Origin of the sequence: Flavobacterium sp. FlaQc-28, from assembly GCF_044007415.1 — a bacterium.
GTDB lineage: Bacteria > Bacteroidota > Bacteroidia > Flavobacteriales > Flavobacteriaceae > Flavobacterium.
This window is the reverse complement of the sequence record NZ_JBIPCM010000004.1, coordinates 230,686-288,356: the sequence shown is the minus strand read 5'-3', so window position 1 is coordinate 288,356 and position 57,671 is coordinate 230,686. Positions and strand designations below refer to the sequence as shown.

At 34.3% G+C, this 57,671-nt stretch carries 46 protein-coding genes and 3 tRNA genes (2 of these 49 only partly in view); 23 read left to right on the top strand and 26 right to left on the bottom strand.

Annotation, left to right across the window (positions count from 1 at the left end; all coding sequences use genetic code 11):
• Positions 1-1,896, bottom strand: the 5' portion of a protein-coding gene (ppk1, locus tag ACHRVL_RS13135) for a polyphosphate kinase 1 (RefSeq protein ID WP_395413425.1). The gene continues 132 nt to the left of window position 1, outside the view; only the first 1,896 of its 2,028 coding nucleotides appear in the window; the start codon lies at positions 1,894-1,896; its stop codon lies off the left edge, out of view.
• Positions 1,897-2,584: 688 nt separating this feature from the next.
• Here ppk1 and ACHRVL_RS13130 point away from each other — a divergent pair.
• Positions 2,585-3,469, top strand: a complete 885-nt coding sequence (locus ACHRVL_RS13130; protein WP_395413422.1) for a DMT family transporter — start codon at positions 2,585-2,587, stop codon at positions 3,467-3,469.
• 399 nt (positions 3,470-3,868) lie between these two features.
• Here ACHRVL_RS13130 and ACHRVL_RS13125 read toward each other — a convergent pair whose 3' ends face one another.
• Positions 3,869-5,230, bottom strand: coding sequence for a mercuric reductase (locus tag ACHRVL_RS13125; RefSeq protein ID WP_395413420.1), 1,362 nt, complete (start codon positions 5,228-5,230; stop codon positions 3,869-3,871).
• Between the two features lie 523 nt (positions 5,231-5,753).
• On the opposite strand from ACHRVL_RS13125, the gene ACHRVL_RS13120 reads away from it, so the two are divergent.
• Entirely contained in the window at positions 5,754-6,338 is a 585-nt protein-coding gene (locus ACHRVL_RS13120) for a hypothetical protein (protein WP_395413417.1), read from the top strand.
• On the top strand, positions 6,331-7,281 hold the full coding sequence (locus ACHRVL_RS13115) for a nucleotidyl transferase AbiEii/AbiGii toxin family protein (protein ID WP_395413414.1): 951 nt from the start codon (positions 6,331-6,333) through the stop codon (positions 7,279-7,281). The genes ACHRVL_RS13120 and ACHRVL_RS13115 overlap by 8 nt, the downstream gene beginning before the upstream one ends.
• A 508-nt stretch (positions 7,282-7,789) precedes the next feature.
• Here the strand turns inward: ACHRVL_RS13115 and ACHRVL_RS13110 are convergent.
• From ACHRVL_RS13110 to ACHRVL_RS13095, 4 genes are all read right to left on the bottom strand, one after another.
• Positions 7,790-9,106, bottom strand: a complete 1,317-nt coding sequence (locus ACHRVL_RS13110; protein ID WP_395413412.1) for a site-specific integrase — start codon at positions 9,104-9,106, stop codon at positions 7,790-7,792.
• Between the two features lie 435 nt (positions 9,107-9,541).
• Positions 9,542-9,615, bottom strand: a tRNA-Arg gene (locus tag ACHRVL_RS13105).
• A gap of 30 nt (positions 9,616-9,645) precedes the next feature.
• Positions 9,646-9,720, bottom strand: a tRNA-Pro gene (locus ACHRVL_RS13100).
• 15 nt (positions 9,721-9,735) lie between these two features.
• Positions 9,736-9,819, bottom strand: a tRNA-Ser gene (locus tag ACHRVL_RS13095).
• 237 nt (positions 9,820-10,056) lie between these two features.
• Between ACHRVL_RS13095 and ACHRVL_RS13090 the strand changes: the two genes are divergently transcribed.
• Both ACHRVL_RS13090 and ACHRVL_RS13085 read left to right on the top strand, forming a co-directional pair.
• Positions 10,057-11,235, top strand: coding sequence for an acetyl-CoA C-acyltransferase (locus ACHRVL_RS13090; protein ID WP_395413409.1), 1,179 nt, complete (start codon positions 10,057-10,059; stop codon positions 11,233-11,235).
• Between the two features lie 74 nt (positions 11,236-11,309).
• Positions 11,310-12,071 (top strand): NlpC/P60 family protein, encoded by a 762-nt coding sequence (locus tag ACHRVL_RS13085; protein WP_395413407.1) that lies wholly within the window; start codon positions 11,310-11,312, stop codon positions 12,069-12,071.
• Positions 12,072-12,165: 94 nt separating this feature from the next.
• Here ACHRVL_RS13085 and ACHRVL_RS13080 read toward each other — a convergent pair whose 3' ends face one another.
• A complete protein-coding gene (locus ACHRVL_RS13080; RefSeq protein WP_308096260.1) occupies positions 12,166-13,011 on the bottom strand; it encodes an AraC family transcriptional regulator in 846 nt (281 codons plus the stop codon).
• Between the two features lie 118 nt (positions 13,012-13,129).
• Between ACHRVL_RS13080 and ACHRVL_RS13075 the strand changes: the two genes are divergently transcribed.
• From ACHRVL_RS13075 to ACHRVL_RS13065, 3 genes are all read left to right on the top strand, one after another.
• Entirely contained in the window at positions 13,130-14,116 is a 987-nt protein-coding gene (locus ACHRVL_RS13075) for an aldo/keto reductase (protein WP_395413404.1), read from the top strand.
• A gap of 423 nt (positions 14,117-14,539) precedes the next feature.
• The gene (locus tag ACHRVL_RS13070; protein ID WP_395413401.1) at positions 14,540-15,142 is read left to right on the top strand and encodes an NAD(P)H-dependent oxidoreductase; all 603 of its coding nucleotides are present in this window, start codon (positions 14,540-14,542) and stop codon (positions 15,140-15,142) included.
• Between the two features lie 2 nt (positions 15,143-15,144).
• Entirely contained in the window at positions 15,145-15,423 is a 279-nt protein-coding gene (locus ACHRVL_RS13065) for a putative quinol monooxygenase (protein WP_395413399.1), read from the top strand.
• Positions 15,424-15,542: 119 nt separating this feature from the next.
• Here the strand turns inward: ACHRVL_RS13065 and ACHRVL_RS13060 are convergent, their stop codons facing one another.
• Complete coding sequence (locus ACHRVL_RS13060; RefSeq protein WP_395413396.1) at positions 15,543-16,250, bottom strand: class I SAM-dependent methyltransferase; 708 nt, start codon at positions 16,248-16,250, stop codon at positions 15,543-15,545.
• Between the two features lie 260 nt (positions 16,251-16,510).
• Here ACHRVL_RS13060 and ACHRVL_RS13055 point away from each other — a divergent pair, with 260 nt between their 5' ends.
• Entirely contained in the window at positions 16,511-17,392 is an 882-nt protein-coding gene (locus ACHRVL_RS13055) for a LysR family transcriptional regulator (protein WP_395413393.1), read from the top strand.
• Positions 17,393-17,706: 314 nt separating this feature from the next.
• Positions 17,707-18,993 (top strand): DUF2130 domain-containing protein, encoded by a 1,287-nt coding sequence (locus tag ACHRVL_RS13050; protein WP_395413390.1) that lies wholly within the window; start codon positions 17,707-17,709, stop codon positions 18,991-18,993.
• Between the two features lie 130 nt (positions 18,994-19,123).
• Here the strand turns inward: ACHRVL_RS13050 and ACHRVL_RS13045 are convergent, their stop codons facing one another.
• Positions 19,124-19,903 (bottom strand): META domain-containing protein, encoded by a 780-nt coding sequence (locus tag ACHRVL_RS13045; protein WP_395413387.1) that lies wholly within the window; start codon positions 19,901-19,903, stop codon positions 19,124-19,126.
• Positions 19,904-20,171: 268 nt separating this feature from the next.
• On the opposite strand from ACHRVL_RS13045, the gene nirB reads away from it, so the two are divergent.
• The 9 genes from nirB to ACHRVL_RS13000 all read left to right on the top strand — a co-directional run bounded on the left by nirB (position 20,172) and on the right by ACHRVL_RS13000 (position 31,893).
• The gene (gene nirB, locus ACHRVL_RS13040; RefSeq protein ID WP_395413384.1) at positions 20,172-22,685 is read left to right on the top strand and encodes a nitrite reductase large subunit NirB; all 2,514 of its coding nucleotides are present in this window, start codon (positions 20,172-20,174) and stop codon (positions 22,683-22,685) included.
• Positions 22,686-23,059: 374 nt separating this feature from the next.
• On the top strand, positions 23,060-23,437 hold the full coding sequence (gene nirD / locus ACHRVL_RS13035; protein WP_395413381.1) for a nitrite reductase small subunit NirD: 378 nt from the start codon (positions 23,060-23,062) through the stop codon (positions 23,435-23,437).
• A 168-nt stretch (positions 23,438-23,605) separates the two neighbouring features.
• Complete coding sequence (locus tag ACHRVL_RS13030; protein ID WP_395413378.1) at positions 23,606-24,190, top strand: DUF4202 domain-containing protein; 585 nt, start codon at positions 23,606-23,608, stop codon at positions 24,188-24,190.
• A gap of 5 nt (positions 24,191-24,195) precedes the next feature.
• On the top strand, positions 24,196-26,004 hold the full coding sequence (locus tag ACHRVL_RS13025) for an ATP-binding protein (protein ID WP_395413375.1): 1,809 nt from the start codon (positions 24,196-24,198) through the stop codon (positions 26,002-26,004).
• An 852-nt stretch (positions 26,005-26,856) separates the two neighbouring features.
• The gene (locus ACHRVL_RS13020) at positions 26,857-27,516 is read left to right on the top strand and encodes a response regulator (RefSeq protein ID WP_395413372.1); all 660 of its coding nucleotides are present in this window, start codon (positions 26,857-26,859) and stop codon (positions 27,514-27,516) included.
• Positions 27,517-27,613: 97 nt separating this feature from the next.
• Positions 27,614-29,092: a nitrate/nitrite transporter gene (locus tag ACHRVL_RS13015; RefSeq protein WP_395413370.1), complete on the top strand. Its 1,479-nt coding sequence runs from the start codon at positions 27,614-27,616 to the stop codon at positions 29,090-29,092.
• A 99-nt stretch (positions 29,093-29,191) separates the two neighbouring features.
• A complete protein-coding gene (locus tag ACHRVL_RS13010; protein WP_395413367.1) occupies positions 29,192-30,451 on the top strand; it encodes an alginate export family protein in 1,260 nt (419 codons plus the stop codon).
• A 104-nt stretch (positions 30,452-30,555) separates the two neighbouring features.
• A complete protein-coding gene (locus ACHRVL_RS13005) occupies positions 30,556-31,269 on the top strand; it encodes an endonuclease/exonuclease/phosphatase family protein (RefSeq protein ID WP_395413364.1) in 714 nt (237 codons plus the stop codon).
• A 3-nt stretch (positions 31,270-31,272) separates the two neighbouring features.
• Entirely contained in the window at positions 31,273-31,893 is a 621-nt protein-coding gene (locus ACHRVL_RS13000; RefSeq protein ID WP_395413361.1) for a class I SAM-dependent methyltransferase, read from the top strand.
• A 119-nt stretch (positions 31,894-32,012) separates the two neighbouring features.
• Here the strand turns inward: ACHRVL_RS13000 and ACHRVL_RS12995 are convergent, their stop codons facing one another.
• Positions 32,013-32,717, bottom strand: coding sequence for a Crp/Fnr family transcriptional regulator (locus ACHRVL_RS12995; RefSeq protein ID WP_395413359.1), 705 nt, complete (start codon positions 32,715-32,717; stop codon positions 32,013-32,015).
• A 176-nt stretch (positions 32,718-32,893) separates the two neighbouring features.
• Here ACHRVL_RS12995 and ACHRVL_RS12990 point away from each other — a divergent pair, with 176 nt between their 5' ends.
• Entirely contained in the window at positions 32,894-36,412 is a 3,519-nt protein-coding gene (locus ACHRVL_RS12990; protein ID WP_395413358.1) for a molybdopterin-dependent oxidoreductase, read from the top strand.
• 216 nt (positions 36,413-36,628) lie between these two features.
• A complete protein-coding gene (locus ACHRVL_RS12985) occupies positions 36,629-38,059 on the top strand; it encodes a rubredoxin (RefSeq protein WP_395413356.1) in 1,431 nt (476 codons plus the stop codon).
• A gap of 359 nt (positions 38,060-38,418) precedes the next feature.
• Here ACHRVL_RS12985 and ACHRVL_RS12980 read toward each other — a convergent pair whose 3' ends face one another.
• Positions 38,419-38,952, bottom strand: coding sequence for a hypothetical protein (locus tag ACHRVL_RS12980; RefSeq protein WP_395413353.1), 534 nt, complete (start codon positions 38,950-38,952; stop codon positions 38,419-38,421).
• A 4-nt stretch (positions 38,953-38,956) separates the two neighbouring features.
• On the opposite strand from ACHRVL_RS12980, the gene ACHRVL_RS12975 reads away from it, so the two are divergent.
• Entirely contained in the window at positions 38,957-39,178 is a 222-nt protein-coding gene (locus ACHRVL_RS12975; RefSeq protein ID WP_233207029.1) for a hypothetical protein, read from the top strand.
• A 204-nt stretch (positions 39,179-39,382) separates the two neighbouring features.
• Here the strand turns inward: ACHRVL_RS12975 and moaA are convergent, their stop codons facing one another.
• From moaA to ACHRVL_RS12900, 15 genes are all read right to left on the bottom strand, one after another.
• Entirely contained in the window at positions 39,383-40,390 is a 1,008-nt protein-coding gene (gene moaA / locus ACHRVL_RS12970; protein WP_395413350.1) for a GTP 3',8-cyclase MoaA, read from the bottom strand.
• Complete coding sequence (gene moaCB, locus ACHRVL_RS12965) at positions 40,377-41,291, bottom strand: bifunctional molybdenum cofactor biosynthesis protein MoaC/MoaB (protein ID WP_395413349.1); 915 nt, start codon at positions 41,289-41,291, stop codon at positions 40,377-40,379. Before moaCB ends, moaA begins: the two co-directional genes overlap by 14 nt.
• A complete protein-coding gene (locus tag ACHRVL_RS12960) occupies positions 41,291-41,722 on the bottom strand; it encodes a molybdenum cofactor biosynthesis protein MoaE (RefSeq protein ID WP_395413347.1) in 432 nt (143 codons plus the stop codon). Before ACHRVL_RS12960 ends, moaCB begins: the two co-directional genes overlap by 1 nt.
• Before the next feature lie 202 nt (positions 41,723-41,924).
• Positions 41,925-42,995 carry a molybdopterin-synthase adenylyltransferase MoeB gene (moeB, locus tag ACHRVL_RS12955; protein ID WP_395413345.1) on the bottom strand — a complete coding sequence of 357 codons (1,071 nt, stop codon included), beginning with the start codon at positions 42,993-42,995 and terminating at the stop codon, positions 41,925-41,927.
• 6 nt (positions 42,996-43,001) lie between these two features.
• Complete coding sequence (locus tag ACHRVL_RS12950) at positions 43,002-43,238, bottom strand: MoaD/ThiS family protein (protein WP_089059588.1); 237 nt, start codon at positions 43,236-43,238, stop codon at positions 43,002-43,004.
• 2 nt (positions 43,239-43,240) lie between these two features.
• Positions 43,241-44,029 carry a uroporphyrinogen-III C-methyltransferase gene (gene cobA, locus ACHRVL_RS12945; RefSeq protein WP_129055008.1) on the bottom strand — a complete coding sequence of 263 codons (789 nt, stop codon included), beginning with the start codon at positions 44,027-44,029 and terminating at the stop codon, positions 43,241-43,243.
• Positions 44,030-44,034: 5 nt separating this feature from the next.
• A complete protein-coding gene (locus tag ACHRVL_RS12940) occupies positions 44,035-44,607 on the bottom strand; it encodes a molybdenum cofactor guanylyltransferase (RefSeq protein ID WP_395413342.1) in 573 nt (190 codons plus the stop codon).
• A gap of 199 nt (positions 44,608-44,806) precedes the next feature.
• Positions 44,807-45,979 (bottom strand): gephyrin-like molybdotransferase Glp, encoded by a 1,173-nt coding sequence (gene glp, locus ACHRVL_RS12935; protein WP_395413340.1) that lies wholly within the window; start codon positions 45,977-45,979, stop codon positions 44,807-44,809.
• 165 nt (positions 45,980-46,144) lie between these two features.
• A complete protein-coding gene (locus ACHRVL_RS12930) occupies positions 46,145-46,393 on the bottom strand; it encodes a DUF6755 family protein (protein ID WP_395413338.1) in 249 nt (82 codons plus the stop codon).
• A gap of 24 nt (positions 46,394-46,417) precedes the next feature.
• Positions 46,418-46,930 carry a Rieske (2Fe-2S) protein gene (locus tag ACHRVL_RS12925; protein ID WP_395413336.1) on the bottom strand — a complete coding sequence of 171 codons (513 nt, stop codon included), beginning with the start codon at positions 46,928-46,930 and terminating at the stop codon, positions 46,418-46,420.
• A gap of 9 nt (positions 46,931-46,939) precedes the next feature.
• Positions 46,940-47,509, bottom strand: a complete 570-nt coding sequence (locus tag ACHRVL_RS12920) for a 4Fe-4S dicluster domain-containing protein (RefSeq protein ID WP_395413335.1) — start codon at positions 47,507-47,509, stop codon at positions 46,940-46,942.
• A 17-nt stretch (positions 47,510-47,526) separates the two neighbouring features.
• Positions 47,527-49,743 carry a molybdopterin oxidoreductase family protein gene (locus ACHRVL_RS12915; protein ID WP_395413333.1) on the bottom strand — a complete coding sequence of 739 codons (2,217 nt, stop codon included), beginning with the start codon at positions 49,741-49,743 and terminating at the stop codon, positions 47,527-47,529.
• A gap of 75 nt (positions 49,744-49,818) precedes the next feature.
• Entirely contained in the window at positions 49,819-50,868 is a 1,050-nt protein-coding gene (locus ACHRVL_RS12910; RefSeq protein ID WP_395413331.1) for an MFS transporter, read from the bottom strand.
• Positions 50,869-50,896: 28 nt separating this feature from the next.
• Positions 50,897-52,489, bottom strand: a complete 1,593-nt coding sequence (locus ACHRVL_RS12905) for a magnesium transporter MgtE N-terminal domain-containing protein (RefSeq protein ID WP_395413329.1) — start codon at positions 52,487-52,489, stop codon at positions 50,897-50,899.
• 27 nt (positions 52,490-52,516) lie between these two features.
• Positions 52,517-53,992, bottom strand: a complete 1,476-nt coding sequence (locus ACHRVL_RS12900) for a nitrate/nitrite transporter (protein WP_395413327.1) — start codon at positions 53,990-53,992, stop codon at positions 52,517-52,519.
• Between the two features lie 1,175 nt (positions 53,993-55,167).
• On the opposite strand from ACHRVL_RS12900, the gene ACHRVL_RS12895 reads away from it, so the two are divergent.
• Positions 55,168-57,671: the 5' portion of a SusC/RagA family TonB-linked outer membrane protein gene (locus ACHRVL_RS12895; protein WP_395413325.1), read on the top strand. 628 nt of this gene lie beyond the right edge of the window; only the first 2,504 of its 3,132 coding nucleotides appear in the window; the start codon lies at positions 55,168-55,170; the stop codon falls past the right edge of the window.

Sequence of the window (57,671 nt, the reverse complement as noted above, 5' to 3'; positions counted from 1 at the left end):
GTCATCTAATTGAAACTGAATAATTTTATTAATTTCTGCGATATGTTTTTCCTCATACAAAGGAAAACCAACTTCTATTCTTCTATTTAAATTTCGGCTTAACATATCAGCAGACGATAAATAGATTTTTTCCTGACCATTATTGCCAAATTTATATATTCTCGAATGCTCTAAAAACATATCCACAATTCTATACATTTTTATATTTTCACTAACATCATCAATTCCTGGCAATAAAGTACAAATGCCACGCACGATCAATACTACTTCCACACCAGCATTACTTGCTTCAATAAGTTTATCAATAATATCTTCCTCATCAAGTCCATTTACTTTTAAAAATACAGAAGCCTCTTTACCGACTTTTTTATTTTGAATTTCGGTATCTATTAATTCTATCAACTTCTCTTTCATGTTAAAGCCTGCAGCCAGAATATGTTTGGGTGCTCCTGATTTTTTCTTCGTTTTTAAGAACGTAAAGACCTTTTTTAAATCTTCCGTATATTTTTTCTCTGAAGTGAAGAATCCAAAATCAGAATAAATATTGGCTGTACTTTCATTAAAATTCCCCGTTGATAAATAGTTATAATATGTTTTATTTCCGTATTTGTCTTTCATTGTCACCATTGCCACTTTAGCATGAACTTTTAAATTTGGCATGCTCTGAATGATTTTTATACCCGCCTTTTTCATTTCACGGGACCAGAATAAATTATTGTATTCATCAAAACGTGCTTTGACTTCTACAAAAACAGTTACTTTTTTGCCGTTTTTAGCCGCACTTATCAAAGCATTTGCAATTAAGGACTGCGATGAAATTCGGTACAAAGTAATTTTTATTTCCAGAACATTTCTGTTAATTGCTGCCTGATTAAAAAACTGGAGGACATAATAATACGATTGATACGGAAAGTGCAATAATTGATTTTGTTTATCTATAATTTCAAAAATTGATTTGCTGCTTTCAAAAGGCAGGTGTCTGAGTCCCGGATAATTTGCTCCCTGAAGGAATGGTTTTACAGGATTTGGAAACTTAAATAAATCATAGAGATTATGATGGTTTCCTCCTTTTATCATTTCATTTTTTTTAAGACGGAAAGTTTTTTTACATACCGAAATTGTTTCAGCATCCATATTAGAATCATACAAAAATCTTGTCGATGAACCGCGTTTTCGCTCTTCAACTTTTGCTTCAATTTTTGCTATCAGGTCTCCTGTGTTTTCGTCCTCTATTAAATAATTTTCATCACGATTTAATTTGATAGCATTACAGGATACCACTTTTGATTCAGGAAATATTAGGGATAAACAATTCTTTATTATGGTATCAATCGAAATAATATAATGTGTATCGTCCTGGCTTTGCAATTGTTTATATCGATCCAGTTTATCTGAAGGGATATTCAGATAGGCATAGTTGTAGTCCCCTTTAATATCTTTTAACTTTACCATAAAGTATAGACCGCGATTATGCAGAAAATACTTTTTAGGATGATTTAATGAAATATAAATTACCTGAATATACGACAAAATAATACTTTTAAAATAATACCCGATCTCATCAAGATGCACTTCTAATAGTGGCTGATTTTCATAATAGACAATCTTATTAGCAGCTAATTCTGGTAATATTGATTTTCTCCAGATAACTCCAAATCTATTTTGCTGGTTATTTACTTCCTTTAAGATTTTGTCAAGCAATTCAGTATTCTTTTTTGAATTCTTCTTTAGCAGTTTATTTATTTTCACTCTGAAAAACTCGTCTAAATTCGAAGAATGAATCGCTAAAAATTTAATTCGTTCAAATAACGAATTATTAACGTCATTAGCTTCATCTAAAATACAGTTATTAAAGGAAAGCCACGAAATTTCTGAAGGTATAAGATAGTTTTGCACGTTTAATGAGAGACTAGTATGAGGAAATAATTGATTTTATAATGTATAAATACACTTGTAAATTTGGGGAATAAATAAATCAAAACATAATATAGACAAGTAGTTAACTATAACTTAATTTATTGGTAACACATTTTCGACTTATAATATAAGTATTATAACCTATTTAAATATTAATTATAACTATGACTTATGCTGAATGCGGGCCATAATTATGATTTCATTATTCTGCAGTTTACAATCATCTTATTTTGTTTTTCTCAATGATGCCATGGCAGTGTTTAATCCCATAGGATACATCCATGTCGATATTTTAGATTTTCCTTGAAATTTTGCAAAGGATTCCAAAGTTGATAGATTATCTCTTGAAAGAGATCTTCCTGATCTTCGGGTGTATCCCTATACATTAGGCAAATCTTATGAATCAATGCCTAATGAGGAAATATTAAATATGTAAATTGATTTTTCATAAATGATTGCTTACTTTCTTCATAATTTCTATTTTATATGTTAGTTGATAAAAAATTAAAAAACTTACACGTATAGTGTTTTTTTTTTGAAATACCATTTAATATAACCAATAGTACAGCGTCCTTCATACTATTTATTCAAACAAGATAAAGGTTCTATTTACATATTTTTATCATTTTGCTTTTCATATATTTACAAATAATAGCTAAAAATTAAAATGACAAAAAAACTATTACCAATTCTCTCAATTGTGTCAGCATGCGTCCTATGGGGCCTTGCTATTGTTTTGACCAAGCAGACAACAGAGCAGCTTAAATTTCCCCACATCGCACTTTATCGTTTCTTAATTGCGTCATTGTTTTTAATTCTCTTTACATTCAAGAAAAAAGTAACATTCCCAGGTCCAGCGGACCTGAATTTCTTTTTATTGACAGCTTTCTTAACTGTTCCCTGTACCTTCCTACTCCAGTTTGCCGGCATCTCAATTACCAGTGGTACTAATGCATCGCTGATCATCGGAATGACACCCACTATTTTTATAATGGTCTCTTATATAGCATTTAGGAAAAGAGAAAATAAAGCAGTAATGCTTTCTGTTCTACTATCTGTCATCGGTATTGCTTTAGTGGTTGGAAGTCCGACGGCGGGCAACAGCTGGATTGGAAATCTATTGATTATTACGTCACTCATTACGCTTTCCATAAGCACTATCCTGACCCAGAAGATTATGAAAACATATTCTCCTTTAATTACCACAATCCTAACATTTTGGTTGGGAACAATTATTTTAATTCCTCTCGTGGTTATATTTTACGGTATGCCCCCTACAGATTTGGATGCTGCTGTATGGGCATCGCTTATCGTCCAGGGAGTTCTTTGCACCTCATGTGCTTACCTGCTATGGAACTATGGTCTGCAAAAAATCTCTATGGCTAAAGCCGGCGTTTATGCTAACATTGAGCCCATAGCGGGAGTAATCTTCAGCTCACTTTTGCTTTCAGACAAAATAAATATCCAGATGGCAGTTGGAGGAACAATTGTTATTATCGCGGCCCTTTTAATTTCAATTATTGATCTGTATAAATTTAAAACTGCAAAATAATGAAATTAACACTTTTATATCTATGCATACTTGGGAACGGGGTTTTCCGTTTACAAATTGAATAACCAGCTTTATCAATTGAAAATTTATAAAGTTTGTTTGTTGAACCTTCGGCCTTACAAAATATTCTTTAAAAATAGTTCGCATTCCATTTAGATTTATAATCATTCACAGATTGAATGTTTGAAAAATAAGTAAAAAAACAAGGAACAATTAAACGTTAAAGCCATGGGGATTAATAATTATCTGATTAATTTCAAAAAAAGAATAACAATTATCGCACGCAGGATTATGGGCTTAAATAATAAAGATCATTCAAAAAATAAAAAAAGCATAAAACCCCCTTCATGGGGATCCCAAATCTAAAGGTAAATGAATATTTTGAAACCTAAATACTTCTTAACCGTTAACAGGCTTTAAATCTTCAAGCATAGTTGGGATAAGCTCACTTACTGTGGGATGGATATGCACAGCGTCCCGAAATAAGGTATACGGCTGTTTGGCATACATTAAATTAGTGATGCCATTTATAATTTCATCCCCGCCAACACCTAAAACGCAAGCCCCCAAAAAAAGATTGGTTTTAACATCGATTACAGCCTCCATAAAACCAAAAGTTTCACCTTTTTCTTTTGCACGACCTACTTTTGTCATCGGAAGACATCCAACTGCTATTTCGTAACCTTTATCAATGGCTTCTTTCTTTGTCATTCCTATCCTTCCAAGGGGAGGATCAATAAATAATCCATAGGTAGTAATCCTGTCGCTAATTTTTCGTTCCTTTTTCTTAAGCAAATAACTTTCTACAATTTGAAAATCATTATAAGAAGTATGTGTAAAAGCACCCTGTCCATTGCAATCGCCTATGGCAAAAACTCCTGGTACATTTGTCTGACAGTAATCATCGACTTTTATATAATTTCTTTTATCTACTTCAATTGTGGTATTGGCCAATTGCAGGGTATCGGTATTAGGAGTTCGTCCAATTGCCAGTAAAAGATGAGATCCCCTCATTTCTTTAGTATCTACAACTACAGAAATACTTGATTTATTATATTGCCTAACTTTAATGCTTTCCGCATTAAAAACAAGATTTATGCCATCCGACTTCATTATTTCAGCTACCATATCGCTCACTTCCTCATCCTCCCTGTTTATTAATTTTTTATTGCGTTCTATGATAGTGACTTTGCTTCCAAACCTTTTGAATATCTGCCCAAATTCCAAACCTATATAACTGCCGCCGATTATAATCAAATGTTTAGGCAAATCTGTAATTTCTAAAATATTTTCATTGGTATAAAAAGGAACCATTTGATATTCTGTTGGAACCACAGCGCTTGCACCTACATTGATAAAAATATTTTTTGCCGTAAGGACTTTGTCTCCTACTTTTACTTCATAGTTACTTAAAAAATGAGCCTCACCCTTATACAATTCAATTTTTTCATTATTCAAAATTGCTTTTTCAATATTGCTACGGGAATCACTAACCAGCTTGTCCTTACGTGCTTTTATTTTTTTTAGATTCGCCTTTACTCCGGCAGGAATTTCAATACCTAAATCATCACCATGAAAAGCATCCCACATTCTTCGGGCACTTGCAACATAGGCTTTAGTTGGAGTACAGCCGTTATTAACACATGTTCCACCTAAAAAACTCCTTTCTATAATGGCAACAGTGCCTTCTTTTGACAAGCTGAAAGCTAAAGGAACTCCGGCTTGTCCACTTCCTATAATAATATAGTCAAAGTTTTTCATAGTAATTTAGTTTTTAAGAAGTTAAGTGATTTAAAAAAATTCATTTGTTGCACTATCGCAGCCCTAAAGCTACAAATTCCTTATAATAAGCAATACGTATATTTTAAATTACAGTTTAAAACTAGTTTAATAAAACTTATAACAGAAATATACAGATGGCAGTTGGAGGAACATTTCTTATTATTTGCTGGTCTTTTAATATAAATCTCTATAAATTTAAAACAGTAAAATAATAAAAATTAACAATTTTAGACTATCAGCCAATGCTGATAAATTGTTTTGGCTTGAGCAGGTTATCAAACATTGCTTCGTCTCAAAGATTGTATCTGAAGTCTAGATTAATTTAAAGAAATGTATTTGGTAAGATAAATCCAAAAGCTGATCGGAATACTACCAATTTATATTATATATCAAGTAGTTACACCCGTACAAAGGAAGTTAAATTAAATTATTTTATAAAATATATTGCATGAATTTTAAATAAAAAAAAATGCAATTAAATAATATTTACTAACTTTGCCTCATGAATAAGTTACAAGAATTAAAAAAACATTTAAAAAGAGGAAAAGTATATCGTAGGGCTGATTTGTCCAAGTGGTCAAAATCCGTTGACCGCCATTTAGATGAGTTGTTACAGGACGGCACTTTGCAAAAACTGTCACAAGGCTTATACTATTATCCCGAAGTAACAGTCTTTGGAGAAACACCTCCGAAAGAAAAAGTCTTGGTACGTTCTTTTCTCAAAGACAAACGTTTTCTGGTAACTTCCTTAAATGCTTATAATGCACTGGGGGTAGGAACCACACAGCTATACAACAGTAAAACGGTTTACAATCACAAACGTCATGGCGATTTCAACCTCGGTGGTATGATATTTTCATTTAGGGTAAAACCTCATTTCCCATTAAAAGCTACACCCGAATTTTTATTGGTAGACCTGTTAAATAATCTCGATCAATTGGCGGAAGATCCAAAAGAAGTAGTGTCAAAAGTAAGATTAAAAGCAAAAACAATGGATCCCAAAAAATTAAAAAAATCACTTCAGGAATACGGCACTGTTAAGGCAAAAAAAATATTGGAATCTGTTATAACACCACAATATGTCTGACTACTTACACAACCACAAAAACTTTCATGATTTGCTGCGTATTGTTGGAGCAGAATTAAATATTGAGCCTGGTCTTGTAGAGAAAGACTATTGGATTATGCATGTATTATACGGTCTAAAAGACCAAGGCTTTGAATTCGAACTCAAAGGAGGTACTTCTCTATCAAAAGGATATGGAATTATACACCGTTTTTCCGAAGACATTGACATCCATATTAAACCACCGGTTGAAATGGAAATAAATGAAAATCCAAACAATAATAAGCCTAGAAATATTCAAAAAAGAAAAAACTTTTATGATGGACTGGCAGATGAAATAAAAGTAAACGGAATCATAGCAGTAAAAAGAGATGAAACATTTGACGACTTAAGGCAATATCGCAGCGGAGGCATACGATTACATTATGAGAGTACAACGGAAGTCATTGATGGCATCAAGGAAGGAATTTTACTTGAAGTTGGATTTGACACTGTAACACCAAACAACCCTCTAACAATATCGTCTTGGGCATACGAAAAAGCAATACAGCAAAAAGTAGACATAATTGACAATCGTGCTGTAGATATTGCCTGCTATCACATTGGGTACACTTTTGTCGAAAAATTACAAACAATTGCAACCAAATTTAGACAGGAACAGGAAGACAAAGAAGAACGGCAAAATTTAATGCGTCAATACTATGATGTCTATAGTCTGCTACAAGATGATGCGGTAAAATCTTTCATAGGTACAGAAGAATATCAAATACACAAAGTAAACCGATTTCCTCCTAAAGACTATAAAATACCCATTACCGACAATGAAGCTTTTTTACTAAAGGATCCTGAACTTAGGCAGAAATTTATAGAACGCTATAAAAAAACAGCTAAACTGTATTACAATGGTCAGCCTGACTTTAACGAACTGCTTGCTGAAATCAGTAAATGGGTTGAAAAATTGTAATTGTCTAAATTAAGTTATTAAATAAAAATTACTTTGAGGTAATTAAAAATTGTAACATAATATATCTTGATTTCTATACATAACATTATATATCTATATAGATTTCTATAGGTTTCTATACATATTAGCTATTGTGGCTCTCTCGAAAGCTTTTGCATCTATTTTTTTTTGTAAATCTCTTACAATCATTACTGATGACTGACCTGATTAGCATAGAATAATTTGGCTTCTGTTTTTTGATAGTAATATTGCTAAAAATGCGACAAGCTTAAATGTCGTGACAGTGTCACGACAATTTCCCAATCTGTAGCTCGCATCATCCTCCTAAGTTTTTTTTCTTCACAGTTTTCTTCCGTAATTATTTCCAATTACCTTGACAGTATCTGCACAATTTGTTTTTGGTATTCTGCTGGTTTATGTGCTAATTGAAATTAAATAAAACTGAAAATGGAAATCTGAACAAATGTTTAAAGCCTGATCAAAAAATACTCCTCCGCCTGTCAATTTATTAGTTTCGATTCATTAAAGCTAATTTCTTTTTCATTTCACTCAGTTCCTTCTCCATCCTCTCAATTGTTTGTAAAGTTAAATTTCCCGATACATCTTCCTTATCCGCCAGTCTTTCTTTTAATCCCTGCATTTCACGACCGATAGCCGCCTGTTCGGTTATCGCATACTCTTCTGTCTGCTTTACAGATGAGTGGCCAAGCATTTCTTTTACAACATGTATAGGCACATCATTTCCCAGGGTTACAGTACTTCCAAAAGTCCTCCTTGCTTTATGTGTATTTAAAATTACATCTAATCCACACAGGTCAGCAATTTCTTTTAGATACTCATTCATTTTCTGATTTGAGATCACAGGCAGGACAGTTCTTCTTTCTAAACAAAGTGGGTGTTCTTTGTATTTTTTCATTATTTCCAGAGCCCTTGGCAATAATGGTATATTAGTTTCCTGCCCAGTTTTTTGACGCTCGGACATAATCCATTTCTCGCCATTCAAACCTATTTTTATATTGCTTGTCTTTAATTGCAGAACATCAACATAAGCAAGACCAGTATAACATTGAAAAATAAATATATCCCGGACAGTATTAAGTCTTTCTGTTGCAAAGTTATGATTTTCAATAGTACAAAGTTCCTGCGCTGTTAAAGGCTTTTTTTTGGTTTTTGTTTTTCTGCCTTTAAAAGTTCTAAAAGGATCTTTTAGTATAATTTCCTTATCAATAGCTCTCATTACAATTTTCTTTAATTGAGAAATGTATTTTAAAGCTGTATTATTATTACAGTTTTTGACCGTTTTGAGATAAAATTCGTAATCCTTTACAAATTCATAATTGAGGTCTTTAAACTCCATATCCTTTAAACGATATTTGAATGATATAAATTCCCTGGCATGTTTAATAGCCACTTCAAATCGTTTATAAGTTCCTATTGCATATTCTTTTTTATCAACAAGAGCAAGCACCTCACAATTATGAAGCTCAAATTCTTCCAGCACCTTGGTCCTGGAAACATTCTTGCCCGAAATAAAATTTATTATTTTTTCAGAACTAATTGACTGCTGAGAGTAGATCAAATCATTTTTATATTGGTTGACCTGTGCTACAAGTGTGTCAAGAAACGAATTAAGAATCTTGGCATCTTCCTTGTTTCCAACTGCACGTTCCTCTTTCTGGCTCCACCTGTTCTTATCCCAAAATCTCTTAACAGAGGTTTCTTTTGGAACACCATCTACTGTAATTCTCAGATACACTGATCTAACACTTCCTTTATTTCTTGGTACTTTCAAAAAAAAAGTTAACCCAAAACTGCTTTCTAACATAATTCAAAATTTAAGTGAGTAAATATCGAATTATAACATCTATAAATCAAGTCGTTAACGTAGTTTACATGTTGACTTTCAGACACTTAAGCCCGAATCTGTGGCGCATTTTAAAAAATTTCAAATGCGCCACGAATGTGCCACAGAAACTTTGGGTATTTTTGTAAATTTTGGTGGTATTGAGCAAAAATAAAAAACCCTGCAAATTCAGAATTTGCAGGGTTTATAAGGGTTTAGAACATTTAATGATTAAATTTCTAAATCTAAAAGTGAACGCAGAAGGATTCGAACCATAGGCCTCATCCCTTGTAAACGCTGATATTTTAATTTCAAAAATCGCATGCGCCACGAATGTGCCACAGTAATTTTGTTAATTTTTAAAAAATTAAAAATGTAAACAAAAAGAGGATAATCAGTTACGATTATCCTCTTGAGTGATCCCAGAAGGATTCGAACCTTCGACCTACGCATTAGAAGTGCGTTGCTCTATCCAGCTGAGCTATGGAACCATTTTTTTAAAACTTAATGGTAAAGTTTTGTCGGGGTGGCAGGATTCGAACCTGCGGCCTCCTGCTCCCAAAGCAGGCGCGATAACCGGGCTACGCTACACCCCGAAGGCAAAATTTAAGCGGAGAGACAGGGACTCGAACCCTGGCGACGGTTACCCGTCGACAGATTAGCAATCTGCTCCATTACCGCTCTGGCACCTCTCCAAGCTCAAGAAACGTGTTCTGTTTTGCGGTTGCAAATGTAAGACAACATTCCATATCTCACAACTATTTTTGCGCTTTTTTTAAAGTTTTTTTAATCTTTTTTTTAAAACACTTCACAATCAAACAAATAGAATTAACAAAAATTTCATCTTGAATTTAAAATTACCCTATTTGATACAAAATTTGAATTTATTCAAATAAACAGTAAATTTGCTAGATAACTAATATTAACAGAAAATGAACAAAAGAGTTGTTATCGTTTCTGCCGTTAGAACACCTATCGGAAGTTTCATGGGAGGGTTATCTACCGTACCCGCACCAAAATTAGGCGCTGCCGCTATTAAAGGCGCACTTTCAAAAATTAACCTAGACCCAAAATTAGTTGATGAAGTTTTCATGGGGAACGTAATCCAAGCTGGTGTTGGACAAGCTCCAGCTCGTCAAGCTGCCCTTTTTGCAGGATTATCAGAAGAAGTTGCTGCCACAACAGTTAACAAAGTCTGTGCTTCTGGAATGAAAGCGGTAATGTTTGGTGCGCAGGCAATCGCTTGCGGTGATGCCGAAATCGTAGTTGCCGGCGGAATGGAAAGCATGAGCTTGATTCCTCATTACGTGCAAATGCGTGCTGGAAACAAATTTGGCCCAGCAACTATGCTGGACGGAATGCAAAAAGATGGTTTGACAGATGCTTACGATAACAACGCAATGGGAGTTTGCGCTGACTTATGCGCATCTGAATACAAAATCAGCCGTGAAGAACAAGATAACTTTGCAATTCAGTCTTATGAAAGAAGTGCAAAAGCTTGGGATGCTGGAAAATTTGATAATGAAGTTGTTCCCGTAGAAGTTCCACAAAGACGCGGCGAACCAATTATATTCTCTAAAGATGAAGAATACACTAATGTAAAATTAGATAAAATTCCATCTTTAAGCCCTGTTTTTACAAAAGACGGAACTGTAACTGCTGCAAACGCTTCAACTATAAATGATGGCGCTGCTGCATTAGTTTTAATGTCTGAAGAAAAAGCAATTGCTTTAGGTTTAAAACCTTTAGCTTACATAAAAGGGTATGCAGATGCAGCGCAAGAACCAAAATGGTTTACGACAAGCCCGGCAAAAGCATTACCAAAAGCTTTAGATAAAGCTGGAATTTCAATCTCAGATGTTGATTATTTCGAATTCAATGAAGCCTTTTCTGTTGTTGGTCTAGCCAATGCAAAAATCTTAAATCTTGATAACGATAAAGTAAACGTAAACGGCGGCGCTGTTTCACTAGGACATCCGCTTGGTTGCTCTGGAGCACGTGTTATTGTAACTTTAATTAATGTTTTAGAACAAAACGATGCTAAAATCGGAGCTGCTGCAATTTGCAATGGCGGCGGCGGCGCATCAGCAATTGTTATTGAAAGAGCTTAAATAATAATACTTTAAATTAGGAGTTATTAACTACTTTTGACTCCTAATTTTTTTAAACTTATAAATTACCCTAAATGTTCGGAATTTGCAATCTTGCCATAGTACCCGTTCGATCTGAGCCTAGCGACAGAAGTGAAATCGTTACACAACTTTTGTTTGGCGAACATATCGAAATTTTAGAACGCCAAAAGCAATGGGCTCGAATAAAAATTCAATTCGATGATTATGAAGGCTGGGTAGATTCAAAACAGTATCAGGTAATTTCTGAAGAAAACTACAATCAATTAAGCAAAGAAGCTATTATCCTAAACGCTGATTTAATTGATTATATCACTTCTCCAAACAATTTATTACTGCCAATTCCGCTTGGTGCTTCGTTAACTTTTTTAAACAATAACGAAATCAATACTTCCAATTTTGATTTTGAAGGAACAAAAACCAGCGGCATAAAACCAAAAAGCGCACTTATAAATACCGCTTTTATGTATCTAAATGCGCCCTATTTATGGGGCGGAAAAACACCTTTTGGTGTAGATTGTTCTGGCTTTACACAAATGGTTTATAAACTAAACGGATACAAAATTCATCGCGACGCCTCTCAACAAGCGCTAGAAGGCGAACCTCTAAGCTTTATTGAAGAAAGTGAGCCTGGAGATTTAGCTTTTTTTGACAATGATGAAGGAAACATTACTCATGTGGGAATCATTATGGAAAACAACTATATCATTCACGCAAGTGGAAAAGTCCGCATCGATCGTTTAGATCATAGCGGAATTTACAATCCTGAAATAAACAAACACACTCATAAACTTAGAGTAATCAAAAAGATCATTTAAAAAACGCAATTTGCACGAATTATTACAAATTAAAATCCTTTTAATCAGTGTAATCAGTGGCAAAAAAATTAACCCAAATTAGTGCAATAAGTATTTATGCACTCAATCGAATTGTTTTTCTAAATTCTGAAGGACTGTACCCTTTTTGCTTTTTAAAGAATTTATTAAAGTGACTTTCATCGGTAAAACCAAATTCATAAGCAATTTCGTTGATACGCTTATCACTAAATTGCAAACGATGTTCAATCAACTTCGTTTTATAATTGCTGATATACTGTTGCATCGTTTCATCGGCATGTTTCTTAAAATAACGCCCTAAATACGTATTCGAAATTCCGAAATAATCACTTATCGACTCCGCTTTAATTTTCTCCGGATAATAAATATTCGTCTGAATATATTGTAGAATATCCATCGCTTTCGCTTCAGTCCCTACATTCACTTGTTCCGGTAAATACTTCGCAATATTTCGAGCCACAATAATAATCAGTGTATTAACCAATTGCTGAATCAATTCCTGATTATAAACATCCTTATCCTGATGTTCTCTGCAAATCGCTTCAATCATCACCTTCACCAAACATTTATCAGCATCATTTTTTAAAATACAACCCGGCTGATGATTCGCATTTTGCAGAATATATTCCAAACGCTGAACATTCTCGTTTTGCAGACTGGAATTCTTCAAATAAATATCATTAAATCTCAAAAAGAAAAACTTCGTTTTCGTCTCAATTGTAAAATTATGACAATCCTCAGGCGTCAACAAAAACATATGTCCCGCATCATATTCAAAAATATTTTTATTGATGCACTGCCTTCCTGTCCCGCTTAAAATATAAACCAATTCAAAGAAATTATGACGATCTCCAACATCCGGATATTCATCCAGAGTCTCAAAGGAAACCGTAAACGGCTCGTATAAATTTTCTTTTTTCATGAGTTCTAAAGTATTTGAAGTTGCAAATTTACATAAAAAAGACAAATATATACAAGTTATCACTCTTAAAAATGGTATAATTTTTCCAAGTGAAATTTAAGAATTAAAATACAACATTATGGAATATAGAAAATTAGGCAACTCAGAACTTGAATTATCAGCAATAACATACGGCGCTTTTGCCATTGGCGGAAACATGTGGGGCGGAAACGAAAAGAAAGATTCAATAGAATCTGTTCAAGCATCAATCGATCACGGCGTAACCACAATCGACACTGCTCCTTTTTACGGATTTGGTTTAAGTGAAGAAATGATCGGCGAAGCTATTAAACCTTACGATCGTTCAAAAGTGCAGTTGCTTACAAAATTCGGTTTAGTTTGGGACGGAAGCAACAACGGAAAAGGTGATTTCTTTTTCGACGCCGATGATAACGGTAAAAAAGTTCCTATTTACAAATATTCATCAAAAGCAAACGTAATAAAAGAAATCGAAGAAAGTTTAAAACGCCTTCAAACAGATTATATTGATTTATTGCAAATTCACTGGCCAGACTCCACTACTCCAATTTCTGAAACCATGGAAGCTGTAGAAACTTTAATCCAACAAGGAAAAATCAGAGCGTTTGGCGTAAGTAATTATAGTATTCCGCAAATTCAGGAAGCACAAAAAACGGTACAAATCGCTTCAAACCAAGTCGCATACAGCATGTTGAATCGCAAAATTGAAACCGATTTAATTCCGTTTACAGTTTCAGAAAACATCGGAATTATTGCTTACAGTCCAATGGAAAGAGGTTTATTAACCGGGAAATATTTCACCGACAGCAAACTAAAAGAAAACGATCACAGAAATGGTTATTTCGGGCAATTCGATCTTCAAAAAGTAAAAACTTTAGTAGAAGAATTAAGTTCATTAGCAAACGCAAAACACATTTCAATTTCGCAATTAGTGTTACGCTGGACAAGTTTACAAAAAGGAATTGCAGTTGTTTTAGCCGGAGCAAGAAACGCAGAACAAGCCATTTCAAACGCAAAAGCAATGGATTTCGATTTATCAGCTTCAGAATTGGAGTTTATTAATCAGGCAATTTCCAAGCTTAAATAATATTTTAAACACATAGAAACATAGTTTACTTTGTCTATAAAGGCGTTTCACTTGCATTAATAAACATAGTCAACACAATCTTGTCATTCCGAGGAACGAGAAATCGCACTAGAAACTCCGCAAACTAAGTCGCCAATCTTTGACGAGCAACGAGTGCGATTTCTCGTTCCTCGAAATGACAAACTTTGAGAACTATGTGTTAGAAACTAGTTTCTTTCCATTACCTTTTTTCAAGAAAGAAAATTCTATGTTTCTATGTGTTTAAAAAAAACCTCAAAGAATTAAATAATAAAAATTTGGGCGTGTCCCAAGGGCCGGGCTATCCGTTACAATCTTTTGTGTCTCGTTAAAGAAACGAGACACAAAAGGATTTTCACTCCTATCCCTCACGCATCCATTTTCAAAAGAAACAATCCTATAAAAATGAAAAAAATATTTATCATCAACGGAAGTCAAAATTTCGCACATTCGGGCGGAAAATTCAATGAAACAGTAACCGATTGGACAATCGAATACCTAAAAAGTAAAAACTACGAAATAAAAACAACCGATATCAAACAAGACTTTGACTTAGACGAAGAAGTAGAAAAATTCGTTTGGGCAGATGTTGTGGTGTATCACACGCCAGTTTGGTGGTTTCAGTTACCTAATCTTTTTAAAAAATACATCGACGACGTTTTCACAGCCGGACACAACAAAGGAATCTACAAAAGCGACGGAAGAAGCCGAGTAAATCCCGACATCAATTACGGAACCGGCGGACAATTACACGGACGCAAATATATGCTAACCACAAGTTGGAATGCACCTGCAACAGCCTTCACACTTCCGGGAGAATTCTTCGAAGAAACCTCTGTTGACGACGGAGCGATGTTTGGTTTTCACAAAATGAACAAATTTACGGGAATGCAAAAACTCGAAGGATTTCATTTTCATGATGTCGAAAAAGGTGCTACATCTGAAAATATTAGTATCTTTAAATCTGAATACACAAACCATTTAGCACAAATTTTCAAAACCATATAACTATGATATCTATAACTGCCATTATAAAAAGCAAGAAAGAAAACACTCAACAGCTTCACAGCTTATTGAATGACTTAGTTACCGAAACTAGAAAAGAAGCTGCATGCGTACGCTATGATCTTCATCATGCCGAAAATGTTTTTATTATTTGGGAAGAATGGAAAGATCAAACCGGCTTAGATCTTCATAACAACCAATCTCATTTACAAGATTTCATCACTAAAAGCGAAACCTTTATTGCCGCTCCAATTCAAGTTTACAAAACAGCACAGGTTTTATAAGATATTTTTTCTGTCGCGAGTTCACGAATTATTTTAATTGCTTTGTGCATAAATTTTAAAGAATAAATTCGTGACTCCAGCGATAGCGAACAGGCGAAGCAATTCGTGGTTATAAAAAACTACTTAATCCCTCCAAAAGCTCCAAAACACATATTTTTATGTAAGATTTCGACGCTTTTAAATCCCACTTTTTTCATCAAATCCAATTGATAATTCATTGATTTTGGCGTATCTTCTTTTGCGATATAATCAAATACATTATTACGATATTCCGCCCCTCCTATTCCTTCCAAATATTCTCCATAGCGCTGCCATGTATATTCGTTCAATAATTCCGTGTCTTGTGTAATCAAATCCGAAATCATAAAACATCCTCCTGGTTTTAATAATTTGAATATTTTTTCGAACGTTGTTTCCCAATCCTGATCATCTCTTAAATGATGCAAAACTGCTCCCGCCAAAATAATATCAAAACTGTTTTCTTTTAAATCAACTTCGCGAATATCACCTTGTTTGATTTCTACTTTCCCTTTCGTTTCTGCTGATACTCTTTCAAAAGCTTTATCCAACATTAGCAAACTCAAATCGACCAAAGTGCAATTTAAATCTGGTAATTTAGACAACATCATTAAAGTATAATTTCCTCCACCACAGCCAATATCCAAAACATGCGTCGCATTTGGAACAATTCTTTTAGAAGCTTCTGTAATTAATTCCAACGAAATTTTAGCATCAATTGTAGACAATTGTCCCGTTTCTAAATTCGAAAATCGTTCGACATCATTATCAAATCGTTCTTTGATTTCTGCAATAGTTGATTTTTTCATAATCTATGTTTTTTAAATCTCTCGCAGTCCCGATAGCTATCAGGAGCAGATTGAGCGAATCTTTTTGCTATTATTGATCGGAATATTGTAGTTAAAATGATTTTATCTAAACTAATAATCTGCTCAATCTGCAACCCAAGCGATAGCGAATTAACAAAGCACGTCTGCGAGAGAGTTCTTTTTTCTTTTTCCAAAATTATCTCTTTCATAAATACTTTAAAAATACTATTTTTATCAATCATCAATACTTTAAAAGTATCATGGAATTACGTCACTTAAAATACTTTTTGGCTGTAGCCGAAGAACTAAACTTTACTAAAGCTTCTGAGAAACTTTTTATTTCACAGCCGCCCTTAAGCCGTCAGATAATTGAACTCGAAGAAGAACTTCAGGCAAAACTATTTATTCGGAACAACAAAAAAGTAGAACTTACGGAAGCTGGGAAATATTTCGAAAAAGAAGTAAAAGTACTTTTTCAGGATTTGGAACGCATTTCTATAAAAACAAAAAAGATCGCCAAGAATGTTTCGGGTGAATTCAGAATCGCCTACATCAGCTCAATTTACTCATCTGTTATTTCAGAATTAATAAAACATTTAAAATTACAATTCCCTTATGTAAATTTTAAACTTTTTGAAATATCTACAACCAAACAAATCGACGCTTTAGAACAAGGAAAAATCGAAATGGGAATTATTCGTTCACCCATAAAATCACCAAAAATACAATCTCATTTATGGTTTCAGGATGGATTTTCAATTGTCTTTAATAAAAATAACATTCAACTGAAATCTGAAAAAGAAATATTGAACTTAAAAGATGAAACTTTCGTGTTCTTCAATAAAGATTATGCACCACATTATCACGAAGTTTTACTGGAACTTTGTGCTTTTTATGGCTTTACGCCGAAGATTATCCACGAAGCCAACAACATCAATTCCATCGTACAATTAGTCAAAAACGGATTAGGAATTTCGATTGTTCCTTCCAACATTGCAAAAAATAATCAAGATCCCGAAATTAGTTTTCTTGAATTAAAAAAAGTCAATTTACGCACAGATGTTTCGATTATAACTTCAAAAGAAGATGATTCAGAAATTACGAGATCTGCTGTTGCATTTTTGTTGCCACAAAGGCGCTAAGGCGGAAAGTTTTTTAAGCACAAAGAAGCGTGCAGTTTGTCATCCTGACGAAGGAAGGATTACACAAGAAATTCCGCAAACAGAATCGCCAATCTTTGTCGAGTTACGTGTGTGATCCTTCCTTCGTCAGGATGACATAAAATGAGAAAATCCTTTTAATCATTATAATCTGTGGCAAAAAAAACTTTCCGCCTTAGCGCCTTCGTGGCCATAACAAAAATTCGTTACAATTTAGTACAGAAATCCACATTATAAAAAGAGAACTTTTAAATACCTTAGCAAATTCAAAATCTACAATAAAATTTCAATATAAAATGGCTGAGCAATCTTCAATTCAGTGTCCAAACTGCGGAACTCCTATCGACGTTAATGATGTTTTAAAACATCAATTGGAAGACAGCATCCGTAAAGAATTTCAACAAAAAGCGACTATTCAAAATAAAGAATTAGAGCTTAAAAACGAACAATTGGACAAAGCCAAAGCCGAATTTGAAGCCAAAAAGAAACAAGAAAACGAGCTTTTTGCCGAGCGTTTGGAACGTGAAAGAAAAATTGCGGAAAAAGAAATTTCTGAAAAACTAAAAACCAAACTCGAAGAAGAAAACAAAGATCGTTTGCTTTTAATGGAAAAAGAACTCTCTGAAAAATCCGAAAAAATCAGGGAATTAAATAAAATGGAAGGTGAAATCGCCAAATTACAGCGCGAAAAACTGGAAATGAAAGATGCAATTCAGGCTGAAGCTGAAAAGCAACTGAACACGCAATTGGCCTTGGAACGCGAAAAAATCAGAAAACAGGAAGACGATAAAAACGAGTTGAAATTTAAAGAACTTCAAAAGCAATTAGAAGAACAGAAAAAATTAACCGAAGAAATGAAACGCAAGCAAGAACAAGGTTCTATGCAATTGCAAGGCGAAGTAATGGAATTAGCAATCGAAGAATGGCTAGCCAATAACTTTCCTCTTGACAGCATCGACGAAGTTAAAAAAGGTGCAAATGGTGCCGATTGCCTTCAGATTGTAAACACTCGCGAACACCAAAATTGCGGTTCAATTTATTACGAAAGCAAAAGAACTAAAGCTTTTCAGCCATCTTGGATCGAAAAATTCAAAAATGACATCAGAATTAAAAGAGCCAATATCGGCGTTTTGGTTACCGAAGTTATGCCAAACGGAATGGAACGAATGGGCATGCGCGACGGAATCTGGATTTGTACCTATGAAGAATTTAAAGGTTTGAGCGCTGTTCTTCGCCAATCTTTAATTCAGATCAATCAAGCTGTTCAGGCGCAGGAAAACAAAGGCGATAAAATGTCGATGTTGTATGATTTCTTAACGAGCAACGAATTCCGTTTGCAAATCGAAGGAATTGTAGAAGGTTTTACGCAAATGCAAAGCGATTTAGATTCTGAAAAAAGAGCCATGCAAAGAATCTGGAAACAACGCGAAAAACAAATCGAAAAAGTGGTTCATAATACTTTAGGCATGTACGGCTCGATTCGTGGAATTGCAGGAAATGCTGTTCAAAGTGTAAAAGCTTTGGAATTGGATTTTATTGAAGGTAATGACGAAGAGGAAGAAACTAAGGAATTGCTTGAGTAATTTCGATTTAAAAAAATAAAAGCTCTCGCAGATTTTGCAGATTAAGCAGAGAAAATCCATTTAATCTGTAGAATCTGTGGCAGTAAAAAATATCTGCTCAATCTGCAAAATCTGCGAGAACAAATAATAATCAATCCACCTTCTTAAAAACAGCCAATTTCCCAGAAGGATTGGACAAAATCAACTGATTATTCCCTATAGAGTATGTAGTTGTACTTTGTAACGCTTTAGTAAATTCACCTTCTTTATTTCCTTGAGGACAAGCCATAAGCGTAGAAAGAACCTTTGAAAATCTTAGTAAATCCTTTTCGTAAAAAATAGAACCGCTGATCGCATTACAGCCACCATAACCAGAAAATCTGTTTTCTGCCGAATTAATTTCAATTCGAGGAAATTCTTTCTGAAAATCGGTTGCAAAAACTTTGTAACCATTTAATTCTTCCAAAACCCAAATATCATGAAGTCGATAATCGGTAATATATTTTCCGCATCCGCTAAGTTTTTTAAATTCTAATTCGGAGTTATTTTTTATTTCGACTTTCACACTGTAAGGCGAAATCGTACCAGACATCGAATCCTGACAATCCAACTGCTGAATCGTAATAATTCCGGAAGCAGTTTCATTGCTTACCTTATACATTTTTACATTCGCGTCCATAGCTCTGATGGCGTCAACCGCAGGAAAAGTGATACTTTCTTTCCCTGGAATTAATGAGGTAAAAACAATATTATCATTTCCAATTTTAACTCCCCAAAATGGCTCGTTTCCAGTTGCTTTAAAATAAAAGTTCATATCATCCTGATTTACTCCTTGTTGAGCAGTTTCTTTAGTCTCTGAAGTTTTGCCTGCTGAAGTTTTACAGCCCACCATCAAAGACAGTAAAAGCAAAAGTGGTATTATTTTTTTCATACTATTTGTATTTGGAATGTGCTTTCTGCTAAAACACCTATAAAATTCTTATGAATTTACGACATTTTTTTGAAATCGTTATTTAGAATCTTTTCAAATTTGAAATAATTCTTGATTTTTAAATTTACCAAAAACCTAGACTACGTAATAGATCAAGGCAAAATACGTAGCAAACAGAATTCATATCTACTTAAAAAAATAAATTTATTACGTATTTTTATAAGTATAAATACTTATATTTGCATAGTAATACTTAATTAAAGAAATCATGATTAGAGTAATAGTAGTTGGAAACGGCATGGTTGGTTATAAATTTTGCGAAAAGTTTGTTGCAAAATCTGGACAAGAAAAGTATCAAATCACTGTATTTGGCGAAGAACCAAGGCGCGCTTACGATCGCGTTCACTTAAGTGAATACTTTGGAGGAAAAACAGCTGATGATTTATCTTTATCAACAAGTAACTGGTACACAGAAAACAACATTATTCTCAACACATCTGAATTAATTACAGATATTAACCGTGCGGAAAAAACAATACATACTCATTTAGAGAAAACACATACGTACGACTACTTAGTTTTAGCCACAGGTTCATCCGCTTTTGTTCCTCCGATCGACGGAGTTGAAAAAGAAGGTGTTTTTGTTTACAGAACCATCGAAGATCTTGACGCAATTATGGCTTACGCCAAAAAAATAAAAATAAAAGGTACAACCGAAGCGGCTGTTTTAGGAGGAGGATTATTAGGTCTTGAAGCGGCAAAAGCTGTTAGAGATTTAGGATTGAATCCACATGTGGTGGAATTTGCTCCGCGTTTGATGCCGAGACAATTGGATCAAGGCGCAAGTGATATGCTACAAGCTAAAATTGAAGAATTAAACATCGGAATTCATCTTAACAAAGCAACGCAATATATTGACGGAAAAGAAAGTATAACGGGAATGATGTTTGCAAACGACGAATTGTTAAAAGTAGACATGTTGGTTATATCTGCCGGAATCAAACCTCGCGACGAACTGGCTCGAGTTTCAGGACTTGAAGTCGGCGTAAGAGGCGGAATCGTGGTAAACAATCAAATGCAGACATCAGATCCTTCTATTTTTGCTATTGGCGAAGTAGCGCTTTATAATCAAAACATTTACGGATTGGTTGCTCCAGGTTACGAAATGGCCGATGTTGCTTCTGAGCAAATCTTAAATGGCGAAAAAACCATGAGAGAAACCATCGATATGTCGACACAATTGAAATTAATTGGTGTTGAAGTAGCGAGTTTTGGCGATCCTTTCATCGAAAATGAAAATGTAACTGCCATTATTTATGAAAATAAATTAAGTGGCATCTACAAAAGAATCAACGTTACGAAAGATTCTAAAACGCTTTTAGGTGGAATTTTAGTCGGCGATTCAAGCGATTACAATTCACTTTTCCAGATTTACAGCAACGCAATGGCTTTACCAAAAAATCCAGAAGATTTGATTTTAGGCTCTCGTGACGGTTCTGAAGGTTCAAGTTTAGGAAGCGTAATGGATTTGCCAGATACAGCAGTAATTTGTTCTTGCGAAAATGTTACCAAAGGCACTATCTGCTGTAAAATTTTAGATGAAAGTTGTGCTTCTCTTTCAGATGTTGTAAAAGCAACTAAGGCAACTTCAGGTTGTGGAGGCTGTAAGCCAATGGTTTCGGATCTGGTAAAAGCGACTCAAAAATCTCTAGGAAAAGAAGTAAAAGAAGTGATTTGCGAGCATTTCAATTACAACCGTCAGGAATTATTTGATTTGGTAAAAATCAATAAATATGAGAATTTCTACGATGTTTTAGATCATCACGGAAAAGGCGATGGATGCGAAATCTGTAAACCTATTGTAGCTTCAATTTTCTCTAGTATTTACAATGATACAGCAAACAAACATGTTACGACTCAAGATACAAACGACAGATTTTTAGCAAACATTCAACGAAACGGAACGTATTCTGTTGTTCCAAGAGTTGCCGGAGGCGAAATAACTGCCGAAAAATTAATCGTAATTGGAGAAGTTGCAAAACAATTCGATTTATATACCAAAATTACAGGAGCGCAAAGAGTCGATTTATTCGGAGCACATTTGAGCGATTTGCCTAAAATCTGGAAAATCTTAATCGACAATGGTTTTGAAAGTGGTCATGCCTACGGAAAATCGCTTCGCGCCGTAAAAAGCTGTGTCGGAAATGCCTGGTGCCGTTACGGAATGGACGACAGCGCTGGATTTGCCATCGAATTAGAAAACAGATACAAAGGAATTCGTTCTCCGCATAAATTAAAAGGCGGTGTCTCAGCTTGCATCCGCGAATGCGCCGAAGCCCGTGGAAAAGATTTCGGATTAATTGCCGTTGAAGGTGGTTGGAATTTATACATCGCCGGAAATGGCGGTGCAAACCCAAAACACGCCGTTTTATTAGCAGAGAAAATCGACAAAGAAACCGTTATCAAATACATGGACAGATTCTTAATGTATTACATCCGCACCGCTGGCCCGCTAATCCGAACTTCAACTTGGTTAGAAAAATTAGATGGCGGTTTAGAGTATTTAAAAGAAGTAATTATCGAAGACAGCCTAGGAATCTGCGAAACCTTAGAAGCCGAAATGCAGACTTTAGTAAACACTTTCGAATGCGAATGGAAACAAGTGCTGGAAAAACCAAGATTATTGAAACGTTTCAATCACTTTATAAACTCAGAAGAAAAAGACGATAACGCAGTTTTTGTTCCGCTAAGAGATCAAAAAATGCCAAAAGCTTGGTCGTAAACTTATTTAAACACATAGAGACATAGAATTATTGAACTCAAAAAAAGGCGTTTCACTTTCATAAATACATCCCGAGACTTCGGGACTATGTGTTAGAAACTAGTTTCTTTTAATTTTCTATTTCTCAAACAAAAAACAAAAAAATCTATGTTTCTATGTGTTTAAAATAAAAGCCACAGATTAAAGGATTAAAAAGATTAAAAATAAAATCGGCTAAATCTGCCAAATCTGCGGGAGAAAAAAATAGCTCCAAAAAAAAGAAAAAAAATCATTAAACGTTTGCTGTCCTTCTTACCCTCTTTTTTACTGCGCCATCATAACTCTCATGATTGTAAAAAGAGGGCTAAGAAACAGGAAATCAAAACACAATCAAAATGGAAGAAATCTTAAATCAATACGAAACAGTTCATCCGAGCGATGCGACAATTTGGTTCAAAGCAGGTAAAGTAGAAGATTTCCCGACCAACCGAGGCGGATGCATCAAATACAAAAACAAACAAATCGCCATTTTCAATTTCACCCGTCGCAACGAATGGTACGCTTGCCAAAATGCCTGCCCGCACAAAATGGAAATGGTACTTTCAAGAGGAATGACAGGATCTACAGACGATATCCCAAAAATCGCCTGCCCAATGCATAAAAAGACTTTTTCACTAGTTGACGGTTCAAACCTAAATGGCGAAGAATATAGCATTGCAACTTACCCAATTAAGATTGTCGAAGACGAAGTTTTTGTTGGATTTACAGATTAGACTTTTTAAGAGGCAAGAAGCAAGAGACAAGATGATAAAAGTTTTTCAAAATCTTGCTTCTTGCTTCTTTCATCTCACTTTTGACTTTCGACTTTTGACTTTCGACTTTTGACTTTCGACTTTTCTACTTAATTCCGTATCTTTGAAATTCTATTATCAAACCAAAAAATGACTACACCCTTTCAAAAAGCAAGCGAATGGATTGATGCTGAAAACGCACAAGACCCAAACATTGAAACCGACCAAAACAAAGAATATCCAAAAGAATTATTGTATTCCAATAGGATGTACGAAAGACTGATGCAGTTTGAACCCAATGCATCCGAAGAAATCCAGATCGCTTCAAAAGCACAGCATATTTGCCGATGGAAAGTCGCACGCGAATCCTACCCAATGGATCGTGTTGGTTATTTGAAATGGAGAGAAGAACTGAAAAAATTCCACGCAAAAACTACTGCCGAAATACTAGAAAAAGCAGGTTACGATCAAACTTTTATCGATCGAGTTTCTTTTTTAATTGAGAAAAAATTACTTAAAAAAGATCACGAAACCCAATTATTGGAAGACGTAATTTGTCTAGTATTTTTAGAATATTACTTAGAACCTTTCGTTCACAAACACGACGAAGAAAAGCTAAAAAACATCATCAAAAAAACCTGGGATAAAATGTCGGACAAAGGACATCAGGAAGCCTTAAAAATCAGCTATTCTGAAGAAAATTTAAATCTTATAAAAACTTCTTTAGGACTATAATTCATATGAAGAAAAGCAATCAGGAAGAAGATAAAATCACGTTCAAAAATTTACGCCGTCTGTATTTTTTTGCACTTCTTACTATTGCCTTAACCATAATTGTGAGTCAGATTTTAGTGCAATACAATCTGAATCAACAGTTAAGCGATTCCAAAATCATTAATTTTTCGGGAAAACAACGAATGCTGAGCCAGAAAATCGTCAAAGAAGTTCTAATTCTGCATTACGTTTCTGATACTGCTTCTGCCAAACAAATTTCGCATTTAAATGAAGTTTTAGCACTTTGGAAGAAAAACCAAAACGCACTCGAAAACGGCAGTGACAGCCTGGCTTTTCCAAAAGAAAAATCAGAAACACTTTCTAAATTATATCTCGAAATCAATCCGATTTTCAATAAAATCGCACAGACTACCGATTCCTTTTTACTGAATCTAAAACAGAAAAAAACAACTGCCGAAAACCAAAAATTCGTAAACATTATTTTAGAAAACGAAGGCATTTTCCTTTCTAAAATGAATCAGATTGTAACGCAATACGACCTCGAAGCACACGAAAAAGTAACCGAACAACGCAAAATCGAATATTGGATTTTTGGTTTTACACTTTTAATTCTGGTTTTAGAATTCTTCTTCATTTTCAAACCTACAAATAAGAAAATCGAACGATTAATTACAAGACTTTTATCTTCAGAAAAGAAAGCTTTAAAGCTCGCATACGACACAGAAATCCTTAGCGAAATCAAAGAAAATTCAGTTAAAGAATTAAAATCGCTCAATTATGCAATGGAAAATACATTGCTCTATTGCCGAATTTCACCTGATGGTTCAATCATTCATATTGGCGAAAAATTTGCTAAACTCCTCAATTACACCAAATTTTTATCCAACAAAAAATTCTCTGAAGTTTTAACAGCAGACGAAAAAGAACAAATCAACTTTGATCGACTGATATTCGAAAAACAACGAAGCGGCTGGCAAGGCGAAATTAAAATTATTACCAAAGAAAATATTGAGATTTGGCTTGACCTTTCGATGGTTCCCGTTATGATTAAAAAAGACGAATTAGAACTTTTAATTGTCTGTTTTAATATTACCGAACGCAAAAAAGCACAACGCGAAGTCGAACGTTTGAATCTTGAAAACAGCACCGAAAAAATCAATCAACAAAAGATTATCTCAAGCAAAATCGTCGAAAACCAAGAAAACGAGCAAAACCGAATCGCCAAAGAAATTCATGACGGAATTGGTCAAATGCTTACTGGTTTAAAGTTTAGTTTAGAAAGCATCAATTTAGATGACAGAGAAAAATCAGAACAAAAAATTGAGTATCTAAAGAAACTTTCACTAGACATAATAAAAGGTGTCCGCACCGCAACTTTCAACCTAATGCCACCCGAATTAAGCGATCACGGAATTGTTTCATCCTTGGCAAAACTTACGCAGGAACTTTCAAAACTAACAGGAAAAGAAATTCTTTTCTACAACAAAACCGATTTCAATCAGCGATTAGATTCTTTAATCGAAATCAATATCTACCGCCTAACTCAGGAAGCGATCAATAACGCCATAAAATATGCCGAATCATCGCATATCATTGTACAACTTTCACACAGCGAAACTTTGTTAAGCATTATAATTGACGATAACGGAAAAGGTTTCGACATCAATGCTGTCGACAAAAAACGCAACAGCGAATCTGGAATGGGCTTATTGTTTATGAAAGAAAGAATCCAATACATTAATGGGCGTGTTTTCATCAAATCAATTCCTGGCGAAGGAACCAGAATTACCTTCAATATTCCTATTCTTAAATGAGAAAATATGTCAATTAGATAATTAGATAATTTTTACCTGACTTTAAGTAATTATCAAATTATCTAATTGACACATTCCCTAATTTTCTAATTGCCACATTTACTAATTATCTAATTCATCAGGGCGAGCCAGTATTAGAAAAAGTGGGCAATTTAACTTTGTCTATATACGCCCACTTTCCCTAATACTGTCGGGCTATCCGCGCTACTTCGGTAGCTTGCTCCTATCCCTCTCGCGGGCAATCGGTTTCAAAAGATCTTTAAATTTATTACAAGTTATTTTCAGCATTTTTTGTCATCCTGAGAAACGAAGGATCACACTAGAAACTCCGTAATCTAAATCGCCAATCTTTGTCGAATCCCGCGTGTGATCTCTCCTCCGTCGAGATGACATACTTTACGCTAAATAAAAAACTATCCATAATCTTGTCATTTCGAGGAACGAGAAATCTTCGCAAGAAACTCCACAATCTAAATCGCCAATCTTTGTGGAATCCCGCGTTTGATTCTTCGTTCCTCAGAATGACAAACTTTACGCTAAATGCAAAACTCCCCACAATCTTGTCATTTCGACGGAGGAGAAATCTTCGCAAGAAACTCCACAATCTAAATCGCCGATCTTTGTAGAGCTACTTACGAAGATTTCTCGTTCCTCGAAATGACAAAAACTACGCAAATAACTTTGTCAAAGTTTTGAACTTTGACAAAGTTTACCATCCAAGACTTTGGAATTTGGAATTTGCAACATTAGAATTTTTAATGTTGGAATTTAAAATCTAAAAAATTACGTATATTAGCGTCTTCTTTATAGATGAATATACGTAAAAAATCAAGAATCTAATTTAAGTAAACTATGAGTAATATCATTCGTGTAGTGCTGGCAGACGACCATGTTTTTGTAAGAGATGGAATTAAATCTTTACTTGAAAATGAAGCAAACATTGAAGTCGTTGGTGAAGCAATTGATGGAACTGATGCACTTGATGTTGTTGCTGAAAGCAAACCAGACTTACTTATAGTAGATATTCGTATGCCAAATTTAACGGGCATCGAGGTAGTAGAAAAACTTAGAAGCGAAAATAACAATGTGAAAATTATTATGCTTTCTATGCATGAATCTGAAGAATATGTATTGAAATCTATAAAAGCGGGTGCCGATGGTTATTTGCTAAAAGGTTCAAGTAAAGAAGAATTCTTGAAAGCCTTACACACAGTGGCTGCCGGCGGAAAATACTTTAGCGGCGATATTTCTTCTATTCTAATAAGTCAGCTTACAAATTCATCAACATCATTGGAACCTAAACAAAATCTAAGTGAAGAAATGATGATTACTAAAAGAGAAAAAGAAATTCTGACTCTTTTATTATCCGGAAAAGGAAACAAAGAAATTGCGGAGGCGCTTGACATCAGCAAACGTACTGCTGAAGTACACCGTTTTAACTTGATGAAAAAATTGAAAGTTAAAAACCTAATGGAACTTTCTAACAAAGCTGCTGAATATTCTTTGATTTAAAAATTACGTATTAATACGTAATTTTTTTTCAAAAACTGCGTTTTAGCATCTTTTAACTAAGTTATAGTACTTATTTTTACATAAAAATATAAGTGCTATGAAAACTACAAACTCATTATCTCAATCACACAAAATTTTATTTTTGAACACATTGGCCTTTACAGTGTGTTTTGCCTGCTGGACATTAAACGGGGTTTTAGTAACCTTTTTGGTCGATAACGGAATTTTTCATTGGAGCGTTGTTCAAGTTGGATGGCTCTTGGGAATTCCAATTTTAACAGGCTCAATTATGCGCTTACCAATTGGTATGCTCACAGATAAATTTGGAGGGAAATATGTCTTTTCACTTTTACTGTTGCTTAGCTCAATTCCGCTGTTTCTCCTTCCCTATGCCGACAGTTTTTTTATGTTTGCTTTACTTAGTTTCTTATTTGGAATGGTAGGAACTAGTTTTGCTGTTGGAATAGGATATACTTCGATCTGGTATCCAAAAGAATGGCAGGGACGCGCTTTAGGAATCTTCGGAATGGGAAATGCCGGCGCCGCAATCACGACATTTTTAGCTCCTTCCCTATTAAATCATTTTTCAATCGATGATCCGCAAAATGGCTGGAAAATACTTCCAATTATCTATGCTGTTTCCCTTGTTTTAATTGGAATTGCTTTTTTAATTTTTGCTAAAAATAAAAAAATTGAGAACCATACAAAAAGCGTTCGTCAAATGCTTGGTTCGCTAAAATCAGCTAGAGTTTGGCGATTTGGAGCCTATTACTTTTTAGTTTTTGGTTGTTTTGTTGCGTACTCTCAATGGCTGCTGCCCAATTTTATGAACGTTTATCAAACCAGTTTAGTTATGGGCGGATTATTTGCCACAATGTTTAGCCTTCCTTCTGGTGTAATAAGGGCTTTTGGAGGTTATTTATCCGATAAATTTGGCGCGCGAAAAGTTATGTATTGGGTTTTAAGTTCTTCTGTTATTTTAAGTGCCCTATTAATGATTCCTAAAATGGAAATCACGACTACAGGTCCTGGTGTTCTTGCAACAAAAAAAGGAACAGTAACTTCTATTGCAAAAGACAATATTAAAATAGGTGAAACAGAATTTAACATTACACAAAAACAAGAAAACAATTCTGAAAATGCAATTCTCCCAACTCGAACATCTTGGCAGCAAGTTGTTGTGGCGCAGAACCAAACCGTAAAGAAAAAAGAGCTGCTGGCAAAAGGAATTACTGTAATAAAATTCGATGCTAATATGTGGATATTCTTAATTTTAGTAATTTTAATCGGGATTTCTTGGGGAATTGGCAAAGCAGCAGTTTACAAACATATACCAGAATATTTCCCTACAGAGGTTGGTGTTGTTGGAGGTATGGTTGGAATGATTGGCGGCTTGGGAGGCTTTTTAGGTCCAATCATTTTTGGATACTTGCTGACCGCAACAGGAATTTGGTCAAGTTCATGGATTTTTATTTTACTATTTTCGACCATTTGTCTCGTTTGGATGCATTATACCATAACTAAAATCATGAACGAAAAACAGCTGGCTTTGGCAAAAGTAATAGACAGAAAATAAGCGTATTAAAAGTTTAAAAATAATTATCAAATATGATTAATATCACTAAAAATAAAATCATTATAAGATAAATTTGTCTTTTATTAAACCATCATAGATATGAAAAAAACTAGAATAATTCTATCCTTACTTTTTCTAGGATTTGGTGCTGCCATGCAAGCGCAAGAATTTGATGCCAACTTACAATTAAGACCACGTTTTGAATATCGAAACGGATACAAAACTTTATTACCAGAAGGTCAAGAAGGAACTTCGCAAATCTCACAGCGTTCTCGTTTAAATTTAAATTTTAAACAAGATGATTTGATTGTTAAATTAACTTTTCAAAACATTAGAACCTGGGGAGATGTACCAACCACAACCACCGCAGATAAAAATGGCGTTGCCATTTTTGAAGCTTGGGCGCAATACAACTTCACCGAAAAATGGAGCGCAAGAGTTGGGCGCCAAGTACTCTCTTATGACAATCAGCGTATAATGGGTGAAATCGATTGGTTACAACAAGGACAAAGTCATGATGCGGTACTAGTTACTTTTCGTCCAAAAAACCAGCAGCTTGATATGGGATTTGCTTTCAACTCAAATGCCGAAAATATAGTACAAACTCCATACACTGTCGCCAACTACAAAGCTATGCAATACGCTTGGTACCATACATCCTTCAGTAATTTAAGCATGAGCTTATTAGCCCTAAATACTGGATATGAATATGCCAATGCCGACGCAAAATTATTGGTAGATTACAAACAGACTTTTGGAACCTATTTAACCTATAAAACAGGTAAATTAGATACTAATTTCTGGTTATATGGACAAACTGGTAAAAGTACAGACAAGCAGGTAAGTGCATGGAATGCCGCTGGTTATTTAGGCTACAATATTTCTGATGCCTTTAAAGCTGGTTTAGGTTATGAATTTTTATCTGGAAAAGATACAAATGACGGCAGTACAGTAATTAAATCGTTCAATCCAATATTCGGAACCAATCATGCTTTTAATGGTTATATGGATTATTTTTATGTTGGAAATCACCAAAACAGCGTTGGTTTGCAAGATGCCTACTTAAAACTAAGTTATAATGTAAAAAAATGGCAGTTTGCATTAATGCCGCACGTATTTTTATCTGCCGCTGATGTTGTGACTCCAACAAATGAAAAACTTGATTCTTACTTAGGAACTGAGGTCGATTTTACTGCAGGCTACAATTTCAAAAAAGACATTACGCTAACTGGAGGTTATTCCCAAATGTTTGGTTCAAAAACTTTAGAGTTCTTGAAAAACGGAGACGCCGGTCATACTAACAATTGGGCTTGGCTAATGATTTCTGTAAATCCTAGAATTTTTAGCTGGAAGAAATAGTTTTTTCTAAAATTAATATTAAAAATCCCCTCTTTTAAATAAAGAAAAAGGGGATTTTTTTTACGTACATTTGAGTTCATTATTACCAAAACAGAAAATTTTCAATGAAACTCATAGCTTGGAATTGCAACATGGCATTCAGAAAAAAAGCAGAATTTATTCTGACTCATAATCCTGATATTGTCATAATTTCTGAGTGTGAAAATCCTGAAAAATTAAAATTCCCAAATGAAGTGCAAACACCAAATGACATTCTTTGGTACGGTACAAATCCGAATAAAGGACTTGGCGTTCTCTCCTACAGCAATTATCGCTTTCAATTATTAGATTGTCATAATTCAGACTTCAAAAATATCTTACCGATAGCTATTACTGGCGGAAAAGTTGATTTTACCTTATTTGCTATTTGGGCAAATAATCCCGCAGATAAAGATGGTGCATATGTAACGCAAGTTTGGAAAGCCATTAATTATTACGAAGATCTCATCAAAGAGACCAAAACAATTTTAATCGGTGATTTCAACAGCAATACCATTTGGGACAAACCGCGTCGTGAAGGAAATCATACGACAGTCGTAAATAAATTAGCCGATAAAAATATTTTTAGCACCTATCACAAATATTTTAATCAGATTCAAGGCCAAGAACAACATCCAACTTTATATCTTTATAAGCACGAAAACAAACCTTATCATATCGATTATTGTTTTGCTTCAAATGATTTTATGGAAGTTTTAGAAAATGTTGAAGTCGGAAATTACAAAGATTGGACTTTGCACAGTGATCATAAACCTTTAATAATTAATTTTAATTTATAAATAATGAACAACTGGACCCAAAGATGGGATGACCGCTACAGCAACGAAGAATTTGCATATGGCGAAGAACCCAACAACTACTTAAAAGAACAAATTCAAAAATTAAAGCCCAGCGCTATTCTTTTTCCTGCCGAAGGCGAAGGACGAAATGCCATTTTTGCCGCAAAATTGGGTTGGAACGTTTCCGCTTTTGATATTAGTGAAGAAGGAAAAAATAAAGCTTTAAAACTTGCTGAAGCTAACAATGTTTCAATTGATTATCAAGTTGGCGAATTAAAAACACTGGATTTCAAAGAAGAACAATTTGATGTAATTGCTTTGATTTATGCTCATTTCCCTGCAGAAATTAAATCCGAAATTCACAAACAGCTTGATCAATTATTACGCAAAGACGGTATTATTATTTTTGAAGCTTTCAGCAAAAAACATCTAGAATATCTTGCACTAAATGATAAAGTTGGCGGACCAAAAGACATTGAATCGCTTTTTTCTATTGAAGAAATAAAAAGTGATTTTCCGAATTATGAAATCATCGAATTAGAAGAAAAAGAAATCGAACTGAACGAAGGTTTATTCCATAACGGAACAGGTTCTGTAATTCGATTTATTGGCAGAAAAAAATAAGTATTTGTACGTAATCATTTTAACACATAGAAATATAGTTCGCCATTCTTAAAAAAGGCATTCCATTTGACAAAAAGAACATAGCTTAAAAATCCTATGTTTCTATGTGTTAGAAAGTTTTAAAAATATTTATGCTCCATAATTTCAGAGCGTAATTCCTCGACTTCCAAAATCCCAATACGTTTTCCAGCCGTTTTTATTAGAGCTTCTTTCTTAAGACTTGAAATAACACGAATTGCTTGTTCTTCGGTTGTTCCTGCAAAATCGGCAATTTCTTTTCGTGAAAGATCAATATCAATTAAATCATTGATTTGTCCGAATTTACGATGAATATAAAGCAATAAATCAACCACACGTTCACGAACATTCATATGTGCAATTTTACGAATGTTGTTTTCACTTTTGTTTAATTCATCAGCATAAAAAAGCATTAAAGCATAGGTAAGTTCTGGAATATGCTGTAAAATTTCCAGCATCGTTTCATTACTAAAATTGCACAAAACGGTATCTTCCAAGGCATAAGCACCAATTAAATACTTTTTCCCAGTTCCAAATCCGCGAAAACCAATAATATCTCCACTTTTCGTTAAGCGTACAATTTGCTCACGTCCGTTAATTCCCGTTTTAACCGTTTTCGCTTTTCCTTTGCAAATAAAATATAGTCCTTGCAAAGAAGAACCTTCCACAATAAACTGATCCGATTTTTTGCAGACTATATTCTGTTTCTTAGAAACATAAGTATTCATTTGCTCTAAATGGAGATGTTTCTTGATAAAGCAATTTTCATTGGCACAAGAATAACAAAGGGTTTGTTCTTCTTTCATGAGTCCTAATTTCTATTGGATTAAAAACTAATTTGTTGCTGCTCATTTTATTGCATCAAAAATAAAAAAATAAATTCAAAAAATAAGTATTTATACGTAAAAATACTTATTTTTGTATAAGTGATTTATCTAAATCACTACAGATTCAGTAAATAGTATCTAAAAAAAGAACTGTAATGCAAAATACCAAAATCAAAACTACCTGTTCTTATTGTGGCGTTGGCTGCGGCATAATCGTAACCAACGATGCTAAAAACGGCATTATGGTTGAGGGTGACAAAGATCATCCGGTAAATAAGGGAATGTTGTGTTCTAAAGGAATGAATCTGCATTACGTAGTCAACGATACTTCTGACCGAATTTTATATCCCGAAATGCGAGGCAGTAAATCTTATCCACTCGAGCGTGTAAGCTGGGATATTGCTCTAGATCGCGCTGCGGCAGTTTTTTCTTCTATTATAAAAAAACATGGTCCAGACAGCGTTGGTTTTTATATTTCAGGACAATGTTTAACTGAGGAATATTACTTAGTAAATAAATTGGTAAAAGGTTTCTTGAAAACCAATAATATCGATACCAATTCACGACTCTGCATGAGTTCTGCCGTTGTGGGTTATAAAAAGACTTTTGGAGAAGATTCTGTACCAATTGCGTATGATGATATTGAATTGGCTGATACTTTTTTAATTACAGGCGCAAATCCCGCTTGGTGTCATCCTATCCTATTTAGACGTCTTGAAAAACATAAAGAGAAAAATCCAAAAACGAAGGTCATAGTAATTGATCCTAGGCGCACTGATACAGCCGCTTTTGCCGATTTGCATTTGCAAATTCTTCCAGGTTCTGACATCATTTTATATCATGCAATTGCCAGACGTATAATTGAAAAAGGCCATGTTGATCATGATTTTGTCAAAAACAATGCTGAAAATTTCAAACAATATAAAGATTTAGTACTAAGTACGTCGCTTGAAAAAGCATCAAAACTATGCGGAATATCAGTAAACGATATTAAACTCGCCGCAGATATTATCGGAAAGGCTAAAGGATTTATTTCACTCTGGGCAATGGGATTAAATCAAAGTGCAGTTGGTGTTGACAAAAATACGGCTTTACTGAATTTGTCTTTATTAACAGGACAAGTTGGGAAACCAGGTTCTGGACCATTTTCATTAACGGGTCAGCCGAATGCTATGGGCGGACGTGAAGTGGGCGGAATGGCGACACTTTTGGCAGCGCATAAAGATATTGCAAATCCTACACATCGCAAAGAAGTGGCTGACTTTTGGGGCGTTGACGAGATTTCAGATAAACCGGGTTTAACGGCAACAGAAATGTTTGAAGCTTTAGAATCGGGAAAAATGAAAGCTGTTTGGATTATTTGTACAAATCCTTTGGTTAGTTTACCAGATTCACGCCGAATCGAAAAAGCGCTTCAAAACGCTAAATTTGTAGTGGTTCAAGATATTTCGCATAATGCTGACACAGCCAAATTTGCCGATTTGCTTTTGCCTGCCGCCGGCTGGTTAGAGAAAGATGGAACAATGACCAATTCTGAACGCCGAATTTCTTATTTGCCAAAAGGAATTAATGCGCCGGGAGAAGCCCTTCCAGATATTGAAATTTTAATTCGTTTTGCTAAAAAAATGAATTTCCACGGTTTCGATTTCAATAATGCCGAAGAAATTTACAAAGAGCATTGTGCACTTACCAAAGGTACTAATATCGACATTTCATTTTTAAATTATAATCGTTTAAAAACTGAAGGCACTTTTCAATGGCCGGTTCCAGATTACGGACATCCGGGAACGCCTAGATTATTTACTGATAAAAAATTCTATACGCCTTCTGGAAAAGCAATTTTTAATCTTCCTGATTCAATCGAAAATACATCGGTACAGCCCAATTCCGAATTTCCTTTTATTTTAACTACAGGACGAATTCGCGATCAATGGCACACGATGACCAAAACGGGAAAAGTTTCAAGATTATTAACCCACATTCCAAGTCCAGTTTTAGAGATAAATCCAATTGACGCCTTTAAAAATGAAATTAAAAATGGTGATATTATTACTGTTACAAGCAAAAATGGCGAAGTTCGCGTAAAAGCAAAAGTGACCGATTCTATTAAAGAAAAGGTACTTTTTCTGCCAATGCATTGGGGAAAACAACTTGAAAATGACTTAAATAGAACAAACAATCTAACGAATACTGTTGTAGATCCTATTTCAAAAGAACCTGATTTTAAATACACGACCGTTTCGATTAAAAAATATATAAAACCCTTTCAGAAAATTGTCATTGTTGGCGCCGGCGCAGCTTCATTCCGATTCATTCAAAATTATCGTGAATTCAATACTACTGATGAAATTATTGTTTTTTCAAATGAAATAAATCCGTTTTACAATCGCGTTTTATTGCCCGAATATATGACGGGAGAATTTACTTGGGAACAACTTTTAAAGGTTAAAGACGGCGAAGCATTAAACAAGCTGAATATTACCATGAAAGCGGGAATTTCTATCGAAAAAATAGACTCTAATGCAAAAACTATAAAAGATAGTTTGGGCGAAATACATACTTTCGATTCTTTGATTTTAGCAACCGGAAGTCGCCCTTTTATTCCAGAAAACGCGCAACTGCACCTTCCGGGTCGATTTACCGTAAGAAGAAAAGAAGATGCCGACCGTTTAAAAAAACATCTTGACAGCACCAATCTTCCGCCAGAGGAACAACATGTTGTTATTATTGGCGGAGGTTTATTAGGATTAGAATTAGCGGCTGCTTTAAAACATAAAAAAGTAAAAACTACTATAATTCAGAGAGCTTCGCGTTTAATGGAACGTCAGCTGGATCGAATTTCGAGTAAATTATTGGCCGAAGAAGTACAGCTTCGTGATATTCAAATTTATTTTGATAATGAAGTCAGCACCGTTTTTGAAACGGATAATGAAAACGAAATTGAAATTGCCTTAAAAAGCGGTAAAATTATAACTGCAAATGCAATTGTTTATACGATTGGAACAATTCCGAATATCGAAATTGCGAGAGAAGGTGGTCTTGCCTGCGGACGCGGCGTAAAAGTCAATCAATATTTACAAACTTCGAATCCTGATATTTTTGCGATTGGAGAAATAGCAGAATTCAATAATAAATTATTCGGAATTACTTCTGCCGCCGAAGAACAAGCAGATATTCTGGCAAACTTTTTAGCGGGCGATATCAGCAGTTATTACAAAGGTTCGATTTTAATGAATATTTTAAAATTAGAAGACATAAATCTGTGCAGTATCGGAGATATTACAATTCCAGAAAACGATGATTCGTATGAAGAAATTGTTTTTACTGATTTGAAAAAACGTTATTACAAAAAATGCATTGTAAAAGATGATCTTTTGGTCGGAGCAATTTTAATGGGCGATAAGAACGAATTTGCCGAATTCAAAACGATGATTGAAAGCAAAATCGAATTATCAGACAAGCGTAATATGCTTTTAAGAGGAAGTTCAACTGCAAAACCTGTATTAGGAAAATTAGTCTGTTCCTGCAGTCAAGTTGGCGCAGGAAATATTGAAGAAACCATAAAAAGCGGTGTAAACGATTTTACCGATTTATGCAAAAACACTGGTGCAGGATTAGGATGCGGAAGCTGTAAAACGGAGGTTAAAGAGATATTGGCGAAATGTAAAGTTTAAAAAATTGTTTCAAGTTTTCTTTGTCTCAGGTTTCAAGATGCTCACCGTTTGTCATTTCGAGGAACGAGAAATTACACAAGAAACTCAGCAAAGTACAAACCAGTCTTTGTCGAAATTAGAGTGTGATTTCTCCTTATGTCGAAATGACAAGATTGCGGTCAAACCTGAAACATGAAACCTGAAACTTGAAACGTGAAACGTGAAACAAATAAAACTATGGAGTTAACAAGATTAATAGTAAAAGGAGGCGTTATGTCACCGGGAGAATTGCTAGAAGTAGTAAATATTGCTTTAGACGAAGGTCTGGATTCTGTTTCTTTTGGTTCGAGACAGGATATTATTTTCCCCAAAGGTTTTAAATCTTTAGACAAAACCACTTTAGGAAAACATCATTTTGTTTATCCAGATCAAAAAAGCGGGAATAATATTGTTTCTTCTTATGTTTCAACCGATATTTTTAGAAATACCAATTGGCTGACAGGAAATCGATTTTTGTATGTTTTAGAAGAATTTAAAGAACAACCCAAACTAAAAGTTAACATTACAGATCCAAAACAACAGTTGGTTCCTTTATTTACAGGACATTTAAATTTTATAGCTTCAGAACATGAAGATTATTGGTATCTATATATCAGACTTCCAAAATGGGAAAAGATGGAAGTTTATCCTGTCTTGATTTATACTTGGGATTTAGCGAAAACTTATTACGAAATTGAGAAAATTACAGACGAAACCACACTTGATATCGAAATACTTTTTACACTGATAAGCGAAGCTTTAGATACTAATAATCGAACAATCGACAAACCTTTAAATATTCCGTTTTATCCTTTTCCTTATTACGAAGGAATGAACAGAATGGGAATCGATCAATACTGGCTTGGGCTTTATTGGCGAAATAATTTATACGATTTAGATTTTTTGAAAGAAATGTGCGATTTGTGTTTTGAATGCAAAATCGGAAAAATATGTATAACGCCTTGGAAATCTTTCATCATAAAAGGAATTCCGAAAGACCGAAAATTAGAATGGGAAAAATTTTTAGGCAAAAGGGGAATTAATGTTCGTCATTCCTTATTAGAATTAAATTGGCATCTGCCTGTTGCTATGGAATGGGCATTGAACTTGAAAACATTTTTAGTTCGTACGCTCGATCAATTTGACATAAGCACTTATGGACTTAATTTTGGCATTTCAGAATACAATCGCGACGGACATTATTTTACTTCGATTGTAATCGAAAAAAATGAACTTCCAGCAGCTTTAGAATCTATTAAAATCAGGGATACCTACAATGTTTTGTTTGCTAAGAATTTTGATCCGAATACACGAGAATATATCGTTCATTCTCAGGATATCGACAAACTTGAGCTGCCAACTATTCTAATCGAATTAAGCCGAAAATATTTTGATGAACTTGGAAATACAACAACGGAAACAACCGAAAATCTACAGAAAAAGGAAAAACCACAATTGGATATTTATCAATGTCAAGAATGTTTAACGCTTTATAAACCCGAATATGGAGATGAAAGTCAAGGCATTCCAAAAGGAATTTTGTTTACAGATTTAGACGACGATTATTGCTGTTCTTTGTGTGAATCACCAAAAAGCAATTTTAAAATTTTAGAGATTATCACAAATTAATATCTTCACCAGTATTAATAGGATCTATTAACTTCGTAAGTTTACTAGTGCTCCTGCCCTGCTGTCCAATATTTCTTTTGTGACTCCTTATTGCTATTGGGAGCAGAACAATAAAATGTCCCTTTCCTCAGAGTTAGGCCATTCGTTTTCACTTGAATTTATTAGAAATATTTTAATTTTCACAATTCACAATAACCATTCGAAATTCATAATTACACCTCATTTTTTCATGTAGAATTGTTAAGAGATTCTGATTAAAAACTCCAAGCAAAAAAACAAACAATTCACTTTCAACTACTTAATATTAATTTTTATAGGAAAACTTAACATTGAGTAACTTGTTTTATAATTATCTTTACTTAACCGTGACTTAACAATTTAGTTACATTATTAACGATAACTTTACCTAAAAGCGCATTTAATATGGAAAACAAACCCGAAGAAAGTACCCCGGAAAAAATCGATTCTGTAAAACCTGAAGCTGTTAAACCAGCTACAGAAAACGCAAAACCAGAAAATACTCCTGTTAAGAAAGCACCTGTTCGCAAAGCTGCACCTGCAAAAACGACAGCAGCAAAACCAACTGTGGCAAAACCAGCTGTGGCAAAACCAGCTGCATCAAAGCCTGCAACAACAAAGGCTCCCGCTGCTTCTGTTACAAAAGCTGCTGCGACACCTACAGCAAAAGCGCCTGCTAAAGCTGTTGTAAAATCTGTGGCAGCAACTACACCAAAACCAGCTGTACGAAAAGCTCCAGTAAAAAAAGTATTAACTCCTGCAGCAAAACCAGAAGAAAAAACTGCAGTTGCTGCAACACCAGTTACTGAACCTAAAAAAGAAAATACTAACCAAGCAGTTAAAACTGAAAAAGATAAAGCTGCTAAAAAAGCCAAAAAAGTGAAAGATAAAGAAAAGGAAAAAGAGAAAAAGAAAGCAGCTAAGAAAAAAGAAAAAGCTAAAAAAGATAAAAAGAAAGAGAAAGCTAAGAAAGCAAAATTAAAAGCCAAAGCCAAGAAAAAAGAAAAAGCTAAAAAAGCGAAAGAAAAAGCTAAAGCTAAAAAAATCGCAAAAAAGAAAGCGAAGTCTCAAAAAAAGGCAAAAGCTAAAAAGAAGAAATAATTACTGAGAAAGGTTTAACTTTAAAAAAGTTGAACCTTTTTTTATGCTCATTTTTTGTCATTTAGACGAAGGAGAAATCTCCGCAAAGAAGATCGCCGATCTTTGTCGATTTACGAGTGTGATTTCTCGTTCCCCGAAATGACAAGATTGTATAAAAAAAAACTCGACTTCGCTCAGCCTGACAATTCACAATTAACAATTAAACTATCCCCCAATCGCAATCATACTGCGGTTATCAAAATGTTTAGCAGGATCATTCATTTCGTCAATTGTCGCCATTCCTGCTCTGACTTTCTTTTTACTTCGAATAGATGTTTCAATTAAATTCATAATTGATTCTCCATTTCTAAAAGGAGTCAATAAATCGGTTTCAGAATTTGAAAAAAGACAATTTTTTATTTTTCCGTCAGCAGTTAAACGAATTCGGTTGCAGCTGTCACAAAACGGATTTGTAATCGAACTTATGATTCCGAAATCGCCTTGAAAATCTTTTATTTTATAATTTCTAGACGTAAAGTTTTTCTCGTCTTCTAATTTTTGAATTTGATCTGAAGAAAAAGTATTTCCAACCAACGATAATATCTCATTTTGTGAAACCATTTTACTTCTGTCCCACTCATTTCCTGCAAAAGGCATAAATTCAATGAAGCGTACAGAAATGGGTAGAAACTGTGTTAATTTCACAAAATCAACAATTTCATTATCATTAAAACCTTTCATTAAAACCACATTAACTTTTACCAGAAAATCATTATTTAAAAGTAAATGGAGGTTATCAACAACTTTCTCAAACTGATTTCTGAGCGTTACAGCATGAAATTTAGACGCAATCAAAGTATCTAAACTCAAATTGATCTTTTTGATTTTAAATTGCTTTAAAACGGCAATATGACGGTCGATTAAAATTCCGTTTGTAGTAATAGAAAGCGAAATATCTAAAGAAGCTAATTTTGAAATAATCTCAGGAAAATCTTTTCGAAGAAGTGGCTCTCCACCAGTTAATCTAATTTTATCAACACCATTTTTTACGAAAGTTTCGGCGATACTAAAAATCTCTTCAGCAGTCATTAAACTCGCTTTTGGCGAAAGCGCAATTCCATCGGCCGGCATGCAGTATGTACAACGCAGATTGCATTTTTCCAAAAGCGAAATGCGCAGATAATTGTGTCTGCGTCCAAAACCATCCGTCAAAATAGTGTTAGAGGCTGTCATGGTTTTTTCCTTTTAAAATATGAAAAACGTGCATTACATGCGGAAACACCGCATCCATCGATTCTCTAGCTCCGTTTGTAGAGCCTGGTACAGCCAAAACTAAGCTTTTGCCCAAAGTTCCTGCAACGGTTCTAGACAACATTGCATAAGGCATTCTTTGCTGTCCGTAATCGCGAATGGCTTCTTCAATTCCTGGAATTCTGCTTTCCAATATTGGCGACAAGGCTTCTGGTGTTACATCTCTTGGTGATAATCCCGTTCCACCCGTAAAAATTACCAGCTGATTTTCTTTTGTGTAAGCTTTTGTTCTTTCCTGAATAATATCTAATTCATCAGGAATAATTTCATAATGTGCTGTTTCAACTCCGTATGAATCTAATTTTTCCACAATTATTTTTCCCGATCGATCTTCTTTATCGCCTGCAAAAATGGAATCAGAACAAACAAAAACTGCCGCTTTTATAATGTTAGGAAATTTATTCTTGAAAGAAGATTTTCCGCCTTCTTTAGTAATCAATTTAATAGTTGAAATCTCGATTTCTTTATCAATTGGTTTAAGCATATCGTACATCGTCAATGCCACGATTGATGCACCGTGCATGGCTTCAACCTCAACTCCGGTTTTGTAAACGGTTTTTACATTGAAGATAATCTGAATTTCTAATCCTTCAATTTTATATTCTACTGAAGTAAATTCAATTGGAATTGGATGGCAATCGGGAATGGACAAATGCGTGTTTTTTACCGCAAATAATCCAGCAGTTTTTGCCATTTCCAGCACATTTCCTTTTGGCACAAGATTATTTACCACAGCATCAATTGTCTCTTGTTTACTGACTTTGACAATTGCTGTTGCTGTAGCTTTTCTTAATGTGCTTATTTTATGCGTAATATCTACCATTAACTATTTTGTTTCCAAGTGAATGTATCGTTTTCAAACATTTCTTTACCAAAAATTGGCACGTCGGTTTTTATCCAGTTTACTATGGCTTCTGTCGCTTCATAAACTTGTTTGCGTCGTGTTGCCGAAACAAATACAAACAAACAGATTTCGCCTGCTTTTACAACACCTAAACTATGATAAATGTGCATGCAGGTTAAATCGAATTTAGCAAAAGCTTTCTCGCGAATTGTGTGCAATGCCTCATTTGCCATATCAGTGTAAGCCGAATAATCAATTGCTATGACTGTATTATCATGAATTACATCGGCACGAACTTGTCCTAAAAAAATATTGTGTGCGCCAATTGTATGTTTCGATTGGTGTTTTGCGATCGACTCAGCAATAAATTCAGGAGAAATTGGTCCTTCTACAAATACATTTTTACTCATTTTTTTATGTTTTTTTTATAGCTGTGAATTCACGAATTTTAATTTTTTATCTCTAAAAAAATTAACCGCAATATTATCATTTCGATGGAGGAGAAATCTTCACAAGTGACTCCATAACTAGACCCCAATCTTTGTCGAGTCACCTACGAAGATTTCTCCTCCGTCGAAATGACAAACTATACGTAAATCTTTTAATCTTTGGCTATATTTTTATTTCTTCTTTCAATAATTTCTTCATTGCTAAAACGCCTCCAGCAATACTTTTTACATTCTTAAATTGATGTTTTTGAAGCAACTCAAGTGCCATTTTACTTCTGATCCCAGATTGACAGAAAACATAGATCATTTGGTTTTTGTCTAGTTTTTCGATTTCATTTTCCAAAAGCAATAATGGAATCTGAACTAGATTTTTTAAACTGATTTTTGGCAATTCATCAGTGTTTCTAACGTCTAAAAATAAAACGGAATCCTTGTTTATTTCCTCTAAAACAGAATCAAAACTTATTTCTGCAACTTCAGATTTATTATACTTTTCTTCGAATGATTTTCTGCTTATTGACTGAATATCATTTCTGTCAAAACTATATTTTTGTTGTTCGTTGTTCAAAATATTGTAAACCAATATTTTTCCGTTCAAAACTTCTCCAATTCCGAGAATCATTTTTAAAACTTCATTTGCTTGAAGCAGACCGATAATTCCAACTGAAATTCCAATTACTCCCGCATCTTCACAATTCAAAGCATTATTATTTTCATCAGGATACAAACATCTGTATGTTGGTCCGTTTTGATAATTAAAAACAGAAACTTGTCCCTGAAATCTAAAAACAGATCCATAAACCATTGGTTTATTAGCGACAAGACAAGCATCGTTTATTAAATATTTTACTGCAATATTATCTGTTGCATCAACAATAATATCATATTTTTCAAATAATGAAATAGCATTTTTTCCTGATAACTTTTCAGAAACTGCATTTACTTTTACTTCAGAATTCAATTCAGAAATCATCAATTTGGCTTCTTCTGCTTTTGATTTTCCAACTGCCGAAGTTTTATAAATAACTTGTCTGTGCAGATTTGAAATTTCAATTGTATCATCATCCACAATCCCAATTTCACCTACTCCTGCGGAAGCCAAATACGGCAAAATTGCAGCGCCCAAACCACCGGCACCAACAACCAAAACTTTAGATTTCAGCAATTTGTACTGACCTTCGGCTCCAATTTCTGGAAGAATGATTTGTCTATTATAACGGTTTGATGTATTCATTTTTTTTTATCCTCCCGCAAATGGCGGCAATAAAGCCACAACATCGCTTGTCTGTAATGTAAAATCTGTTGTTTTTGAAACTATTTTTTGGTTTACGGCAACGCTGAAAGTCAGTGATTCGAACTCATATTTTTCGTTTAAATCCTGCAATAGTTTTTGCAATGACACTTCAGAAAAAGATAACTTTTCGAATTCACATTTTGTCTTTTCGGCTACAGCTCCAAAATATTTAACTTCAATCATTATTATAAATTTAAATTCTGAAAAATGAATTCATCATCAAAATGTTCCTGAAAATACGAAATCCAGCTTGAAGTATTTCGTACTACTTCGCCAATCACAATAATTGCAGGCGATGATATGTTTTTTTCAGATACCAATTTAGTAATTGTATCAATAGTTCCAATTACTTTTTGCTCTGAATTTTTCGTTCCGTTTTGAATGATGGCAATTGGCAGATTGTCATTTCTATTTTCTTGATAAATAGAAATGATTTCATCCAGTTTATGCATTCCCATTAAAATAACTACTGTCGCAGCTGATTTTGAAGCTAACTGAACATCTTTTGATAATTTATGATCTGAAGTTGTTCCAGTAATTACCCAAAAACTTTCGGCAACTTTTCGTTGTGTCAAGCTAATTCCTACTGAAGCAGGAACACCTAAAGCAGATGAAATTCCCGGTACAATTGCAGTTTCGATTTCAAATCGCTCTGCAAATTCAATTTCCTCACTTCCGCGTCCAAAAATAAAAGGATCGCCGCCTTTTAAGCGAACAACATGTCCGTGCGTTTTTGCCATCGAAACAATCAAATCATTAATCTGATCTTGTGTGTAAGCGTGACAGCCTAGTCGTTTTCCAACAAAAACTATTTCGGCATTTGATGCGTATTCCAATAATTCCTCGTTAACCAAAGCATCATACAAAACAACATCGGCACTTTTTAAAGCTTTTATAGCTTTCATCGTAATCAATTCAACGTCGCCGGGACCTGCGCCTACAATCGTTAATTTTGGTGTTTTTAAGCTTTGCATACTCTTTAACTTAAATTGATATTCAGATCATTTAATTCGTCTGCCGAATTAATATTGGTTAAGTGAAAGTTTTCACTTTCTTCTATATTCACAATTTGATGCGGCACTTTTGCAAGTAAATCCATCATTTTTAATTCATTAGAATCGACTGCATCTTTAATTATTGAAATAACTTTTTTCGAATAAATTCCAATTAATGGGTGAATTCTACTTTGTGAAGCAAAAACAGTAATTCCAGCTTCTTCTGTATGTTTTGAAATTAATTCTTGTAATAATTCAGTTGAAATTAACGGAATATCGCAGCTTAAAATCAAATTAAATTCGGTTTCAGAATGTGATAATGCAGTGTAAATTCCACCTAATGGCCCTTTCTCAGCAATCACATCAGGTATTTTCTGGTACGGCAGATAATCATATTCTTTTGAAGCCGTAATCAATTTTATCTGATCTGTAATGGGTAAAATTGCCTGAATTATATGTTCAATAAATGGTTTTTCCTGAAACAGCACTAATCCTTTTTCAGACTGCATTCTGGAGCTTTTTCCGCCGCAAAGAATAAATACTGTTGGTGTTTCCATGATTTTTTGTTTCAGGTTATTTTACCGCAAAGAGCGCTAAGAATTTTTATTCATTATTGTCTTTAAAATTAAGTTCGTAAAGCTGAAAATTCACCAAGGTTTCAAACTTTAGCTATGTGTTTTTATTTATACAGCGACCCTTATCTTTATTACTCAAAAATCTTTTTCTATCCTCTTTCTATTTTTTTGTTCTTAAAATCTAATCTATTGGTAGTAAAGTAACTAATTGTCCTTTTTTATATTCTTCAATACCTTCGGGAACGATTAGTAAACTGTTTGCAACGGCAAATGTGTTAAGCATGGCAGAACTTTGACTGTCTAAAACTTCAACATGTGTTTCGTTGTATTTAGCTTTCAAAAACAATGTTTTCCCTGTATTGTTTTTAAGATCTGAGTTTAATTTCCGAATTACTTTTGTTTTGTGAATCTCCAAAAATCCAATTCTGCTTTTTATTGCCGGAACAACATAAATGTAAAAATTAGTCAGCGATGAAGCTGGATTTCCAGGTAAGGCAAAAACTAGTGTTTCATTTTTAGAACCGAAAAACATAGGTTTTCCGGGTTTTTGATTGATTTTATAAAACAGTTCTTTTACATCATTCTGCAACAATGCTTCTTTTACAAAATCATAATCTCCAACTGAAATTCCGCCAGAAATTAAAACTATATCATACTTTTTTAAAATACTTTTTAATGCTTTTTTGGTAGCTTTTAAATTATCTTTTACGCTGTAAACTTTTGTTTTTTTAATACCAATAGTTTCAAGAGCAGCTTGAAGCATTACAGAATTACTTTCGTAAATTTTTCCTTTTTTCAGTTTTTCGCCGGGTTTTACTAATTCGTTTCCCGTCACTAAAACTGCGACTTTAGGTTTCTTGTGTACTTTAATTTCTGTGATTCCTAAACTGGCTAAAAAACCAATTGCGGCTGGAGTCATTAAAGTCCCTGCTTCAAAAACAATATCGTCTTTAGCAATCTGCTCTCCTTTAGGGCGAATATTTGCACTTTTTGCGGGCATTGCTGCTATAAGTATCGAATTTTTATTTGCAATTACATGCTCTTGCATTACAACTGTATCAGCATCATCAGGTACAAATGCGCCTGTAAATATTCTAACGGCTTCATTTGCATTCAATTTTAAATTTGAATGATCTCCTGCTTGAGATGTACTTACTATATCATATTGATGTTTTATACTGTGAATAAAAGCATATCCATCCATAGCCGATTGACGAAACGGAGGCATATGAATTGGAGAAATAACTTTCTCTGCCAAAACATAACCTAATGCTTTACTTACGGCTATTTGCTGTGCAGGCATTTTGGCACTGTTTGCTTCAATTATTGTTAATGCTTCTTCAACTTTTATCATAAAATGCTATCCTTTATAAGCAAAAAAATACTTACTACAAATATAAGTATTTTTACTTAGTTAAAATCATTAGTACCTATTTTTTTTGAATATAAATTTAGGGTAATTCTTTTGAATACTCTCAGAAAAAATCCAACAACATTTTTTATGACAAAAAATCTTGTTTTATTTATTTCTAAAATTACCCTTTGGCAGATAATACAACCATGCAAAACCAATTAAAAATAGGACTGCCGATGCTATGAAGGCAGGAATCAATATTTCTTTGTTATTGTCTAAGGCATTGTTTAATGAGGCGTACAAAAGCCAAATTTGAATGCTGACATTCAATATTAAAATAAAAATAAGTGTCGAAAGTATATTGTTCAGCTTATTAGGGTTTGAGCGATTCTGGCTACGTCTAAAAGTACTCATACTTATAAAATTAAATTATACAAATTAGCTTTCTTTGTTTTCGATATAAGCTTTTACAAAAACGGCATTCTCTTTAAACACGACTTCTAATTGGGGTAAAGCTCTTGGCGGCGGTCCAGCAATTACATCTCCAGTTTTTGCATCAAATGATCCTTCATGGCAAGGGCAATGTATAATTCCTGTTCCCGGCTTATAAAATACTGAGCAGGATAAATGTGTACATTTTTGTTCGTAAGCTTTAAATTCTCCGCTTTCAAGATGTATTAAAATATAGGGAATTGTGCTGCCTTCTAATACAAATCCTCTTGTTCCGCCCACAGGAACATCTTCTTTATTACAAATAAAATGTTCGCCTTGCACTTCTTCTTTTGGCAGTAAAAATGCTTTTGCGGTTACAAAACCGCTTCCAACCATTAATCCGCCAGAAACAAAAGTCAGGAATTTAGCGAAATCGCGTCGGCTGACTTGAGTTGATTCCTGTTTTTTTATGGGGAAATCCTTTTTCCAGTTTTGATTTAAATTATCTTCTTTTGACATGACTCGGATTTAATAAATTCTTAATTCATTACTGCCTTTCGGCATCATAATATTGACTTTTGTTTTTACTCTTTCTTCTCCAAAAATGAAGTTATTGATTGGTGTACTATTTGGTCTCATTTCTTCAATTTGCTCTCTTGTTCCATAAAACAAAGCGCCGCTAGGACAAACTGTTGCACACATTGGTTTTTTACCAACACTTGTTCTATCGTAGCACATAGTGCATTTCATCATCAAATCATATTCTTCTACTTTTTTTGGCACTCCAAAAGGACAAGCCATAACGCAGTTTGAACAGCCAATACATCTTTCTGTACTTGCGGTATGCACAACGCCAAATTCGTCTTGAGAAATGGCATCAGCCGGACATACATTAGCACAAACAGGATCTTCGCAATGCATACAAACTTGTACTGTAGTTTGAATTGTTGATGCACGATCTACATAATTTACGCTTATAAGAGTCTGCTGCCCATTTGTTTCGCATTCGGCACAAGCCATTTCACAGGCTTTACAGCCAATGCAGCGCTGCATATCTACAAAAAATTCTTCGCTTGTATTAAAATTGGTCAAATTCATAAGTTTACTTTTATAGATTAAACACTTGCATACGCTTCAGATTCTGTAGACGGCGGGGCTATTTTTCCCTGCGGATCCAGTAAACAGGCACACACTTTGAACTCTGGAATTTTTGAAATTGGATCTAATGTTCCCGGTGTTAATTGATTGGCTGATTTATGTCCCGGCCAGTGATAGGGAATAAAAACAGTATCTTTTCTAATTGTTTCTACAATATTTGCAGGAAAAACTCCTTCTCCTCTTCTAGTGGCAACTCGAACTAATTCGCGTTGTTTGATTCCATATTTCTCTGCTAATTCTGGATGAATTTCTAACATTGGTTCTGGAAATTGATCCACTAATTTTCCAATTCTTCGGGTTTGTGTACCGCTTAAATATTGCGAAACTACACGACCTGTAGTTAATGTTATCGGATATTCTTCATCAGTAACTTCTCCGGGCAGTTTATAGGGCGCAGGATTAAAATGCGCTTTTCCATCTGGAGTTTTAAACTTTTTATCTTCCCATAATCTTGGAGTTCCCGGATGATCGTCTGTAGGACAAGGCCAGAAAACGCCTAAATTGTCTTCGACTTTTTTATACGATATTCCAAAATAGTCTGCTGTTCCTCCTTTTGAAGCAACACGAAGTTCATTAAAAATTGCTTCGCTGTCATCATAAGTAAATTTATCTTCTTCACCTAGTCTTTTGGCTATTTCTAATAAGATTGAAGTATCTGTTCTGGCTTCTCCCGGAGGCGTAACTGCTTGTCTGATTCTAATTACTCTACCTTCTGCAGATGTTGTCGTTCCTTCTTCTTCTTCTTGCAATGAGCCAGCTAAAACAATATCGGCATGGCGGGCAGTTTCGTTTAAAAAGAAATCGATACAAACGTAAAATTCTAATTTTTCTAATGCTGAACGCACATAATTGTTATTTGGAAGCGAAACAAGCGGGTTGAAACAAATCGAAATTAATCCTTTGATTTCATCTCTGTGAATGGCTTCGATAATTTCATAAGCTGTAAGTCCTTTTCCGGGCATATCTTTTTCGTCAATTCCCCAAACTTCAGAAATATATTTTCTGTGCTCTGGATTCTCAATATCTCGATTTCCAGGCAACTGATCGCATTTATGTCCGTGTTCTCTTCCTCCCTGACCATTTCCTTGACCAGTAATAGTTCCATAACCGCAATAAGGTCTTCCGATTCTTCCTGTTGCCAAGACTAAATTGATGCAGCCTAATACATTATCAACCCCTTTTGAGTGATGTTCGATTCCTCTCGCATGAAGTAAAAAACTGGTTGTTGCTTTTCCCCATAATTCGGCGGCAGCTTTTATTTTTTCTTTGTCAATTCCAGTAACTTCTTCTCCCCATTCCAGCGTATAATCTTTTACAGCATCAATTGTTTCCTGAAAGCCTGAAGTATAATTATCTATAAAATCATGGTCGAGCATATCGTGATCTACCAAGTATTTAAGCATTGTTCCATACAAAGCAGAGTCTGTTCCAGGCTTTACATCTAAATGTATATCGGCAGTTCTTGCAAGGGGAATCATTCTTGGATCAATAACAATAAGTTTTGCTCCGCGATCTCTGGCTTTCCAAATCCAATGTGTTAAGGTTGGAAATGTTTCACTGATATTTGCTCCGGTAACAATAATTACTTCGGCATATTCTAAATCAGAATAATTGTTTGAAGCTCGGTCTAAACCAAATGCTTTTTTATTTCCAGCTCCTGCACTTACCATACAAAGCCTTCCATTATAATCTAGATTTCTTGTTTTTAAGGCAACTCGGGCGAACTTTCCAACTAAATAACTTTTTTCGTTCGTTAGAGAAACTCCTGATAACATTGAAAATGCATGTTTGCCGTATTTTTCTTGAATTCGTTTTATTTCAGAAACAGTTTTATCCATAGCATCATCCCAAGAAACTTTTTCAAATCCTTTGCCTTCTACTCTTTGTATAGGATGCAGAAGACGATCTGGATGGTTATTTTGCAAATAACGCTGTACTCCTTTTGGACATAAACGGCCTTCATTAAAAGGAAATTCCATCCAAGGTTCAAAACCTACAACTTTGTTTTCTTTTACTAATAATTGAATTCCGCATTGCATACCGCAAAAACAGCAATGGGTTTTCACCACATCATCTGGTTCATCTCTGCCATCGTATCCATCTTTTGGCGCATAATTTAAATGTGGCCCAAATGCCTCAATAATTTTTTCAGTTGATACAGGTAATTTTGCCATTGTCTTTTTAGTTTGTTTTGTTTCAGGTTTCAAGTTTAACGTTCTTTGAGGAACCTGAAACTTGAAACTATATTTTTATCCAAATAAATTTCCGCCTTCTAATCTGGCTTTTAAATGTGCTTGCGCTAATCGTGATCTTTTTCCTTCTGGACTTAAATCTAGGTGAGAAGTTCCATCTTCATGCGTAAAATCAAAACCCAATTGTTTGGTTACAATTTTTAAATCATCGATATGAAGCTGTGTTGCAAATTCTTCTCCAGTGTGCGGACAAACTGCCATTCCTTGTTTGATTCCTTCTTGTTTATAAATATGAGCTCCAATTTGCGCGGGACGCTGAATGATGTGAAAGAATTTTCCAAATGGAATCCATATTAAAAACATGATTACGGTTACGGCATGAATTACGGCTAAGAAATCATATGCAAATCCTTTCATGAATTGATACGAATAGGTTAAGCATAAACCTGTAACCGATATTGCAATTAATAAAATCAACGGCAGTAAATCTCCTTCAAAGGTTTGAGTTGCAATTAATCCCGGATTTGTTAATCTTCGTCTTAAATAATATACAGACCCAATTATTACAAGCCACGATGACCAGTTTAGAGCATGAAAAATTAAAAAGGCAAGAAAAGATCCTATTTCGAAATCCATCATTTTAAATCCGAAGAAATGCGCTTCGTAAATGGAAATAGAATTAGGTGCCAATGAAAAATGTATCCATCCAAATGTCAGCGGAATTGTAATCGCAAAAGCAGACAAGCACCCTAATGCGATACAAAAGTGGGCAAACCAGCGCCATTTACTTCTTGGATAAATAAACTTTTGAACAACAATATTTTGTACTGATTCTTTTCCTAAAAACCACAGGTGCGAAAATACTTTTCCTGTAAAAAGAAATTTAATACTTCTTTTAAAATACATCCATGTTGGCGGACGCTGCAGCCAAACGGTATATCGATAAACGATTCCAAAGAAAGCAAATACGGTTCCGAATAAATAAGTAATTAATGCTGCATCGAAATTCTGCAATTGTCTGGAACCATAAAACACAAGTACGATAGTAAGTATTGAAACCAGCGAAGCAACAAGAAGGGCTTTGGTATTAAATGTTTTATCTTTCATCCTTAATTTTAATTTTAATGATTACTTATTAACTTGGTTTCTCGCATCCTTTACGATTATAGAACCACCAATTGATACCTGTAGCTAATATAGTGAAAATAGCAACACCAATAAAGAATTGATCTACAGTACCATTAGCTGAAAGATTATTTCCTATTAATTTTGAAAAAATAAATGGCCCAAATGCAGCGATTGCAGCTGTCCAACCAATTACTCCAGCTGCCTGACGTTGGTTTTCGGCAAAAATAATTGGGTATTGTCTAAAGGTACCCGCGTTTCCAATTCCTGTAAAAAAGAACATTGCTAAAATTACGGTTACAAAAAGAGGAAACTGCTCCATACTTGTTGGCGCCACTAATCCTTCGGTAACTAAAATAATTGATCCTGCCAAAATTCCTAAACCAGTAATTGTAGTAAGTATAGCCCCGCCTACTTTATCAGCTACAAAGCCAAAAGCAATACGGCTGGCAGAACCAATAAGCGGTCCGTAAAAAGCATAAACTAATGGATCTGGTGCGTTTGGAAAATCACCATACAAGAACTTAATCATTAAAGGAAAAGCGGCAGATAAACCTGCAAATGTTCCAAAAGTCATTATGTATGTAATGGTACAATACCAAGTATGTTTATTAGAAAAAATATCTAATTGCTCTTTAATTGACGCTTTCATTGGAATACTTTTTAAGTAAAACCAACTTATTATAGATAATAATATTAAGAACGGAGCGTACCAAAATGCAGCCGATTGCAGATAAATTTCGGTATTTTTGACTGCAGTATTTTTAGGACTGATATCGTTTAGTATTTTCTCAGCCATCTTTGGATTTGCATTTGCAATAGCGGTAGCTTTTGCTTTTAAAGGCAACGCCGTAAAAAGAGCTACTTTATCATCTGATTGAATTGATGCACTTACTGAATCAGTAACTGTTTTCTTTACGTTAGTCAATATTCTAGCTTGTACGTCAGGATCTAAAGCAGAAAAAACCTCTTTTTGTTTTTCAATACTAGCATTCTGAAAAACAACGATTGCTTCTTTATGATCAATACTTGTAAATACCTGTGCAGCACCAAAAATACTAACACTTATAATAAGCGGCGTAACAAATTGCGCTACCGAAACACCAAAATTCCCAATTCCAGCCTGAATTCCAAGAGCTGTTCCTTTAAGTCTTTTAGGAAAAAACAAACTTGTACTCGGCATATAAGAGGAGAAATCTCCACCTCCAAAACCTGTAGTAAAAGCCAAAAGTGCAAATACCCAAAATGGTGTATTTACATCCATTACTGCAAAACCAATTCCGATTACAGGAATTAATTTAATAAGTGTAGCAAACGAGACTATATGCCTTGTTCCAAAAATAGGTAATATAAAAGTATGTATAATTCTCAAAAATCCTGCTGCAAGCCCAGGAATTGCTGTCAGCCAAAAAAGTTGATCCTTAGTAAATCGAAATCCTAATCCTGGCAATTTTACGGCAATAACACTCATCATAAACCATGATGCGAATGATAATACTAAAGTGATCGTTGTTATTGTTAACGTTCTCCAAGCGATTTTACTTCCGGTAGAATTCCAAAATACTTCATCTTCTGGATCCCATTTATCTAACCAAGTTTTCATATATCTGTTATTAAGTTATTTAAAAATTTAATGATTGCTTTCAATTTCTCTCGTGAAATCTGGAAGCTTAGATCGAGTTGCATTAATAATTGTTCGATGCATCCAAAGAAGACAAAGCACAGAAACTATAAAAATGAAAATCCATGAACTAGTCCAAAGTCCCGTATAATTGAGAAGATAACCAAAGATTATCGGACCGGCAAAACCACCAAGTCCGCCAATTAAACCAACCATTCCTCCCACTACTCCAACTTCATTTGGAAAATATTCTGGAATATGTTTATAAACGGCAGCCTTTCCTATTCCCCAAGAAATTCCAATAAGAATTACTAAAACCACATATACCCAAAGATTAGCACTAAACTTAATTTGTGTAACTCCTTGTGCTAATAATTCTTTCTTTTTTACTTCTTGATTTTGTTTGACAAGGATTTCTTGCCAAGAATTTTTTACAGGAAAAATGGCCGCTTCATCATCATTTTGAACTTGTTTGGTATGTATGTTATGTACTTTTCCGTCTACTACTACTTTATCAGCAGTAATTTCTGTAACTGTACCGTTATTCATTGCCATAACTCCAGGTCCTGCGGTAAAAATCTCCATTTTTGGAAACATCAATAAAAAACTAATTACTATCGATGATCCTAATACCCAATACATTACTTTTCTAGCCCCAAATTTATCTGATAAGTAACCTCCAAAGGCTCTAATAACTCCTGATGGCAGACTAAACATAGTGGCAAACATCCCTCCCATTACTAGTGTAGTGTGATAAACGTTCATGAAATTTGGAAGCAGCCATTGCGAATAGGCTACAAAAAAACCGAATACTAAAAAGTAATAAGCTCCAAAACGCCAAACTCGAACGTTTTTAAGAGGCGACATCAACTGCCCCATTGTCTTTGAAACTCCTTTGTTGACTTTGTTTTTTGCAAAAACAATAAAAAGAATTCCAATTACAACAAGTGTTACAGCATAAATAACTGGAAGTGTTTTCCATCCGTTTATCGGATCATTTTCTGATAAATTATTTAGCAAAGTGGGTGCAATAAAAGTAGTAATTGCTGCTCCAGCATTTCCCATTCCGAAAATTCCCAAAGCACGTCCCTGCCACTCTTTTGGATACCAGATTGAAGTATATCCTATCCCAACCGCAAAGCTTGTTCCTACTAATCCAAAAAGAAAACTTAATACTGCAAAACTCCAAAATGAAGTTGCAAATGGCAATAAAAATAAGGGGATTGAGCACAATAATAATAGGACTGAAAATACTATTTTCCCCCCGTATTTGTCTGTTAAAATACCTATAGGCAAACGGAAGATAGAACCTGAAAGAATAGGGATTCCTAACAACCACCCAGTCTCAACAACTGTAAAATTAAATATCCCTTTATCAACTAAATAGGTAACTAAAACACCATTTAATGTCCAACAGGCAAAGCAAATGGTAAAGGCAAGTGTATTTAAAAATAAAATTCGGTGGGATTGAGACAGATTACTCATATAATAATTATTAAAATATTAGTGAACTATTATCAGTACTTAATATGACAACAAAATTAAAACAGTTAACCTCTGCAAAAAATGACATATGTCATATTAAAGACAATCTTATCTTTAATATGACATAAATCGAATATAGATAAACCACATTTTTTTAGCAGCAACAGCAACACCTTCATTAGAACTGAAATTCCACCTTAATTACAGTAGAAATAAATGCTCTTATTTCCTATTCATCTATCTTTCAATAATCTAAAATTAATAAAAAATATCAAACTACATATGAGTTAACAGTAATTAATTTGTTAAATCATCTTCCTAATAATTATACTCTCGCATTTTTTTAATAAAAGCGCCGCATTCAAAATCACTTTATTACTAGTAAGTTAAAATTAAAAAGCGCGCCGATTTTACAATTAAAAATCAAAAATGACAGAGAGTTTTATCAAAATATGTTGTTTCTCTAATTTTTTTAAAATATTCCTCTCATAAATTAAGTATAAAATACTACATTTCTTTATTCTTTAAAATTGATTTTAGATAAATCCACCTTAAACAAAAACATATTTAAACGTTTAAAAATCAAATATTTAAACCCTAAAACACTACTCTATTTTTTACTTTTATAAAAAAACTTAATCTTTTTTTTGGTTTTTATTATATTAAAATTAACTTTGTCTATAGGCTTAGTAGAGTTTAAAATAATATTTGAAACCAAAAAAATTATATTTTGAAAACAACCGAAAGCATATCGTATTACATTCTTCCTAAAAAATATACCTATAACACATTTTGTTATATGTGCTTCTGTTGTTAATTCTCAACGCTAATTATTCGTTTACAATAGATTAATTTTTAAATCTAATATAAAACGAGACTTTTAAATTTCACCACCACATTACCTTTTTACATTCCAAACCTCTATTTGCGGCACTAAACTGCTTCAGAAAGATCTTTGAATATATCTCAATTTTAAAAAAGAAAATAATTAACAACTAAAAAAAACTAAAATGAAAATGATGCAAACCTGCTGCTGTAAATAAAAAAAGCCATTTCTGCGGCAACAGAAATGGCGAGGCTTAAAGAATATTTATCACTAGATCAAGGACACATTAGAGAGTTGAAAAATCAACTTTCAGGGCGCCTTGTTAATTACTAAAAACCATTACAAAGAAATGAAAAAAAATATAAATCTCATTTTATGGGTTACCTTTTTGTTAACATCCCTGCAATTTCAGGCTCAAAATACAAAACCGTTAATACAATCTAAACTCGACGGAACTGTAATTGACGACATTACAAATCAGCCCATCATTGGGGCATCAATAAACATTAAAGGTACAACTCACGGCGTTGTAACAGATGCTGAAGGAAAATTCTACTTTCAAACTGGTCAAAAATTACCTTATACTTTAATTGTAACCTACATAGGGTATAAAAAATCAGAAATAATTGTAGACAAAAATCCTGTAATTATTCATTTAAAAGAGGAACGACAAGAACTGGACGAACTCGTAGTTGTTGGGTACGGAACTCAAAAAAGAAAAGATATTACGGGTTCTGTAGCTTCTGTACCAAAAGCAAATCTATCTCAAGTAACCTCATCTGCAGATAATTTATTAAGAGGTGCTGTCGCAGGAGTTGTTGTAACGCAAAGCTCTGGAAGACCAGGCGCATCATCAAGTGTACGAATTAGAGGCGGCAACTCGATTACGGCGGGTAACGAACCTCTTTATGTTGTAGATGGAATTTTAATTTACAATGACAACAGCAACAGTTCAGCAGGAGTATCATTTGCAGGCGCAAGCTTAAATGTACTATCAACCATAAACCCTGCTGATATAGAATCTATTGAGGTGCTAAAAGATGCCTCAGCTACTGCAATATATGGTTCTAGAGGTGCAAATGGTGTCGTTATTATTACGACCAAAAAAGGAACAAAAGGACAAGATAATATTTCGTATCAAGGCTATTTTGGATTTCAAAATGTTTCGAAAAAACTCAGCGTAATGAATGCCAGCGAATGGGCAAGTTTACGAAATGATGTGCAAGCAAGTATTGGACAAGCTCCTTCATTTTCTCCTGCGCAAATCGAAGCATTTAAAAACTCTGGAAGTTACGATTGGCAATCGGCAGCTTTTAGAACTGCGGCTCCTGTGCAAAACCATCAATTGTCATTTTCTGGAGGTGATGAAAAATCTAGATATGCAGTTTCGGCAGGATATTTTGATCAAGAAGGTATCGTATTGGGATCTGATTTTAAACGTATATCGCTTCGTATAAACTATGAAAGAAACTATTCTCAGAATTTTAAATTTGGAGTAAACGCAAATTATAGTAATTCGGTTTCAAATGGCGTAGGAACCAATGGCGGTGCAGGTGCAGGAAGGAATCCTAATCCGCTTGTTAGTGTTTTGCTGACCGCTCCTGTTGTTCCTATTAAAAATGCTGATGGAAGTTACAACGTAACCAATAATCCATATGCAACTTCCGTAAATGGTTTTGTTCCAAATCCAATTAATGATCTGGACAACACTATTAACGAAACTAAAATCAACAGAATTTTAACCAGCTTATTTGGTGAATATAAAATAACTAAAAAATTGGTAGCAAAAGTTGCCGTGAGCGGTGATGTAATTGGGACGAAACAAAATTATTATGCTCCAGCCAATACAACAACCGGAGCGGGAACAAAAGGGCTAGCATCTGTTGGTGACAGAACAGTAAGTTCAGTATTAAATGAAAATACATTGAACTATAACACCAATTTTGGAGAAAACCATAAGTTTTCGGTTTTAGGAGGATACACACTTCAATACACAAAAGGCGAAGTAGTTAATGCAGGTGCAAATACTTTTGTAAATGACGCTAATACTTATAATGCCCTTCAAGATGGTGTTGCTGTAAAACCATATAGTGATGCTTTTGAAAGTGTTTTAAAATCATGGTTAACGAGAGTAAATTATTCTTATAGAGGAAAATACAATTTTACATTATCAGCACGTGCAGATGGTTCGTCTAGATTTGGATCAGAATCGCTTTGGGGTTACTTTCCTTCTGCGGGATTCTCTTGGAATATTACTGACGAAGAATTTGCTAACAACATTAAGGGCGTAACTGAAGCTAAATTAAGAATTACAGCAGGAACAACAGGAAATCAAGAAATTGGAAACTACCTTTCGTTAGCCTCAATGGGTTCTGTAAATTATGCTTTTGGAGGTACATTACAAACTGGTTTAGCTCCTACCCGATTGGCAAATCCTGATTTGAAATGGGAAAAAACAAATCAATACAATGTTGGATTAGATTTATCCTTATTAGATCGAAAAATCAACTTTGTTTTTGATGTTTACTACAAAAAAACAAACGACTTGTTAATCAATGTTCCAGTTCCATTAACATCTGGATATGCTACAGTATTACAAAACATTGGCGGGGTTGAAAATAAAGGTATCGAAATTGGTTTAACTACTGAAAATATAAAAACAGAGAACTTTTCTTCGAATTCAAACATTGTGTTTTCAGCCAATAAAAACGAAGTAACTGCCATAGGAAATGGCGTGGATCAATTTTTTCCAGTTGTACCAAATGGTTCTTTATTACAGCAGCAGCCTGTAATTGTAAAAGTTGGAAAACCTCTTGGAACTTTCTGGGGATACAAGACAAACGGTATTTTTCA

Coding starts and splice junctions, on each gene's coding strand:
- ACHRVL_RS13065 (WP_395413399.1), top strand. CDS start 15,145: ATGATATCTATAACTGCCATTATAAAAAGCAAGAAAGAAAACACTCAA.
- ACHRVL_RS12920 (WP_395413335.1), bottom strand. CDS start 47,509: ATGAATTTGACCAATTTTAATACAAGCGAAGAATTTTTTGTAGATATG.
- ACHRVL_RS13025 (WP_395413375.1), top strand. CDS start 24,196: ATGAAGAAAAGCAATCAGGAAGAAGATAAAATCACGTTCAAAAATTTA.
- ACHRVL_RS12925 (WP_395413336.1), bottom strand. CDS start 46,930: ATGTCAAAAGAAGATAATTTAAATCAAAACTGGAAAAAGGATTTCCCC.
- ACHRVL_RS13045 (WP_395413387.1), bottom strand. CDS start 19,903: ATGAAAAAAATAATACCACTTTTGCTTTTACTGTCTTTGATGGTGGGC.
- ACHRVL_RS13030 (WP_395413378.1), top strand. CDS start 23,606: ATGACTACACCCTTTCAAAAAGCAAGCGAATGGATTGATGCTGAAAAC.
- nirD (WP_395413381.1), top strand. CDS start 23,060: ATGGAAGAAATCTTAAATCAATACGAAACAGTTCATCCGAGCGATGCG.
- ACHRVL_RS13090 (WP_395413409.1), top strand. CDS start 10,057: ATGAACAAAAGAGTTGTTATCGTTTCTGCCGTTAGAACACCTATCGGA.
- ACHRVL_RS13125 (WP_395413420.1), bottom strand. CDS start 5,230: ATGAAAAACTTTGACTATATTATTATAGGAAGTGGACAAGCCGGAGTT.
- ACHRVL_RS13130 (WP_395413422.1), top strand. CDS start 2,585: ATGACAAAAAAACTATTACCAATTCTCTCAATTGTGTCAGCATGCGTC.
- ACHRVL_RS12905 (WP_395413329.1), bottom strand. CDS start 52,489: ATGAAAACTTGGTTAGATAAATGGGATCCAGAAGATGAAGTATTTTGG.
- ACHRVL_RS12900 (WP_395413327.1), bottom strand. CDS start 53,992: ATGAGTAATCTGTCTCAATCCCACCGAATTTTATTTTTAAATACACTT.
- ACHRVL_RS12950 (WP_089059588.1), bottom strand. CDS start 43,238: ATGATTGAAGTTAAATATTTTGGAGCTGTAGCCGAAAAGACAAAATGT.
- ACHRVL_RS13055 (WP_395413393.1), top strand. CDS start 16,511: ATGGAATTACGTCACTTAAAATACTTTTTGGCTGTAGCCGAAGAACTA.
- ACHRVL_RS13075 (WP_395413404.1), top strand. CDS start 13,130: ATGGAATATAGAAAATTAGGCAACTCAGAACTTGAATTATCAGCAATA.
- ACHRVL_RS13070 (WP_395413401.1), top strand. CDS start 14,540: ATGAAAAAAATATTTATCATCAACGGAAGTCAAAATTTCGCACATTCG.
- moaA (WP_395413350.1), bottom strand. CDS start 40,390: ATGACAGCCTCTAACACTATTTTGACGGATGGTTTTGGACGCAGACAC.
- nirB (WP_395413384.1), top strand. CDS start 20,172: ATGATTAGAGTAATAGTAGTTGGAAACGGCATGGTTGGTTATAAATTT.
- ACHRVL_RS13015 (WP_395413370.1), top strand. CDS start 27,614: ATGAAAACTACAAACTCATTATCTCAATCACACAAAATTTTATTTTTG.
- ACHRVL_RS13080 (WP_308096260.1), bottom strand. CDS start 13,011: ATGAAAAAAGAAAATTTATACGAGCCGTTTACGGTTTCCTTTGAGACT.
- ACHRVL_RS13060 (WP_395413396.1), bottom strand. CDS start 16,250: ATGAAAAAATCAACTATTGCAGAAATCAAAGAACGATTTGATAATGAT.
- ACHRVL_RS12915 (WP_395413333.1), bottom strand. CDS start 49,743: ATGGCAAAATTACCTGTATCAACTGAAAAAATTATTGAGGCATTTGGG.
- ACHRVL_RS13020 (WP_395413372.1), top strand. CDS start 26,857: ATGAGTAATATCATTCGTGTAGTGCTGGCAGACGACCATGTTTTTGTA.
- ACHRVL_RS13085 (WP_395413407.1), top strand. CDS start 11,310: ATGTTCGGAATTTGCAATCTTGCCATAGTACCCGTTCGATCTGAGCCT.
- ACHRVL_RS13115 (WP_395413414.1), top strand. CDS start 6,331: ATGTCTGACTACTTACACAACCACAAAAACTTTCATGATTTGCTGCGT.
- ACHRVL_RS13010 (WP_395413367.1), top strand. CDS start 29,192: ATGAAAAAAACTAGAATAATTCTATCCTTACTTTTTCTAGGATTTGGT.
- ACHRVL_RS13050 (WP_395413390.1), top strand. CDS start 17,707: ATGGCTGAGCAATCTTCAATTCAGTGTCCAAACTGCGGAACTCCTATC.
- ACHRVL_RS13120 (WP_395413417.1), top strand. CDS start 5,754: ATGAATAAGTTACAAGAATTAAAAAAACATTTAAAAAGAGGAAAAGTA.
- ACHRVL_RS12990 (WP_395413358.1), top strand. CDS start 32,894: ATGCAAAATACCAAAATCAAAACTACCTGTTCTTATTGTGGCGTTGGC.
- ACHRVL_RS13005 (WP_395413364.1), top strand. CDS start 30,556: ATGAAACTCATAGCTTGGAATTGCAACATGGCATTCAGAAAAAAAGCA.
- ACHRVL_RS13000 (WP_395413361.1), top strand. CDS start 31,273: ATGAACAACTGGACCCAAAGATGGGATGACCGCTACAGCAACGAAGAA.
- ACHRVL_RS12940 (WP_395413342.1), bottom strand. CDS start 44,607: ATGGAAACACCAACAGTATTTATTCTTTGCGGCGGAAAAAGCTCCAGA.
- ACHRVL_RS12960 (WP_395413347.1), bottom strand. CDS start 41,722: ATGAGTAAAAATGTATTTGTAGAAGGACCAATTTCTCCTGAATTTATT.
- cobA (WP_129055008.1), bottom strand. CDS start 44,029: ATGCAAAGCTTAAAAACACCAAAATTAACGATTGTAGGCGCAGGTCCC.
- moeB (WP_395413345.1), bottom strand. CDS start 42,995: ATGAATACATCAAACCGTTATAATAGACAAATCATTCTTCCAGAAATT.
- glp (WP_395413340.1), bottom strand. CDS start 45,979: ATGATAAAAGTTGAAGAAGCATTAACAATAATTGAAGCAAACAGTGCC.
- ACHRVL_RS13110 (WP_395413412.1), bottom strand. CDS start 9,106: ATGTTAGAAAGCAGTTTTGGGTTAACTTTTTTTTTGAAAGTACCAAGA.
- moaCB (WP_395413349.1), bottom strand. CDS start 41,291: ATGGTAGATATTACGCATAAAATAAGCACATTAAGAAAAGCTACAGCA.
- ACHRVL_RS12930 (WP_395413338.1), bottom strand. CDS start 46,393: ATGAGTACTTTTAGACGTAGCCAGAATCGCTCAAACCCTAATAAGCTG.
- ACHRVL_RS12985 (WP_395413356.1), top strand. CDS start 36,629: ATGGAGTTAACAAGATTAATAGTAAAAGGAGGCGTTATGTCACCGGGA.
- ACHRVL_RS12910 (WP_395413331.1), bottom strand. CDS start 50,868: ATGAAAGATAAAACATTTAATACCAAAGCCCTTCTTGTTGCTTCGCTG.
- ACHRVL_RS12995 (WP_395413359.1), bottom strand. CDS start 32,717: ATGAAAGAAGAACAAACCCTTTGTTATTCTTGTGCCAATGAAAATTGC.